General features: G+C 69.8%; 51 protein-coding genes and 1 riboswitch (1 of these 52 cut by a window edge). Of the genes, 22 read left to right on the forward strand and 29 right to left on the reverse strand.

The features are described from left to right. Positions 1 to 531, forward strand: partial view of a carboxypeptidase M32 gene (locus JL100_RS02075; protein ID WP_202684412.1) — the final stretch only. Its footprint begins 963 nt before the window's first position; 531 of the gene's 1,494 nt are visible here — the last part of the coding sequence; its start codon lies beyond the left edge, outside the window; its stop codon occupies positions 529 to 531. A gap of 517 nt (positions 532 to 1,048) precedes the next feature. Here JL100_RS02075 and JL100_RS02080 read toward each other — a convergent pair. Next, positions 1,049 to 1,528, reverse strand: a complete 480-nt coding sequence (locus tag JL100_RS02080; RefSeq protein WP_202684413.1) for a GNAT family N-acetyltransferase — start codon at positions 1,526 to 1,528, stop codon at positions 1,049 to 1,051. Next, on the reverse strand, positions 1,525 to 1,773 hold the full coding sequence (locus tag JL100_RS02085; RefSeq protein WP_202684414.1) for a DUF1127 domain-containing protein: 249 nt from the start codon (positions 1,771 to 1,773) through the stop codon (positions 1,525 to 1,527). The genes JL100_RS02080 and JL100_RS02085 overlap by 4 nt, the downstream gene beginning before the upstream one ends. Positions 1,774 to 1,881: 108 nt before the next feature. On the opposite strand from JL100_RS02085, the gene JL100_RS02090 reads away from it, so the two are divergent. Then, complete coding sequence (locus tag JL100_RS02090) at positions 1,882 to 2,772, forward strand: LysR family transcriptional regulator (RefSeq protein ID WP_202684415.1); 891 nt, start codon at positions 1,882 to 1,884, stop codon at positions 2,770 to 2,772. 24 nt (positions 2,773 to 2,796) lie between these two features. On the opposite strand, the gene JL100_RS02095 is transcribed toward JL100_RS02090, so the two are convergent. Further along, on the reverse strand, positions 2,797 to 3,732 hold the full coding sequence (locus tag JL100_RS02095; protein ID WP_202684416.1) for a flagellar motor protein MotB: 936 nt from the start codon (positions 3,730 to 3,732) through the stop codon (positions 2,797 to 2,799). 153 nt (positions 3,733 to 3,885) lie between these two features. Here JL100_RS02095 and motA point away from each other — a divergent pair, with 153 nt between their 5' ends. Then, entirely contained in the window at positions 3,886 to 4,752 is an 867-nt protein-coding gene (motA, locus tag JL100_RS02100) for a flagellar motor stator protein MotA (RefSeq protein WP_202684417.1), read from the forward strand. 43 nt (positions 4,753 to 4,795) lie between these two features. Here the strand turns inward: motA and JL100_RS02105 are convergent, their stop codons facing one another. Next, positions 4,796 to 6,187 carry a S41 family peptidase gene (locus JL100_RS02105; protein WP_202684418.1) on the reverse strand — a complete coding sequence of 464 codons (1,392 nt, stop codon included), beginning with the start codon at positions 6,185 to 6,187 and terminating at the stop codon, positions 4,796 to 4,798. Positions 6,188 to 6,493: 306 nt separating this feature from the next. Here JL100_RS02105 and JL100_RS02110 point away from each other — a divergent pair, with 306 nt between their 5' ends. The 4 genes from JL100_RS02110 to JL100_RS02125 all read left to right on the forward strand — a co-directional run bounded on the left by JL100_RS02110 (position 6,494) and on the right by JL100_RS02125 (position 10,581). Continuing rightward, positions 6,494 to 7,447 carry an ABC transporter substrate-binding protein gene (locus JL100_RS02110; protein WP_202684419.1) on the forward strand — a complete coding sequence of 318 codons (954 nt, stop codon included), beginning with the start codon at positions 6,494 to 6,496 and terminating at the stop codon, positions 7,445 to 7,447. Positions 7,448 to 7,463: 16 nt separating this feature from the next. Further along, positions 7,464 to 8,246: an ABC transporter permease gene (locus JL100_RS02115; RefSeq protein WP_202684420.1), complete on the forward strand. Its 783-nt coding sequence runs from the start codon at positions 7,464 to 7,466 to the stop codon at positions 8,244 to 8,246. 16 nt (positions 8,247 to 8,262) lie between these two features. Further along, complete coding sequence (locus tag JL100_RS02120) at positions 8,263 to 9,057, forward strand: ABC transporter ATP-binding protein (RefSeq protein ID WP_202684421.1); 795 nt, start codon at positions 8,263 to 8,265, stop codon at positions 9,055 to 9,057. Between the two features lie 201 nt (positions 9,058 to 9,258). Further along, positions 9,259 to 10,581, forward strand: a complete 1,323-nt coding sequence (locus tag JL100_RS02125; protein ID WP_228421031.1) for a c-type cytochrome — start codon at positions 9,259 to 9,261, stop codon at positions 10,579 to 10,581. 41 nt (positions 10,582 to 10,622) lie between these two features. Here JL100_RS02125 and typA read toward each other — a convergent pair whose 3' ends face one another. Then, complete coding sequence (gene typA / locus JL100_RS02130; RefSeq protein WP_202684423.1) at positions 10,623 to 12,455, reverse strand: translational GTPase TypA; 1,833 nt, start codon at positions 12,453 to 12,455, stop codon at positions 10,623 to 10,625. 451 nt (positions 12,456 to 12,906) lie between these two features. Here typA and JL100_RS02135 point away from each other — a divergent pair, with 451 nt between their 5' ends. From JL100_RS02135 to JL100_RS02145, 3 genes are read left to right on the forward strand one after another with little or no spacing between them, the layout of a single operon-like run. Further along, a complete protein-coding gene (locus tag JL100_RS02135) occupies positions 12,907 to 14,688 on the forward strand; it encodes an autotransporter assembly complex protein TamA (protein ID WP_228421032.1) in 1,782 nt (593 codons plus the stop codon). Between the two features lie 55 nt (positions 14,689 to 14,743). Then, entirely contained in the window at positions 14,744 to 16,063 is a 1,320-nt protein-coding gene (locus tag JL100_RS02140) for a DUF2157 domain-containing protein (protein WP_202684424.1), read from the forward strand. Next, on the forward strand, positions 16,060 to 16,650 hold the full coding sequence (locus tag JL100_RS02145; RefSeq protein ID WP_202684425.1) for a GDYXXLXY domain-containing protein: 591 nt from the start codon (positions 16,060 to 16,062) through the stop codon (positions 16,648 to 16,650). Before JL100_RS02140 ends, JL100_RS02145 begins: the two co-directional genes overlap by 4 nt. Before the next feature lie 91 nt (positions 16,651 to 16,741). Here the strand turns inward: JL100_RS02145 and arsH are convergent, their stop codons facing one another. From arsH to JL100_RS02180, 7 genes are read right to left on the reverse strand one after another with little or no spacing between them, the layout of a single operon-like run. Beyond that, positions 16,742 to 17,455 (reverse strand): arsenical resistance protein ArsH, encoded by a 714-nt coding sequence (arsH, locus tag JL100_RS02150; protein WP_202684426.1) that lies wholly within the window; start codon positions 17,453 to 17,455, stop codon positions 16,742 to 16,744. Beyond that, complete coding sequence (arsC, locus tag JL100_RS02155; RefSeq protein ID WP_202684427.1) at positions 17,448 to 17,882, reverse strand: arsenate reductase (glutaredoxin); 435 nt, start codon at positions 17,880 to 17,882, stop codon at positions 17,448 to 17,450. Before arsC ends, arsH begins: the two co-directional genes overlap by 8 nt. A 33-nt stretch (positions 17,883 to 17,915) precedes the next feature. Then, complete coding sequence (locus JL100_RS02160; protein WP_202684428.1) at positions 17,916 to 19,019, reverse strand: hypothetical protein; 1,104 nt, start codon at positions 19,017 to 19,019, stop codon at positions 17,916 to 17,918. 36 nt (positions 19,020 to 19,055) lie between these two features. Next, positions 19,056 to 19,796, reverse strand: a complete 741-nt coding sequence (locus JL100_RS02165) for an ABC transporter ATP-binding protein (RefSeq protein ID WP_202684429.1) — start codon at positions 19,794 to 19,796, stop codon at positions 19,056 to 19,058. Continuing rightward, positions 19,793 to 21,517 (reverse strand): branched-chain amino acid ABC transporter ATP-binding protein/permease, encoded by a 1,725-nt coding sequence (locus JL100_RS02170; RefSeq protein WP_202684430.1) that lies wholly within the window; start codon positions 21,515 to 21,517, stop codon positions 19,793 to 19,795. Before JL100_RS02170 ends, JL100_RS02165 begins: the two co-directional genes overlap by 4 nt. Positions 21,518 to 21,551: 34 nt before the next feature. Continuing rightward, the gene (locus tag JL100_RS02175) at positions 21,552 to 22,427 is read right to left on the reverse strand and encodes a branched-chain amino acid ABC transporter permease (RefSeq protein WP_202684431.1); all 876 of its coding nucleotides are present in this window, start codon (positions 22,425 to 22,427) and stop codon (positions 21,552 to 21,554) included. After that, complete coding sequence (locus tag JL100_RS02180; RefSeq protein ID WP_202684432.1) at positions 22,424 to 23,563, reverse strand: ABC transporter substrate-binding protein; 1,140 nt, start codon at positions 23,561 to 23,563, stop codon at positions 22,424 to 22,426. Before JL100_RS02180 ends, JL100_RS02175 begins: the two co-directional genes overlap by 4 nt. A 56-nt stretch (positions 23,564 to 23,619) precedes the next feature. Then, positions 23,620 to 23,720: riboswitch (TPP riboswitch) on the reverse strand. A gap of 155 nt (positions 23,721 to 23,875) precedes the next feature. Here JL100_RS02180 and JL100_RS02185 point away from each other — a divergent pair. After that, on the forward strand, positions 23,876 to 26,059 hold the full coding sequence (locus JL100_RS02185; protein WP_202684433.1) for a methyl-accepting chemotaxis protein: 2,184 nt from the start codon (positions 23,876 to 23,878) through the stop codon (positions 26,057 to 26,059). Here the strand turns inward: JL100_RS02185 and JL100_RS02190 are convergent. The 8 genes from JL100_RS02190 to JL100_RS02225 are packed head-to-tail and all read right to left on the reverse strand — an operon-like array spanning position 25,992 to position 33,455. Continuing rightward, complete coding sequence (locus tag JL100_RS02190) at positions 25,992 to 27,035, reverse strand: adenosine deaminase (protein WP_202684434.1); 1,044 nt, start codon at positions 27,033 to 27,035, stop codon at positions 25,992 to 25,994. The genes JL100_RS02185 and JL100_RS02190 overlap by 68 nt on opposite strands. Then, entirely contained in the window at positions 27,032 to 27,952 is a 921-nt protein-coding gene (locus JL100_RS02195) for a DMT family transporter (RefSeq protein ID WP_202684435.1), read from the reverse strand. Before JL100_RS02195 ends, JL100_RS02190 begins: the two co-directional genes overlap by 4 nt. Positions 27,953 to 27,955: 3 nt before the next feature. After that, complete coding sequence (gene deoA, locus JL100_RS02200) at positions 27,956 to 29,278, reverse strand: thymidine phosphorylase (RefSeq protein WP_202684436.1); 1,323 nt, start codon at positions 29,276 to 29,278, stop codon at positions 27,956 to 27,958. 16 nt (positions 29,279 to 29,294) lie between these two features. Then, on the reverse strand, positions 29,295 to 30,059 hold the full coding sequence (gene deoC / locus JL100_RS02205) for a deoxyribose-phosphate aldolase (protein WP_228421033.1): 765 nt from the start codon (positions 30,057 to 30,059) through the stop codon (positions 29,295 to 29,297). After that, positions 30,056 to 30,883 carry a purine-nucleoside phosphorylase gene (locus JL100_RS02210; protein ID WP_202684437.1) on the reverse strand — a complete coding sequence of 276 codons (828 nt, stop codon included), beginning with the start codon at positions 30,881 to 30,883 and terminating at the stop codon, positions 30,056 to 30,058. Before JL100_RS02210 ends, deoC begins: the two co-directional genes overlap by 4 nt. Positions 30,884 to 30,900: 17 nt before the next feature. Continuing rightward, entirely contained in the window at positions 30,901 to 31,311 is a 411-nt protein-coding gene (gene cdd / locus JL100_RS02215) for a cytidine deaminase (protein WP_202684438.1), read from the reverse strand. Further along, positions 31,308 to 32,279, reverse strand: a complete 972-nt coding sequence (locus JL100_RS02220; RefSeq protein WP_202684439.1) for an ABC transporter permease — start codon at positions 32,277 to 32,279, stop codon at positions 31,308 to 31,310. Before JL100_RS02220 ends, cdd begins: the two co-directional genes overlap by 4 nt. Positions 32,280 to 32,303: 24 nt before the next feature. Next, entirely contained in the window at positions 32,304 to 33,455 is a 1,152-nt protein-coding gene (locus JL100_RS02225; protein WP_202684440.1) for an ABC transporter permease, read from the reverse strand. A 171-nt stretch (positions 33,456 to 33,626) separates the two neighbouring features. On the opposite strand from JL100_RS02225, the gene JL100_RS02230 reads away from it, so the two are divergent. Beyond that, entirely contained in the window at positions 33,627 to 34,412 is a 786-nt protein-coding gene (locus tag JL100_RS02230; RefSeq protein WP_202684441.1) for a hypothetical protein, read from the forward strand. A 286-nt stretch (positions 34,413 to 34,698) separates the two neighbouring features. Here the strand turns inward: JL100_RS02230 and JL100_RS02235 are convergent, their stop codons facing one another. Continuing rightward, complete coding sequence (locus tag JL100_RS02235; RefSeq protein WP_202685820.1) at positions 34,699 to 34,980, reverse strand: hypothetical protein; 282 nt, start codon at positions 34,978 to 34,980, stop codon at positions 34,699 to 34,701. A gap of 58 nt (positions 34,981 to 35,038) precedes the next feature. Between JL100_RS02235 and JL100_RS02240 the strand changes: the two genes are divergently transcribed. Beyond that, the gene (locus JL100_RS02240; RefSeq protein WP_228420846.1) at positions 35,039 to 36,403 is read left to right on the forward strand and encodes an IS701 family transposase; all 1,365 of its coding nucleotides are present in this window, start codon (positions 35,039 to 35,041) and stop codon (positions 36,401 to 36,403) included. Positions 36,404 to 36,566: 163 nt separating this feature from the next. Here JL100_RS02240 and JL100_RS02245 read toward each other — a convergent pair whose 3' ends face one another. Continuing rightward, positions 36,567 to 37,769: an IS256 family transposase gene (locus JL100_RS02245; RefSeq protein WP_202685841.1), complete on the reverse strand. Its 1,203-nt coding sequence runs from the start codon at positions 37,767 to 37,769 to the stop codon at positions 36,567 to 36,569. Between the two features lie 573 nt (positions 37,770 to 38,342). Further along, entirely contained in the window at positions 38,343 to 40,907 is a 2,565-nt protein-coding gene (locus JL100_RS02250) for a tetratricopeptide repeat protein (RefSeq protein ID WP_202685773.1), read from the reverse strand. Positions 40,908 to 41,300: 393 nt separating this feature from the next. Between JL100_RS02250 and JL100_RS02255 the strand changes: the two genes are divergently transcribed. Then, positions 41,301 to 41,528: a hypothetical protein gene (locus JL100_RS02255; RefSeq protein ID WP_202685774.1), complete on the forward strand. Its 228-nt coding sequence runs from the start codon at positions 41,301 to 41,303 to the stop codon at positions 41,526 to 41,528. A gap of 193 nt (positions 41,529 to 41,721) precedes the next feature. On the opposite strand, the gene ltrA is transcribed toward JL100_RS02255, so the two are convergent. From ltrA to JL100_RS02275, 4 genes are all read right to left on the reverse strand, one after another. Next, the gene (ltrA, locus tag JL100_RS02260) at positions 41,722 to 43,101 is read right to left on the reverse strand and encodes a group II intron reverse transcriptase/maturase (protein WP_407696907.1); all 1,380 of its coding nucleotides are present in this window, start codon (positions 43,099 to 43,101) and stop codon (positions 41,722 to 41,724) included. A 551-nt stretch (positions 43,102 to 43,652) separates the two neighbouring features. Further along, positions 43,653 to 43,955, reverse strand: coding sequence for a HigA family addiction module antitoxin (locus JL100_RS02265; protein WP_202683779.1), 303 nt, complete (start codon positions 43,953 to 43,955; stop codon positions 43,653 to 43,655). A gap of 479 nt (positions 43,956 to 44,434) precedes the next feature. Further along, positions 44,435 to 44,614, reverse strand: a complete 180-nt coding sequence (locus JL100_RS02270; RefSeq protein ID WP_202683778.1) for a hypothetical protein — start codon at positions 44,612 to 44,614, stop codon at positions 44,435 to 44,437. Beyond that, the gene (locus JL100_RS02275) at positions 44,611 to 45,891 is read right to left on the reverse strand and encodes an adenylate/guanylate cyclase domain-containing protein (protein ID WP_202683777.1); all 1,281 of its coding nucleotides are present in this window, start codon (positions 45,889 to 45,891) and stop codon (positions 44,611 to 44,613) included. The genes JL100_RS02270 and JL100_RS02275 overlap by 4 nt, the downstream gene beginning before the upstream one ends. Positions 45,892 to 46,191: 300 nt before the next feature. On the opposite strand from JL100_RS02275, the gene JL100_RS02280 reads away from it, so the two are divergent. Genes JL100_RS02280 through JL100_RS36985 form a run of 7 tightly spaced genes read left to right on the forward strand, consistent with a single transcriptional unit; the run spans position 46,192 to position 52,673 of the window. Then, entirely contained in the window at positions 46,192 to 46,662 is a 471-nt protein-coding gene (locus JL100_RS02280; protein WP_202683776.1) for a YHS domain-containing (seleno)protein, read from the forward strand. A 13-nt stretch (positions 46,663 to 46,675) separates the two neighbouring features. Beyond that, positions 46,676 to 47,176, forward strand: coding sequence for a hypothetical protein (locus tag JL100_RS02285; protein WP_202683775.1), 501 nt, complete (start codon positions 46,676 to 46,678; stop codon positions 47,174 to 47,176). Between the two features lie 4 nt (positions 47,177 to 47,180). Next, positions 47,181 to 48,434: a tetratricopeptide repeat protein gene (locus tag JL100_RS02290; RefSeq protein WP_202683774.1), complete on the forward strand. Its 1,254-nt coding sequence runs from the start codon at positions 47,181 to 47,183 to the stop codon at positions 48,432 to 48,434. Beyond that, positions 48,431 to 49,276: an alpha/beta fold hydrolase gene (locus tag JL100_RS02295; protein WP_202683773.1), complete on the forward strand. Its 846-nt coding sequence runs from the start codon at positions 48,431 to 48,433 to the stop codon at positions 49,274 to 49,276. Before JL100_RS02290 ends, JL100_RS02295 begins: the two co-directional genes overlap by 4 nt. Then, positions 49,270 to 49,899, forward strand: coding sequence for a DedA family protein (locus tag JL100_RS02300; protein WP_202683772.1), 630 nt, complete (start codon positions 49,270 to 49,272; stop codon positions 49,897 to 49,899). The genes JL100_RS02295 and JL100_RS02300 overlap by 7 nt, the downstream gene beginning before the upstream one ends. Next, positions 49,896 to 51,065 (forward strand): D-alanine--D-alanine ligase, encoded by a 1,170-nt coding sequence (locus JL100_RS02305; protein WP_202683771.1) that lies wholly within the window; start codon positions 49,896 to 49,898, stop codon positions 51,063 to 51,065. The genes JL100_RS02300 and JL100_RS02305 overlap by 4 nt, the downstream gene beginning before the upstream one ends. A 39-nt stretch (positions 51,066 to 51,104) precedes the next feature. Beyond that, the gene (locus JL100_RS36985) at positions 51,105 to 52,673 is read left to right on the forward strand and encodes a methyl-accepting chemotaxis protein (protein ID WP_202683770.1); all 1,569 of its coding nucleotides are present in this window, start codon (positions 51,105 to 51,107) and stop codon (positions 52,671 to 52,673) included. A gap of 131 nt (positions 52,674 to 52,804) precedes the next feature. Here JL100_RS36985 and JL100_RS02315 read toward each other — a convergent pair whose 3' ends face one another. Together JL100_RS02315 and JL100_RS02320 are read right to left on the reverse strand one after the other, a co-directional pair. Next, the gene (locus JL100_RS02315; RefSeq protein ID WP_202683769.1) at positions 52,805 to 54,400 is read right to left on the reverse strand and encodes an ABC transporter ATP-binding protein; all 1,596 of its coding nucleotides are present in this window, start codon (positions 54,398 to 54,400) and stop codon (positions 52,805 to 52,807) included. A gap of 33 nt (positions 54,401 to 54,433) precedes the next feature. Then, entirely contained in the window at positions 54,434 to 55,435 is a 1,002-nt protein-coding gene (locus JL100_RS02320; RefSeq protein ID WP_407696942.1) for a BMP family lipoprotein, read from the reverse strand. A 246-nt stretch (positions 55,436 to 55,681) separates the two neighbouring features. On the opposite strand from JL100_RS02320, the gene trhA reads away from it, so the two are divergent. Continuing rightward, entirely contained in the window at positions 55,682 to 56,407 is a 726-nt protein-coding gene (trhA, locus tag JL100_RS02325) for a PAQR family membrane homeostasis protein TrhA (protein ID WP_202683768.1), read from the forward strand. Positions 56,408 to 56,495 lie beyond the last annotated feature (88 nt).

Here is a 56,495-nt window from a genome sequence, read left to right on the forward strand (position 1 = left end):
GGCGGCACCGGTCCGGCCTGGGACGCCGACAACCTGTACCGGCTCTATACCCGGGTCGAGCCCGGCTTCATCCGGGTCGATGCCGACGAGGTCACGTACCCCGCCCATATCCTGATCCGCTACGAACTGGAAAAGGCGCTGATCGCCGGCGACATGACGCTGAACGACCTGCCCGGCGCCTGGAACGACGGCATGCGCGACCTGCTGGGCCTCAAGGTCCCCAACGACCGCCTCGGCTGCCTTCAGGACATCCACTGGCCGGGCGGCGCCTGGGGCTATTTCCCCACATACACCCTGGGCGCCATGACCGCCGCCCAACTGTTCGACGCCGCCTGCCGCGCCGACGACGCCGTGCTTCCCGGCATCGCGAAGGGCGACTTCTCCCCGCTGCTGGGCTGGCTCCGCACCAACATCCATTCCAAGGGCAGCCTGCTCCCCGCCGACGAACTGCTCAAGCAGGCCACCGGCCGTCCCTTGGACGCCAGCGTTTACCAGCAGCACCTGCGCCGGCGGTACCTGGAGGAGGCGTGAGGGCGGGGGAGTTGTAGTTCCGACCAGGACCCTCGTCTCTCGTCGGTCGGACGCCGCTTCGCTGTACACGACCTGCATGGCCGCTGCTACGATCCGCGACGTTGCTTCGTCCAACCTCACGGAAAGACCCGATGACCCTATCCCGCGAGGATCTGGACGCCGGCCGGATCACTCGCCGCGTTGCGTTGGGCCACGGCCCAACCTACGGTTTGATGTAGGGCGGAGGTGATGCGGGTCGTCGATCGTAGGTCGGGCCGTGGCCCAACGCGTCGGCCCGGCTTTTCCAGGCGGGTCAAGCTGATCGGGTTTTGCTCTAGCCCGGCGATCAAGGAACACGGCGACAACCGCATTGTCGAGCCTGCCTCATGTGTCCCTCCGGCCTGTCGGAGTCGATCGCGAAAGCAGGAAAGCAAACTCCGCGCCGAGGTGCCGATATTCTTCAGTAACGGTGGATTGATCGCCGTCCGATGCGGAGTTGTAGAATCGCGTGACGGCCTCGGATGGGATGGGCCTGATTTCAGCCGAGCGACTTTTCCAGGCAGACATGGCCTTCGTGGCCGGCATAGCTGCCGTAATTGTCGCGCCGGCGATAGCCGTGGCGGGTGTAGAAAGCCAGGGCTTCGGCGTTGGTCGCCAGGGTCTCCAGCCAGATCGCGCGGTACCCGCGCAGCTTGGCTTCCTGTTCCAGCGCCAGCAGCACCGCCGAGCCGATGCCGCGGCGGCTTGGCTTCGCGTACATCCGCTTGATCTCCGCCACACCGGGCTCTTCCGGGATCGGCCGGATCGCGCCGCACCCGACCGCCTCGTCCCCATCCCGTGCCAGCAGGAAGACCGAACCCGGGTCATCCGGATCCCAGCCGGCGAAGGAACCGCGGCCGTCCTGTCCGAAGCGCCGCAGCAGTTCGGCCGAGAGCGCGTCGATCAGCGGGACCGCGGCGGGATCGTCCGGCGTGCCGCGGACGATCGTCAGCCCGTCCCGCTGAAGCGTTTCCGTCATCGCAGCCCCCGCCGACGCGCCGATGCCCGGGCGATGTCGGCGCGCGTGACGCCAATATCGCGCAGGAGCGAGTCGTCCGCATCCATCAGGCGGCGGTAGTCGCGCCGGATCCGGCGACTCTCGCGGAAAGCCGCCAGCAGGCCGGCGTCCAGCGCCAGCATCGCCCGCCCGATGCCCTCGATCGCGTCCGCCAGCGGCGGGTGGTCCGCCAAGGCGGGTCTTCGCAGGATTGCCGACGTCTTCATCCCAGCCTCCTCTCAGCCAGTCCCGTAAGGTTGCCGGTAGAGATTGCGACGAAATGTCTATTAGCGCAAATTGGATCCTTGGATGAAAACCATAAGGAAAACCTTGGGATGAGGAGCCTGAATCTCGACCAGCTCCGGACCCTGGTCGAAGTGGTGGAAGGCGGCAGCTTCTCCGCAGCGGCGCGCCGGCTCAACCTCAGCCAGCCGGCGGTCAGCCAACAGATCCGCGAGCTGGAAGGCCGCTTCGGCGTCCAGCTGGTCGAGCGGCTGGGCAAGCGGGCCTTCGCCACCCCTGCCGGCCGCGATCTGGTCGAGCATGCCCATCGCCTGGCGCACGAGGCCGATCTGGCGGCCGCCGCCATGAGGCGGCACCGGGAAGGCTGGCTGGGCCGGGTGAGGATCGGCACCGGCGCGACCTACCTGGCTTATTTCTTCACGCCGATCCTGCGGAAGCTTCGCGAGCAGCATCCGAACATCGAGCTGGTCATCACCGTGGGCACCACCCAGGGCATCGTCGACGGCATGCTGCGCAACGAGATCGACATCGGGGCCGTGACCCTGCCGGTGGACGAGCGCCTGTTCGAGGTGACCTATATCCGCAGCGATCCCATGCAGGCCGTCCTGCCGACCAGCTACCCGGACATCCCGGAGACGGTCACGCCCGACTACATGGCGCGCCAGCCGCTGATCCTGGAGTATGCCAAGGCGACCACCGGCATGATGGTCCGGCAATGGCTTGCCGCCTCGGGGACGCCGCCGCGTCCCGCCATGGAGCTGGACATGATCGAGGCGATCAAGACCACCGTGGCGGCCGGCCTGGGCGTATCGATCCTGCCGTTCGAGGCGGTCCTGCGCCGTCCCCTGCCGGAGGGAATGGCGGTCCGCCCGCTGTCGCCGCCGGTCCACCGCCGGCTGGGCCTGATCCGGCGCCGGGACAAGGAGGCCGACCCGGCGCTGCGCCAAGTCCGGGAAGCGCTGCTGGAACTGGCGAACACCTGATCCCGCGCCCCGGCCGCCTCCGCCTCACTGCGCCTGCTTGAACAGGATGATCGAAATCCTCCGGTTGCGCGGGTCGTTCGGATTCTCCGGGAACAGCGGGTCCACCTCCGCGCGGCCGCTGACGTCGGCGATGCGGCCGGGGTTCAGGCCCATGGCGGACAGCGCCCGCAGCGTGGCGCCGGCGCGCTGGCTGGACAGGTCCCAGTTGCCCTGGGGATTGTTGGCGAACGGGGTGGCGTCGGTGTGGCCGCGGATCGCGACTTTGTTGGGCAGCGGTCCGATCGCCTGGACGACACGGGCCAGCAGCTTGCGCATGTCTTCGTTCATCTGGGTGCTGCCGAGCGCGAACATGCTCTTGCCCTCGGCATCGACGATCTGCACCCGCATGCCTTCCGGCGTCTGGTCCACCAACAGGTTGTTCTTCAGGCCCTGGAGGTCGGGGGAGTTCTCGATCGCCTTCTTCAGCTCCTCCGCCGCGCGGTCGAACTGGCGCTTCTCGCGCTGTTCCGGCGTCAGGGACGGCGGGGCGCCGGGCTTGGGCGGGGCGCCGGCCGCCTGCTGGCCGGACCCGCTGTCCTCGCCCTCCGCCCCCTCGCCGGCGCCCTGGCTGTCGCCGTCGTTCTCGGTCGGGGCGACCAGCGTGCTCGGCGCGCTCTCCTGGGCGGTGAAGGCGGCGTTGGGCGAGGAGAGGCTGCCCGGCACGGATATGGTGACGCCGCCCAGCAGCCCGCCGGAGCCGCTGTTGGAACTGGAGACCGCCGGGCTCGGCGAGAAATAGTCGGCCAGGCTCTTGCGCTGGTCCTCGGTGGTCGAGCCGAGCAGCCACAGCAGCAGGAAGAACGCCATCATGGCGGTCACGAAGTCGGCATAGGCCACCTTCCAGGCGCCGCCGTGGTGGCCGCCACCGCTGATCTCGATCCTCTTGATGATGATGGGACGCTCGCCGCCGCCCTTGGCCATGACTCACCTGAATGACGAAATATTAAGACTTCCACGACACCATGCGCTGGTCTTGTGCTGGTTCTGCGGCAAAACCGCGCGCCGTCCTGCGTGACCTTGCAGAATACCTAGCCCGAGAATGTGAAGAATTCTTTATCGGCAAGTCGGACGATCATGCTCGCAATCGGTGGTCTCGTTTTTCTTTTCATTTGCGTGTTCGGCGTCTACGCGATGACGGGCGGCAACATGGCGATCGTCATGGGCGCCTTGCCGCACGAGATGGCGACCATCGGCGGGGCGGCGGTCGGCACCTTCCTGATCTCCAACAGCGGGCACGTGATCAAGCACTCGCTGAAGGACATGGCCAAGGTCATCAAGGGGGCCAAGTTCAAGAAGTCCGACTACATGGACATCCTGACCCTGATGTTCCAACTGCTGAAACTGGCCAAGAACAAGGGCACCGTCGCGATCGAGCCGCATATCGAGAAGCCGAGCGAGAGCCCGATCTTCCAGGCCTATCCCAAGATCACCCACGACCATTTCGCGCAGGACCTGATCTGCGACTATCTGCGCATGGTCTCCATGAGCCAGGACGACCCCCACCAGGTCGAGGACATCATGGACCGCGAGATCAAGGGCTTCCTGGCCGAGGGCGACCACGTGGCCCACGCGTTCCAGGGCATGGCCGACGCCCTGCCGGCGCTCGGCATCGTCGCGGCGGTGCTGGGCGTGGTGAAGACCATGGGCTCGCTGAACGAGCCGCCGCCCGTGCTCGGCAAGATGATCGGCGGCGCGCTGGTCGGCACCTTCCTGGGCGTGCTCCTGGCCTACGGCATCTTCGGCCCGATCGCCACGCGGCTGAAGGGCATCTACGAGGACGAAATCAAGTTCTACCACGTGATCCGGGTGATCATCACCGCGCACCTGCACGGGCAGGCGCCGCAGATCAGCGTGGAGACCGGCCGGAAGGCCATTTCCCACGAATACATGCCGAGCTTCGCCGAAGTCGAGGAGAAGCTGAACAGCCTGCCGCCGGTGTGATCCGCCGGCGGCAGGCGACTTTCCGGAACCCCGCCCGGCCCGCTCAGCCCGCGGTCTTGGTCACTTTCGGCTGGGCCGGCGGCTGCGCCGGAAGCTGGCGGAAAAGCGAGGTTCCGACCAGCAGGTCGACCGCGCGGCGGAGCTGGTAGTCCTCGGCGCTGCCGGGAACGGCGGGAGCGGCCGGGGCCGGCGCGGCACCGGGGGCGGGTGTGGCGGCCGGCGGCTGTCCGCGCGGCGCGTCCTTGGACAGCGTGTCGTTGGACAGGGCGCCGCGCAGGTCCGATTCCTTCCGGCCCGGCGTCTGGGCGACCTGCTCCAGCTTGGCCTGCTCCACCGTGATGTCGGGGGTGACGCCGAGCGCCTGGATCGACCGGCCCGACGGGGTGTAGTAGCGGGCGGTGGTGATCTTCATGGCCTTCTGGTCGGGCAGCGGCATGATCGTCTGGACCGATCCCTTGCCGAAGGTCTGGGTGCCCATCAGGACGGCCCGGTGCTGATCCTGGAGCGCGCCCGCCACGATCTCCGACGCGGAGGCCGAGCCGCCGTTGACCAGGACCACGATCGGCAGGCCCTTGGTCAGGTCGCCGGACGTGGCGTCGAACCGCTGGGTCTCCACCCCGTCGCGGCCCCGGGTCGAGACGATGTTGCCCTTGTCCAGGAAGCTGTCGGCGACCGAGACCGCCTGGTCCAGCAGGCCGCCGGGGTTGTTGCGCAGGTCGACCACATAGCCGATCAGCCGGTTGCCGAGCTGCTGCTGGAGCGACTGCACGGCCTTCTCCAGCCCCGGCTGGGTCTGGCGGCTGAAGCCGGTGATGCGGATATAGCCGACGTCGCCCTCCGCCCGCGACTTGACCGGCTGGCTCCTGATCACCTCGCGCGTCAGGTTCACTTCGAACGGCGCCGCCTCGGCCGCGCCGCGGCGGACCATGACCTTGATCGGCTGGCCGACCGGGCCGCGCATCCGCTCGACCGCCTGCTTGAGGGTCAGGCCCTGGACCGGCTCGCCGTCGATCTGGGTGATCAGGTCGCCGCTCTGGAACCCGGCGCGCGCCGCCGGAGTGTCGTCGATCGGCGAGATCACCTTGACGTAGCCGTTCTCCAGCGTGACCTCGATGCCCAGCCCGCCGAACTCGCCGCGGGTCTGCACCTGCATCTCGGCGAAGTCCTCGGTGTCGAGGAAGCTGGAATGGGGATCGAGCGAGGTCAGCATGCCCTCGATCGCGGCCTTGACGAGCTGCTCGTCGGTCATCTTCTCGACATACTGCCCCCGGACCCGTTCGAACACCTCGCTGAACAGGTTCAGCGCCCGCTCATCGACCGAAGTTTGGGCGGGCGCCGCCTTGGCCGGTGTCGCCGCCGGGGGCTGCGCCAGGACCGGCAGCGGCGCCATGAGCACCAGCGACATGAAGGCGGCGGAGACGAATTTCTGCGGCATGCGGGCGTGATCCTGTGACGGGCTTGCGGTGAGCCTGGGGGCTGGTTGATGAAACAGGGGTGCTGGCACGGGCTGCTCTATCGATACGATACACCAAACGGGCCGCGATAAAGAGAACAGGAATATGGTTAATGTAAGGTTATGAAAAATGCGGCCCGGCGGCCCGGCGGGGCTTTCATGCCCCTTCACAGCACGGTGATGCTGTGGAACACTCCGCAGGCCGCCGCATGCCGCACTGCATCATCCCGCAGGCATCATCCGGTACGGCCAAGAATCGAGCGGTGCTAGAGACAGGAAGGTTCTGCGATGATGAGACGATGCTTCGGCGTATTGTCGGCCCTGGCCATGGCGGTCGCCGCCTCCACCTCGGCGCTGGGAGCCGATTTGCCCAAGGTGACCCTGGCGATGAGCGGCTGGACCGGCTTCGCCCCGATCACCCTGGCGCAGAAGGCCGGCATCTTCGAGCGCAACGGCGTCCAGGTCGAGATCAAGAAGATGCCGACCTCCAACCGGCACCAGGCGATGGCGTCGGGCGACGTGCAGGCGATCACGACCACGGTCGATACCCACATCCTGTACGCGTCGAGCGGCGTCCCGGTCACGCAGGTGCTGGTGCTCGACACCTCCTCCGGCGGCGACGGCATCGCCGCGCGGGACGGCATCGGGTCGCTAAAGGACGCCAAGGGCAAGTCGGTGGCGGTGCAGTTCGGCGGCGTCCCGCAGTTCTGGCTGGCCTACCTTCTCAAGCAGCAGGGCATGAAGCTCGACGACCTCAAGCTGACCAACCTGGAGCCCAAGGACGCGGCCAGCGCCTTCGTCGCCGGCCAGTTCGACCTGGCCGTCACGTACGAGCCGTACCTGTCCACGGTGCGGGCCAACAATGCCGGCAAGATCATCGTCACCTCGGCCGAGACGCCCGGCGTGATCGTCGATACCCTGGCGTTCCAGCCGGACTACATCGCGTCGAACCCCAAGGTCGTCCAGGCCATGGTCAAGTCCTGGTTCGAGGCGCTCGACATGATCAAGGCGCAGCCGGAGGAGGCCTACCGCATCATGGGCGCCGACGTTAACCAGACGCCCGAGCAGTTCCAGGCCTCCGCCAAGTTCGTGCAATGGTACGACCGCGACATGAACCGGACCTACATGGCCGAGACCCTGCCGAAATTCCTGAAGGAGGCCAACGACGTCATGGTGGAGGCCAGGCTGGTGCGCCGGCCGGCCGACGTCTCGACCATGGTCGACGCATCCTTCGTGAAGTAGGCGCGCAGCCGTTTCGATGCCGGATCTTTTCAATCCCCTCAAGCCGGTGCCCCCCGGGCGCCGGATAGCGCTTGGCGTCCTGGGGTTCGTCACGGTGGTGGCCCTGTGGTGGGCCGTCACCGCCAGCGGCCTCGTCAAGCCTCTGTTCCTGGCCGGCCCCTGGGACACGCTGAAGGCTGGATACGCCCTGTTCTTCGAGTTCGGCTTCGCCGGCGACGTCGCCGTGACGGTCGGGCGGGTGTTCGGCGGCTTCCTGATCGCCACGGCGGTCGCGGTGCCGCTCGGCATCCTGATGGGCGCGTTCAAGCCGGTCGAAGCCTTCTTCGAGCCGCTGATCTCCTTCGCGCGCTACCTGCCGGCCTCTGCCTTCATCCCGCTGCTGATCCTGTGGGCGGGGGTGGGCGAGGCGCAGAAGCTGTCCGTGATCTTCATCGGCGCGGTCTTCCAGATCTGCCTGATGGTCGCGGTGATCGTCGGCGGCACCCGCGCCGAACTGGTCGAGGCGGCCTATACCCTGGGGGCGAAGAACCGCGGGGTCGTGCTCCGGGTCATGCTGCCGGCGGCGGCGCCCCAGATCTTCGAGACCCTGCGGCTGGTGCTGGGCTGGGCCTGGACCTACGTGATCGTCGCCGAGCTGATCGGGGCCAGCGCCGGCATCGGCTTCATGATCATCGACGCCCAGCGTTTCCTGGACACCGGGCAGATGATCTTCGGCATCTTCGTGATCGGGGTGATCGGGCTGGTTTCCGACTTCCTGTTCAAGCAGGTGAACCGGCACCTGTTCTCCTGGGCCAGCTGATGGCGGCGTAATCGTAATGAGCACCTTGGATATCGACGGCGTCGGGCGGGTCTTTCCCCCGGCACGGCGGGGCGGCGCGGCTACCGTGGCACTCCAGCCGACCGACCTGGCCGTGGCGGACAACGACTTCATCACGATCCTGGGACCGTCCGGCTGCGGCAAGTCCACCCTGCTGCGCATCGTCGCCGGCCTGGACCTGCCCAGCCAGGGCCGGGTGCTGATGGACGGCCGGCCGGTCGGCGGGCCTGGACCCGACCGCGGCATGGTCTTCCAGTCCTACAGCCTTTTCCCCTGGATGACGGTGCGCGACAATATCTGCTTCGGGCTGCGCGAGAAGGGCTTGCCGAAGGCCCGGCAGAAGGAGATCTCCGACTATTTCCTGGAGCGCGTCGGCCTGCGCCAGTTCGCCGACCATTTCCCCAAGACGCTGTCCGGCGGCATGAAGCAGCGCACGGCGCTGGCCCGGGCGCTCGCCAACGACCCCAAGGTGCTGCTGCTGGACGAGCCGTTCGGGGCCCTGGACCACCAGACCCGGGCGCTGATGCAGGAGCTTCTGCTGGGCATCTGGGAGGCCGACCAAAAGACCGTCCTGTTCGTCACCCACGACATCGACGAGGCGATCTTCCTGGCGAACCGCGTGGTCGTCATGACGGCGCGGCCCGGCCGGATCAAATGCGACATCCCGATCGACCTGCCGCACCCCCGCACCTACACGATCAAGACGACGCCGCGGTTCGCCGAGTACAAGGCCCGCCTTACCGAGGAAATCCGGGTGGAGACGATCCGGGCGGACGCCATGGTGGCGGGGTAGGATCGGTATTCATTGTTTGGCCACAGATGAACGGCGATGGAATCAGATCAGAGATGAACCATGCGTCATATCTGCTTTCATCGCCGTTCATCTGTGGCCCGAAACATATCGTCCGACGCATAAAGCGCTGGCGGGCTGGATTTGACCGTCGCCGGTCAACCATGCATGTTGACGGGATCTGGACAGAACGGAGCAACCGCAGTGCCCTTCGCACCGCCAACCATCGGCCGCTTCCTGATCGCGGCCGCAGCGCTGCTGGTCGCCGCGATGCCGGCGCGGGCGCAGCTTGTCGGCCATGGCGGCATGGTCAAGGGGGTGGCCGTCTCGGCCGACGGCAGCCGCGCCGCGAGCGCCGGGTTCGATTATTCGGTGATGCTGTGGGACCCCAAGGCGGCGGCGGCCGTGGCGCTGATGCACGGGCACGAGGCGGCGGTCAACGCGGTCGCCTTCACGCCCGACGGAAGCCGCGTCGTCAGCGGCGGGGACGACGGGAAGGTGATCCTCTGGCGGCTGGGGCAGGGCGCTCCGGAGCGGGTCATGGCCGGCCACAAGGGGCGGGTCGCCGCCGTCGCGGTGGCGCCGGACGGGCTGACGGCGGCTTCGGCGGCCTGGGACCGCACGGTCCGGCTGTGGGACCTGGAGAGCGGCGCCCAACTGGCCGAACTGACGGGACATGCCGGCAACGTCAACGCCGTGGCCTTCACGCCCGACGGTGCACGGCTGGTCAGCGCCGGGGAGGACGGCACGGTCCGCCTCTGGAACCGGTCAGACGGAACGGAGATCAAGGCGCTGGGTAGTGGCCTGCCTGTCAACGCCCTGGCGCTGACTCCCGACGGCGCGCGTGCCGTGGCGGGCGGGATCGACGGTACCGTCCGGATCTGGAACCTGGAAACCGGGACCGAGGAGGCCGGTCCCGTGGTCGGCGATCCGGCCCCGGTGCTCGCGGTGGCGGTCTCGCCCGACGGCTCCCTCGGTGCGGTTTCCGGAGTGACCGGCGGCATCACCGTGTGGGCGCCGGCGGACGGGCGCGTGCTCCATGCCCTGGCGGGGCATCGCGGCCCGGTCTGGGCGCTGGCCTTCGAACCGGACGGGAAGCGGCTGCTGACTGCGGGGGGAGACGGGGCGATCCGCCTCTGGGATGCCGCGACCGGGCAGGAAATCCGCACCGGCGCCTCCCGGCTGGCGGCCTCCGACGTGCCGCGGGACGCGCAGGGGGAACGCGGGGCGGAGCTGTTCCGCCGGTGCAGCGCCTGCCACACGGTCACTCCCGACGGCGGCAATCGGGCGGGGCCGACGCTCTACGGCGTGTTCGGCCGCCGGGTCGGCACCGTTCCGGGCTATCCCTACTCGCCGGCGCTCCGGGACGGGACCATCGTGTGGACCGCCGAGACTGTCGGCGACCTGTTCAAGCGCGGGCCTGACGTTGTGACGCCGGGCACCAAGATGCCGGTCCAGACCATCGGCAACGACGCGGAGCGGGAAGAGCTGATCCGCTGGCTGGAAAAAGTAACGGCGCCCCGCTGAACGGGGCGCCGCATACCAGTTGCCTCAGGAAAACCGGGCGATCAGCTCGCCTCGGCCTGCTTCTGGGCGCGCTTGCGCTCGTTGGGGTCGAGGTGGCGCTTGCGCAGCCGGATCGACTTCGGCGTCACTTCCAGCAGCTCGTCGTCGGCGATGTAGGACATCGCCTTCTCCAGCGTCATCACGATCGGGTTGGTCAGGCGGACCGCCTCGTCCTTGCCGGCGGCGCGGATGTTGGTCAGCTGCTTGCCCTTGAGGACGTTGACTTCCAGGTCGTTGCCGCGGGTGTGCTCGCCGATGATCATGCCCTGGTAGACCGGGACGCCCGGCTCGATCATCATCGGGCCGCGGTCTTCCAGGTTCCACAGGGCATAGGCCACCGCGGTGCCGTCGCCGTTGGAGATCAGCACGCCGGTGTGGCGCGACGCGATCGGACCCTTGTACGGGGCGTAGCCGTGGAACAGCCGGTTCATCAGGCCGGTGCCGCGGGTGTCCGTCAGGAACTCGCTCTGATAGCCGATCAGGCCGCGCGACGGCACGTGGAACACCAGGCGCGACTTGCCGGCGCCCGAAGGCTTCATCTCGATCAGGTCGCCCTTGCGCTCGGAGACCTTCTGGACGACGGTTCCGGAGAACTCCTCGTCCACGTCGATCACCACTTCCTCGATCGGCTCCTGGCGCTGGCCGGTGATCGGGTCGCTCTGGAACAGCACGCGCGGGCGGGAGATCGACAGCTCGAACCCTTCGCGGCGCATGGTCTCGATCAGGATGCCGAGCTGAAGCTCGCCGCGGCCGGCGACCTCGTAGGCGTCGGTGCCGTCGGTCTCGCTGACCTTCAGCGCCACGTTGCCCTCGACCTCGCGGAACAGCCGGTCGCGGATCATGCGGCTGGTCACCTTGTCGCCCTCGCGTCCGGCCAGCGGGCTGTCGTTGACCGAGAAGGTCATCGCCAGCGTCGGCGGGTCGATCGGCTGGGCCGGCAGGGCGGTCTCGACGCCGGGATCGCAGATGGTGTCGGCGACGGTTGCCTTGGTCAGGCCGGCGATGGCGACGATGTCGCCCGCCTGGGCCTCGTCGACGCCGACCCGCTCCAGGCCGCGGAAGGCCAGCAGCTTGGAGATGCGACCGGTCTCGATCACCTTGCCGTCGCGGGACAGCGCCTTGATCTGCATGTTGGCGCGGGCGGTGCCGGTCTCGATGCGGCCGGTCAGGATGCGGCCCAGATAGGGGTTCGCCTCCAGCGTCGTCACCAGCATGGTGAAGTTGGCGTCGTCCTTGTTGGCGGCGACCTTGGGAGCGGGAACGTGCCGGCGGACCAACTCGAACAGCGGCTTCATGTCGACCCGCTCGGCTTCCAGGCTCTCCGCCGCCCAGCCGTTGCGGCCCGAGGCGAACAGCGTCGGGAAATCGAGCTGCTCGTCGCTGGCTTCCAGCGCCGCGAACAGATCGAACACCTCGTCATGGACCTCGTGCGGACGGGCGTCCGGGCGGTCCACCTTGTTGATCACGACGATCGGGCGCAGGCCCAGCTTCAGCGCCTTGCCGACCACGAACTTGGTCTGGGGCAGCGGGCCCTCGGCCGCGTCCACCAGCACCACGACGCCGTCGACCATGCTCAGGATGCGCTCGACCTCGCCGCCGAAGTCGGCGTGGCCGGGGGTGTCGACGATGTTGATCCGGGTGCCGTCCCACAGGACGGACGTGCACTTGGCAAGGATGGTGATGCCGCGCTCACGTTCCAGGTCGTTGCTGTCCATCGCCCGTTCGGCGACCTGCTGGTTCTCGCGAAACGAACCGGACTGGCGAAGCAACACGTCGACAAGGGTGGTCTTGCCATGGTCGACGTGCGCGATGATGGCGATATTCCGCAGATCCATACCGAACTTCTCTGATGTCCCGGGTTGAGCCGCGGCGTACCGCGGGCAAACAAAAATGCCCGGATAAACACCTGGAGAATGGATCGCAGCCCTTCTCAGTGCCCGGGTCATGTTGCGGCGCAGTATACAGTTTGCGCCATGAACTACAAGCGGAACCGCCTGCGGCCATCTGTTCACAGAATGGCAGGCCGTCCCGCCTGGAAGCTTAGAATGGGGAGGGAACCCAACGGTTTCAAGGGCAAGTCCCGAAAACCCGCCCGTATGGGGGGTTGCCTTAAGGAACATCGTCCGGCACCACTGTGTTTGCCAACCACCGTTCGAACGGAGAGACCCCCTGAAGTCCGGCCTGCCCCCTTTCCGCAGTTCCAAGCGCCTTGCCAGACCTCCCGGTGGACTGCCCGGTGGGCTGCGGCCCCGCTCCCGGGCGGCCATCACGCGCGGCGTCATCGGCTTGGCCCTGATCCTCGCGGTGGGCGGCATCGTCGCGGCGCCGGTCGTGGCGCAGCAGACTCCCTACGAGGTCAGCCTGACCGGGGTGGAGGACGGATCGCTCCGGGAACTGCTGGAGGGCACGGCGACCCTGTTCCGCCTGGCCGAGCAGCCGCCGCCGAGCCCGATCGGCCTGCGCCGCCGGGCCGACGCCGATCGGGAACGGCTCCAGACGGCCCTGCGCTCGGTGGGATACTACGATGCCCGGGTCGAGATCGCGGTCGATACCTCGGTGGAACCCGCCAAGGTGGCGGTGACCGTGACGCCGGGGCCGGTCTACCGGTTCGACCGCATCGCCGTGGCCGGAGCCGGCGGCACGCCGCTCGAAGGAGCCCCGATCACCGCCGAGGACATCGGCATCCAGGTCGGCGACCCCGCCCTGTCGGCGACCGTCGTCGATGCCGAGACCCGGCTGACCGGCCAGCTGGCAGCGCGCGGCTTCGCCTTCGCCAAGATCGCCGAGCGCCGCGCCGTGGTCGACCACGAGGCCCGGACCATGGACGTGACCTATACGGTCGATCCGGGACCGTTGACCCGCTTCGGGGAGGTCAGCGTCGAGGGGTTGGACCAGGTCTATGAACAGCTCGTGCGCAACCGGATCCCCTGGGACCAGGGCGAGGAGTACCGGCCGGACGCGATCGAGGACGCCCGGCAGTCGATCTCCGACCTCAACGTGTTCTCGTCGGTCCGGGTCGGGCTGGCGCGCGAACCCGGGCCGGACGGGGTGACTCCGGTGACCGTCACCGTCGAGGAGCGGCCGCGCCGGGTGATCGGTGCCGGCTTCAGCTATTCGACCGAGGACGGCTTCGCGACCAACGTCTATTGGGGCCACCGCAACCTGTTCGGCGGCGCCGAACAGTTCCGACTGTCCGCCACCGTTTCGCGGATCGGCGAGAACGACCTGACCGATACCGAGGCCCGGCTGAACGCGAACTTCCGCAAGCCGGATTTCCTGACCTTGAACCAGGCGCTGATCCTGGACGCGAGCCTGATCCGCGAGCGGCCCGATGCCTATGATCGCGACGCCATCGTGCTGTCGGCCCTGCTGGAGCGCGAGCTGAGCGACCGGTTGACGGTATCCGGCGGCGTCACGCTCGAACAGTCGCGGGTCGTCGATCCGCCGGACACGACCACCGAGAGCACCCTGGTGGGCGTCCCGCTGACGCTCCGGTACGATACCACCAACGATCTGCTCAACCCGACCAGCGGGTTCCGCACCGATCTGCTCCTGACGCCCTATCAGCAGATCGGCGGCGCCGACGCGGCCTTCACCATCGCCCGCCTCACCAACAGCGCCTATTACGATTTCCGCGGGGACGGATGGTACGTCGCGGCGGGGCGGCTGTCGGTCGGCAGCATCTTCGGTTCCAGCACCACGGACATTCCGGCGGACAAGCGTTTCTATGCCGGCGGCGGCGGCTCGATTCGCGGTTACGGCTTCCAGGATGTCGGACCGCGCGACGCGTCCGGCGATCCTGCGGGCGGGCGCAGCCTGATCGAGGTCGGCGCGGAGATGCGGGTCAAGGTGACCGATACCATCGGCATCGTTCCCTTCATCGACGGTGGCAACGTTTACGAGAACTCGACGCCGGACTTCTCCGAAGAGCTGCGCTGGGGCGCCGGCATCGGCGCCCGCTACTATACCGGATTCGGCCCCCTGCGGCTGGACGTGGCCGTGCCCCTGAACAAGCGGCCCGGCGATTCCAGCTGGCAGCTCTATATCAGCATCGGACAGGCCTTTTAGGGCCGCGGCTCTGCTATGATCCGGATGCGGGGAGGCAGTTCGGGTCACGCCAGTGTTGCGACACCATCTTGCTGAATTTTACTATATCGAACGGCTGCGGGAAGACCTGCCGCGCTGGGTAGAGCGGGGCTGGATCCGCCCGGAGGACGCGGAAGCGGCCCTGGCCGACGCGAAGGCGGCGCGGCTTCGGCGGATCGCGCTGCCCAACCTGCTGGCGCTGTTCGGTACCATCCTCGTCGCGGTGGGCGCGTTCCTGTTCATCGCGGCCAATTGGCAGGGCATGGGGCGCCTGGCCAAGCTTGCCGTGCTGTTCGGATCGCTCTGGGGGACGCACGCCGCCGCCTGGGCCGCGCTGCGGGCCGGCATGGGCCGCTTCGCCGAGGCGCTGCTGCTGTTCGGCGTGCTTCTGTTCGGCGTGGGCATCATGCTGGTCGGGCAGATCTATCACCTGCCCGCGGATCCGCCCGCCGGCGTCCTGATGTGGGCGCTGGGCGCGATCCTGGCGGCGTGGGCCTGGCCCAGCGAGTGGGCGGCGTGCGCCGCGCTGGCCCTGGTGACGGTCTGGTTCAGCCTGGCCGCCCCCGATTCTCCCCTGCCGGTCTTTCTTCCGTTCATCCCGGTCTGGGCAGCACTGCTGCCGCCGATCCTGCGCATGCGCTGGATCATCGGTTATCATGCCGCCCTGGCGTCGCTGGCCTGGTTCATCCTGGTGACCCTGGCATCGCTGTTCTCCACCGCCGACGCGGCGGAGGGGGATGTGTTGCGGCTGGGCAGTGCCATCTCGGCGGCGCTGCTGGCCGTCGGCGGCGTCCTGTCGGGCCGGCCCCTGACGGCGGAGTTCGGGACGCCCCTGGAACGGCTCGCGCTGATGGGCCTCGTCGTGGGCGCGTCGCTGCTGGCGCTGCCGGCGCTTCAGACCGACCTGTCCGCCATCGGCGAGCCGGCCTGGGCCGGACTGGCTTTGCCGCCCCTGCTGGTCGCGGCGGCGGGGGCCGCGGTGGTCTGGCGCCGGGACGGCGGACTGCTGGCCGGTGGCGCCGCGGCGCTGGCCGCCATCCTGCTCGCCGACGCGCTGGTTCCGCCGGAGAGCCACGGGATCTCGCTGATCCTGCTGAACCTGGTCCTGGTCGGGGCGCTGATCGGCATGATCGCCGAGGGATATCGCCGCGAGGACCGCTTCACAGTCAACCTGGGCTTCCTGGCCTTCGCGCTGACCCTGCTGCGGCTCTATTTCGACACCTTCTGGCTGCTGCTGGACCGGGCGCTGTTCTTCATCTTCGGCGGACTGCTTGTCATGGCGCTGGGATGGCTGTTCGAGCGCAAGCGCCGGCTGCTGGTCGGCGGCGGGGGCAGCAAACGGAGTGCCGCGGCATGACCCGCGGCGGACGCCTGCTGACCCTGGCGCTGGCGCAGACCGCCGTGCTGGCCGGCCTGATCGGCTTCCGGCAATGGACGCTGGAGACCGGGACCCCGGTCGTGCTGTCGATCCGCCCGGTCGATCCGCGCTCGCTGTTCCAGGGCGACTATGTCGAGTTCAGCTACGACATCGGGAACCTCCGCCTGGACCGGCTGGTCGGCGACGACGACCTGGAGAGGGGCGAGACGGTCTACGTGGACATCCAGCCGGGCCGCCCCGCCTGGCAGGCCACCGGCGTCTGGCGCCGGCGCCCGGCCGCGACGCCGACCGGCGTCGTCCTTCGCGGACAGGTCAGATGGGTGGCCGAGCAGCAGTGCGAGGAGTCCGGCTCCGGGGAATCCGCCGCGATCGTCCCCTGCCGCATCGCCGGCATCCGCTACGGCATCGAGGACTACTTCGTCCCGGAAGGGACGGGAGCCGCCCTGGAGCGCCCGGAGGAGGGCGAGCGGATCGACATCCGCGTCGCGGTCAACCGGGCCGGCACGCCGGCGATTTCGGCCATCCTGGTCAACGGCGAGGTCCGCCACCAGGAGGGGTTGTTCTGAGGGTTCCGCTGCCGGCCTGCGGCCCCGGTGCGGAGGGGCGGCGTCCCGCCGCCCAAGGTGCGCGGGACGCGCACCCTCCCACGAGGCGCCATCACATCTTCTCCGGCAGCTTGAACGCCTCCTTGCGCTCGCTGTAGCGGTCGACCAGATAATCGGCCCGGTCGCGCAGCAGCCAGGTGAAGCGCACAAGCTCCTCCATCACGTCCACCACCCGGTCGTAGAGCGGCCCTGGAAGCATCCGGCCGGCCTCGTCGAACTGCTCGTAGGCCTTCGGCACGCTCGACTGGTTGGGGATGGTGACCATGCGCATCCAGCGGCCCAGGATGCGCAGCGTGTTCACCGCGTTGAAGCTCTGCGAACCGCCGGAGACCTGCATCACCGCCAGGGTGCGGCCCTGGGTCGGCCGGACCGAGCCCTCCGACAGGGGGAGCCAGTCGATCTGGTTCTTGAACACGCCGGTCACGGTCCCGTGCATCTCGGGGCTGCACCAGACCTGGCCTTCCGACCAGATCGACAGGTCCCGCAATTCCCGCACCTTGGGATGGTCGGGGCCGACGCTGTTGGCCATCGGCAGCTCGCGCGGGTCGAAGATGCGCGTCTCGGCCCCCATCGCCCGCAGCAGCCGATCCGCCTCCTCGACCAGCAGCCGGCTGTAGGAGCGCTCCCGCAGCGATCCGTAGAGCAGCAGGATGCGCGGCGGATGGGTCATCCGCGCGGCCGGTTCCAGCCGCGCGGGGTCGGGCTGCCTCAGCAGTTCCGGCTTGAGGGCGGGCAGCGTGTCGGGGGGAGGGGCGAGGTCATCCATGGCCCGGTCCGATCCGGCGGCCCTGCTCGTCCACGACAGGCTCGCCGTCCTCCTTGGCGAAGGCGCCCCGCTGCGGCGAGGGCAGGATGTCCAGCACGGTTTCCGACGGGCGGCACAGCTTCACGCCCAGGGGAGTGACGACGATCGGGCGATTGATCAGGATCGGGTGCGCCATCATGGCGTCGAGCAGCCGGTCGTCGTCCAGGTCCGGATCGTCCAGGCCCAGCTCGTCGTAGGGCGTGCCTTTCCGGCGCAGCACGTCGCGCACGGCCACGCCCATCCGGCGGATCAGGTCCTTCAGCTCGTCGCGGCTTGGCGGCGACTTCAGGTACTCGATCACCACCGGCTCCTCCCCGCTGTTGCGGATCAAGGCCAGGGTGTTGCGCGAGGTGCCGCACTTGGGGTTGTGGTAGATCGTGACGGTCACGAGTCCTGCTCCCGTAGCCAAGTCCGCGGGCGGTCAGTTCTGCGCCGGCGGCGATGCCGGCGGCGCCGGCTGGCCGGCCTGGGGCGGCTGTTCCGAACCGAGCTTGCGGACGACCTGGGTCAGCCCGTCGCGCGCCTTCCTGGCCAGCTCCACGTCGGCGTCGGACGCCTCGTGGAAGAAGACGTTGAAGACGTTGTCCTGGCTCTTGAAGAACAGGATCGCGACGTTGATCTTGCCCTCGGGCGGGGTGCAGGTGACCATGGCGGTCCGCAGGGTCACGCGCGGCAGGGTCTCGACCGCGGCGGGATCGGCGTTGAACTCACCGCCGCAACGCTGCTTCAGGGCGTCCAGGTAGTTGGTCGTGAGCGTCGCGAAATCCGCGTCCGGCGGGGCCCGGTGACCGCGCACGCCGCCGAATACCGGTCCCAGCCGCCACGCGAAATCGGCCGGGCGGCGGTCCTCCGGGACGTTCGCCAGCGACAGCGGCACCGCCTGGCGCAGGCCGGCGGCGTCGAGCAGCGCCCGTAGCCCTTCCGGCAGGATGACCGCGACCGGCTTGGCGCCGCCCTGGGCGCCCGGCTTCGGCCCGCCCCCCGAGACCCCCTGCTGGACGCAGCTGCGCAGGTCGCCCAGCGCCTTGGCCGTACCGCGGAGCTGGAAGATCGCCGTGTCGGTCGGCCCCTGCATGATCAGGCGGCTACCCTTGCGCATGCCCTCGTACAGCTCGTCGTCCTTGCCGGTGGGGACCACCAGCAGGTCCGGCTCCATCGCGACGGCGGTGAAGTTCCGCCTGAGCGTCTCGTCGACCCGGACGCTCATGGGGAACTTGGTCCCCTGGGTCATGCCGGCGCCGGGGATGCCGATCAGGATGTTGGTCTCCCCGTTGGGATTGCGGGCGAACACCAGGGCCAGCTTGTTGTCGAAGCGGTTCTCCGCGACGCAATAGACGAACTTGCCGTTGGGGTCGGCCACGGGGCCGCCGCGCCAGTCGCCGATCGGCGCTCCGGTCAGCTGGGCGCCGCCCGGTGCCTGAACCACTTGGGCGCCTCCCGGCGCCTGGGCCAGTGCTGCGGAGGGTAGGCCGCTCGACAGGCCGATGGCGGCGCCGAGCGCTAGAGCGAGAAGATGAGACTGCACGTTCAATATCCGGCTGCGCTGGGAGTTGGCGGCAGGCTATAGGGCCGGCCGGCCCGTCGCAAGGGGATTGCCCATAAAGTCCGGATCGGCCTCCAGCCGCCGCCGCAGGTCCGCGGCGCTCCCGGTTTCCGCCAGCCTGCCCAGCCGGAGCCATGCGCCGAGGTCGGCCGCCTCCAGCGCGCGGGCCGCCGCCTGCTCCGCCAGCAGGACCGCCGTGCCTCCTGCGGCGATCTCGCGCACCGTCGCCATGACCTGCGCCGTCAGCAGGGGCGACAGCCCGAGGGACGGCTCGTCCAGCAGGAGCAGGCGGGGCTCCCCCATCAGCGCGCGGCCGATCGCCAGCATCTGCTGCTGCCCGCCGGACAGCCGCCAGGCCCGCTCGCCCGACTTGGCCCGGAGCTGGGGGAACAGGGCGAAGACGCGGTCCAGCAGCGCCATGCGGGCCGCGGCCGGCGCGAAGCTCGCCACCTCCAGGTTGTCGCGCACGCTCATGCCGGGAAAGACCCTGCGGCCCTCCGGCACGTAGCCGATGCCCAGGCGCGCCCGCCGCTCGGGCGCCAGGCGGGTGATGTCGGACCCGTCCAGCAGGACCCGTCCCGCCGCCGCCGGCAGCAGGCCGATCACCGCCTTCAGCAGGCTGGACTTGCCGGCGCCGTTGGCCCCCAGAAGGGCCAGCACCTCGCCCGGCCTGACGTCGAGCGAGACGCCGTCGACAACAGGGGCGCCGCCGTAGGATACGGACAGGCCGGAAAGCGCGAGCAGCGGCAGGGGGCTCATGGCGCCTCCGGCCCGGGCGACCCCAGGTAGGCAGCGCGCACGCGGGGGTCGCGCCGGATCGCGTCGGGCGTCCCCTCGGCGATGACGCCGCCCTCGTCCAGGCAGGTAATCCGGTCTGCCAGCGGCAGCAGGAAGGGCATATTGTGCTCCACGATCAGCACGGCGGCGCCGTCGTCGGCCGCCGCCCGGAGCAACCGGGCAAGCCCGGCCTGCTCGGCCTCGGTCAGGCCGGCGGCCGGCTCGTCCAGCAGCAGGACGGCTGGTTGCCGGGCCAGGGCGCGGGCCAGTTCCACCCGCCGCCGCAGCCCCGGCGGCAAGGTCGCGCAAGGCTCGCGGGCGAGGTCGGCGGCGCCGGCCCGTTCCAGGACCCGTTCCAGGAAATGCATCGCGTGGGCTTCCGCCGTCCGGACATCGCCGTCGAGGGTGATCCGCGCCGCCGCCACCGCTCCCAGCGCGTCCACCCCGGGCGGCAGGCTGGCGGTCTGGAAGGTCCGGGCGACCCCGGCCCCCGCGATCCCGTGCGGCGCCCGTCCGGTCAGTTCCACGCCCCGCACGTACAGCCTGCCGCCGTCCGGCTTCTCCAGGCCGGTCACCAGGTTGATCAGCGTCGTCTTGCCCGAGCCGTTGGGGCCGATCACTCCCAGGATCTCGCCGGGATCGATCGCCAGCGAGACGCCGTGGACCGCCCGGACGCCGCCGAAGGACTTGGAGAAACCCTCGACATACAGCACCGGTCCGCGGAACGGGGCCGCCGGCCGGGGCTCTGGCGCCAGCGGGGCCGGCGGCGGGCGGGGCGGCTCCGGCAGCCAGCGCGCGCGCAGCCGCTCCGCCAGGCCGACCAGTCCCCACGGCGCCGCCACCACCGTCGCCAGCAAGGCTACGCCGTACAGCAGCAGGTAGCCGCCCTCCATCCAGCGGAACCATTCCGGCAGCTGGGTCAGCAGGACGGCACCGGCCAGTGCGCCCGCGACCCGGCCCAGCCCGCCGATCACCGCCATGGTCAGGATCGTGACCATGACCGGGAACTCCAGCACCTCGGGCGACACCACCCGCTGGATATGGGCGGCGAGCGCTCCCGCGGCGCCGGCATAGGCGGCGCCGAGGACGAAGCATTCCAGGCGCAGCCGGTCGATGTCGATGCCCAGCGTGCGGGCCGCCGCCGGCGTGTCGCGCATCAGGGGGAAGGCAAGGCCGCGCAGGCCCCGCCCGATCCGCCACGCCGCCAGCGCGCCCAGCGCCACCAGGGTCCAGACGAACAGCGCCAGGGGCAGGCCGCGCCCGGGGCGCCAGCCGAACAGCTCGACGCCCGGCACGCCGGCTATCCCGTTGGAGCCGCCGGTCAGACCCTGCCACTCCACCGCGGCGAGCAGCACCACCTGCCCGATGCCGAGCGTCGCCAGGGCGAAGTAATGGCTTTCCAGCCGCAGCACCGGCGCCGCGACCGCCAGGGCCAGCAAGGCCGGCGCCAGGATCGAGAGCGGGAAGGTCGCCTCGAAGCCGAGGCCGTACCGGCTGCCCAGGATGCCGGTGGCATAGGCCCCGATTCCATAGAAGGTGCCCTGCGCCAGCGACAGGGCGCCGGCATTGCCGAAGATCATCTGGTAGCCGATCACGGCCAGCGCATAGACCCCGGCCACGGTCAGCACCCGCAAGCCATAGGGATCGGCGACCAGCAGCGCGTAGGCCGCGAGCGCCGCGCCGGCCGCCGCGAGCAGCGGCATGGCGCCTCTTCCGGGAATCATCGTGAACCGGTTCTCAGGCACGGCTGCGGGCCGCCTCGCCGAACAGGCCCTGGGGACGCACCGCCAGGATCGCCAGCAGCGCCAGGTACAGCGCCGCCGTCGCCGCCGAGTAGGACAGGGTGGCGGACACCAGCACCTCGAACGCGGCGATCAGCAGCGCGCCGGCGACGGCGCCCGGGACCGATCCCCAGCCGCCGATGGTCACGGCGATGTAGGCCTTCAGGATCAGCCCGCTGCCCGAGGTCGGCGTCACGAAGAACTGGTTGGACAGCAGCAGCCCGGCGGCGCCCGCCAGGGCGGCGCCCAGCGCGAACGTCGCGGCGACCATGACCGTCACGGGGATGCCGCAGGCCCGCGCCATCTCCGGGTCCTGGGCGGTCGCCCGCAGGCGCCGGCCCAGCTGGGTGCGGGCGAACAGCCAGTGCTGGCCCAGGATCAGCAGGCCGGCCACCGCCACGACCGCGAGCGACTGCTTAGGCACGAGCAGGCCGGCGATCTCCAGCGTTCCGCCCCCGAACAGCGGCGGCGCCGCCTTCGGCTCCGGCCCGAACAGCAGGGTGGCGCCGTTCTGCAGGATGATACCGACCGCGATGGTGCTGATGAAGACGCTGACCGGCGGGCGGTGCCGAAGCGGCAGGTAGGCCAGCAGCGACACCAGCAGCCCCAGCGCCGCCATCAGCGCCGCCACCAGCGGCAGCAGCAGGATGCCGGGAAGGGGGATAAGGCCCGCCAGGGCCACCGCCAGGAATCCGCCGGCCATCACCAGGTCGCCCTGGGCGAAGTTGACGGCCGAGGTCGCGTTCAGCACCAGCACGAAGCCCAGGGCGACCAGCGCATAGGCGGCGCCCAGCGCCACCCCGTTGACCAGAAGCTGAGCGACACCCGTCACGGCGCCACGTCGTAGCGCTTGACCACCGCCGGAACGCGCGACGTCCCGTCGTAGCAGACGATGACGGCGGAATGGGCCATGTTGCCCCGGCCGTCGGAGCGGTAGGTCATGGCGAGCCCGCCGTAGGTCCCCTTGGCCAGCGCGTCGCGCACGGCCTCCGGCGTGTCCGCCCCCTTGGCCGCCGCGTCCAGCACCATGCGGATGCCGTCGTACTGGCCGAGCGCGAAGGCGTCCGGCTCGGTGCCGAAGGCCGCGCGGTACTCGGCGGTGAAGCGTTCCATCTCCGGCGAACCGCCCGACACCGGAGAGGCCGAGGTCTCGGCGCAGACGCCCTTCAGCTCCGTCGGCTCCAGCAGCGCCGCGGTGGAGGGCTGGTGCATCGCCGAGCCGGCGACGATCGGTACGCCGGGGTTCATGGCCGCCGCCTGCCGCACGAACAGCGCCGTCGGGCCGGAATGCAGGTGCAGGACCAGCACGTCGGGGTCGGCCGCCATGGCCTTGGTCAGCACCGGCAGCATGTCGCGGATGCCGGGATCGACGCCTTCCTCGAACACCGGCTCGACGCCCAGCTTGGCGAAGGCGTCGCGCAGGTGCGCCTGGCCGCTCTGGCCATAGGCGGTGGTCTGATAGATCACCGCCGGCCGGCGCTTGCCCAGCTCCTCCGCCACGTAGCGGGCATGGGCGGTCTTGGTGACCCCGTCGCCGGGGAAGAAGCGGAAGACCCAAGGGTTGCCGCGCTCCGTGATCGACGCCGTGCCGGACACCGTGACCAGGGGAATGCCGTACTCGTCGGCGAGCGGCAGCATGGCGAGCATCTGGGTGCCCAGCATGCTGGCGGCGACCGCGGTCGGCGCGCCGCGCCCGGCCGCCCGGACCAGCGCGGTCACCGCGCCTTCGGGGGAGGTGCCGGTATCGATCACCTCCGACCGCACCGAGAGTCCTTCGGGGGCGTGGCGGATCGCCAGGACGGCGCCGTTGCGCTGGCTGGTGCCCTCCAGCGCCAGGAAGCCGGTGACCGGCACCAGCACCGGAATATCCAGGTCTGCCGCGGCGGCGGGCCCAGTGGCGGGACCGGCGGCGGACGACAGGGCGGCGGCGAACGCGGCGGCGAACAGTGTGGACTTCCGGGCGGGCATCGTCGGTTCCCTTCCTCCTTGCGAAGCGGAAACCTGTGAGTGCCGCGATTTGCTCTTGGTCGGTCCCACGGGCTCCCTTCGCTGGCATGATCCAGATCAGGTTCTATGGGTATGATCTCAGCACGGGCGGATCGGCCCGGCACCCCAGCCTTCGTGACGCGACAGTGACAGTCCGGCTTGGCCCCGTCAAGGCTCGGCCAGCCCTATCCGAAGGAGATCGCTCGGCCGTTTGATCTAATACTTTTGACGTAGATCATTGCCGCTGCAACCCTGGCGCCCGATTGTCCGCGATTGCAACTGGGGGGATGACCAATGAACACTCGCGAGCTGTCCGACGCGCGGGCTCAGCCCGACGCGGCCCCGTCCCATGGCACGTCGGTCGAGCTGGCGCTCTGGCGGATCGACGGTGCCACGCAGCGCTCGCTCCGGCAGCTCGGCCCCCATGTCAACGCCGACCTGGACGGCATCCTCACCGATTTCTACGGCTTCCTGAAGCGCTTTCCCGAGACGGCGGAGCTGATCGCGGCGGAGGGCATGGTCACCCGCCTGATCTGCGCCCAGCAGGACCATTGGCACAAGCTGTTCGTCGAGGGCATCGACGCCGGGTACGTGGAGCGGGTTCAGCGGATCGGGTCGGCCCACCACCGGGTCGGGCTGAAGCCGCGGTTCTACCTCTCGGCCTATTCCTTCATCCTGGAGCGGCTGGTCCGCTCGGTGATCGAGCGCAACCGCTGGAGCCGGCACGCCGCGGCCGACCAGGCGGCGACGCTGATCCGCACCCTCCTGATGGAGGCGGAGCTGGCGCTCTCCGTCTATACCCACACGACGACCGAGCAGCACGTGACCGACGAGCTGCTCGACCTCGCCGACACCTTCGAGCAGGAGCTGGACGACGCGGTCCAGCTGGTCCGCCGCAAGGCGGAGGCGATGGAGAGGGCCTCGACCGAGGTGCTGGGCGCCGCCCGCATGGTCAGCGAGGACGGCGGCCACGTCGCCGAGGCGTCCCACGAGGCCGACGTCAATGCCCAGACCATCGCCGCCGCCACCCAGGAGCTTTCCGCTTCCATCGCCGAGATCTCGCGTCAGGTGGACCGCTCGACCGGGGCCGCCCAAGACGCCACTATCCGGTCCCAGGCCGCCCGCGACATCGCCAACAACCTGACCGACGTGTCCGACAGGATCGGCTCGATCGCCTCGCTGATCGAGAAGATCGCCAAGGAAACCCGCCTGCTCGCGCTCAACGCCAGCATCGAGGCGGCGCGCGCCGGCGAGGCAGGGCGCGGCTTCTCCGTCGTCGCGAACGAGGTCAAGCTGCTGGCCGACCAGACGAACCATGCCACGTGCAATATCCGGTCCGAGATCCAGTCCATGCAGAAGGCCATCGGCGACACGGTCAGCGCGATCGCCGACGTGGCCGGCCGGGTCGAGCTGGTCAACGACACCATCACCGCCATCGCCTCCGCCGTGGTCGAGCAGGACGCTGTCACCCAGGACATCGCCCAGACCGTGACCCAGACGGCCGACAGCGTGCGCCGGGTGCACGAGCGGATCGGCAGCGTCGCCACCCAGGCGGGACTGACCACAACGGTATCGACCCAGCTGCGCAACAACACGACCGAACTGGTCGAGCAGGTCGTCAACATCGAGAAGCGGGTGATCTCCAGCCTGCGCAACTCCCGCTTCGCCGAGCGCCGGCGCGCGATGCGCGTCACCGTGGACATAAAGACCGAATGCCGGATCGACGGGCGGACGGTGCCGGCCTGCGTCGAGAACATCTCCAGCGGCGGCGCCCAGGTCCGCCTGGCCGCCGGGACCGCCGCGCAGGGGAGCCTCGTCTCCTTCGACCTGCCGGGCATCGGCGAGGTCGCGGCCAAGGCGACGACCATCGAGGGGGAAGTGCTCCATGTCCATTTCGAGGACCTCGACCCTGCCGTCCAGGCCGCGCTGGCCGAGGCGCTGGACCGCTGGCACCGGGGCGACGAGGCGCTGATCCAGACCGTGCAGGCGGCGGCGCGCCAGATCTCCGGCCTGTTCGACGACACCATCGACGAGGGTGGCATCAGCGCCGCGGCGATGTTCTCCACCGCCTACCAGCCGATCCCCGGGACCGATCCCCAGCAGTACCTGACCGCCTACACCGACCTGTGCGACCGCCTGCTGCCGCCGATCCAGGAAGCTGTGCTCCAGAAGGAGACGCGGATCGATTTCTGCGTCGCGGTGGACCGCAACGGCTATCTGCCGACCCACAACCTCAAATATTCGCAGCCCCAGCGGCCGGGCGAGCCGGCCTGGAACACCGCCAACTGCCGCAACCGCCGCCTGTTCGACGATTTCACCGGCATCGCCGCCGCCCGCAGCCGAGCGCCGGCCCTGGTCCAGACCTATCGCCGCGACATGGGCGGCGGCAGGTTCCTGCTGCTGAAGGACGTCAGCGCCCCGATCCTGGTCCATGGCCGCCATTGGGGCGCCCTGCGGCTGGGCTGCCGGCCGACTTGATCGGCCCGAGCAGCCGGCCGCGCGTTTCGGCGTCCAGGAAGGCCGCTTCCAGCGCCGTCACCGTCGCATTGCGCAGGTACTCCTCACCCCAGCCGAACGCCTCCGCCGCGACCTCGTATTCGCCGCCCAGGGTGGTCGCGAAATAGGGCGGGTCGTCGCTGTTCAGCGTGACGGCGCAGCCGGCCGCGCGCAGGCGGTCCAGCGGGTGGTCGGCGTAGGAGCCGTACACCGCGGTGCGGATGTTGCTGGTCGGGCAGACCTCCAGCACGATGCCCTCGCCGGCGATCCGGCGGATCAGGTCGGCGTCCTCGATCGAGCGGACGCCGTGGCCGATCCGGCTGACCGGCAGGTGGTCCAGGGCGTCGCGCACGCTCTCCGGCCCGGCGGACTCGCCGGCATGGACGGTGCAGCCCAGGCCGGCGTCGTTCCGGGCGATGGTGAAGACCGGGGCGAAATCGGCGGCGGACAGGTGGTTCTCGTCGCCGCCCATGCCGAAGCCGGTCAGCAGCGGGTGCCGGTGCCGGGCGCAGGCTCTGGCGACCTCCAGCCCGCGCTCGACGCCGAAATGGCGCACGCAGGTGACGATCAGCCGGGCCTCGATGCCGAAATCGGCGCGGGCGTCCTCGAACCCCTGGACGATGCCGTCCAGGTGGTCCTGGAACGACAGGCCGGCCATCCTCGCGTGGTCGGGCGACGACATCACCTCCACATAGACGGCGCCCTCGGCGGCGCAGCGGCGCAGGTAATCGTATGTGACGTCGCGATAGTCCCGCGCGGTGCGGATCGCGGACGCGGCGTCGTCGTAGACCTTCAGGAAATGCAGGAAGTCGGTCCAGGCGAAGTGGCCCGCCTCCGTGAAGAGCCCAGGCGGCAGGGCCATGCCGTTGCGCTCCGCCAGCGCCCGGACCAGCTCCGGCGTGGCGGTCCCTTCCAGATGGACGTGAAGCTCGGCCTTGGGAATACCCGGCATGGTCATGGCACCACGGCTTTCTCTGTGGCTTCGATGACCGGCCGGGGCTGCCGGCGGGTCTCCCGGTGAAGGATATAGAGGCCGCTGGCCGAGACGATCAGGGCGCCGGTGATCACCGCCGAGGTCGGCACGTCGGCGAACACCAGGTAACCGAACAGGACTGCCCAGATCATCGCCGTGTACTCGAACGGCGCCAGCACGGCGGCGGGGGCCGAGCGGAAGGCCTGGGTCATCATGATCTGCGCGACGCCGCCCAGGATGCCGACGGCCGCCAGCAGGCCGAACCCGGGCAGGTCGGGCGTCCGCCAGTCCGCGGCCATGCCGATCGCCCCGACCGCGACGCCGGTCAGCGTGAAGTAGCAGACGATCGCCGCATTGGTCTCGGTCCGGCTCAGCTTCCGCACGAAGATCATGGCGAAGGCGTAGAACACGGCCCCCAGCAGCGGCACCAGCGCCACCGGGGTGAACATGCCGCTGCCGGGCTGGAGCATCACGACGACACCGAGGAAGCCGACCCCGACGGCGCTCCAGCGGCGCCAGCCGACATGTTCGCCCAGCATCGGGCCGGACAGCGCCGTCAGGAACAGCGGCCCCGCGAAATGGATCGCGTAGACGTCGGCCAGCGGCATGTGCTTGAAGGCATAGAAGAAGCAGACCAGCGCGCTGGCGCCGACCAGCGACCGCAGCACGTGCCCGCCCGGACGGGACGTCCGCAGCAGGCGGATGCCGCCCGAGGTCGCCACCAGCACGCAGAGCGGCAGCAGGCCGAACACCGAGCGGAAGAACACGATCTGGAACGTGCCGTAGCTGGCCGACAGCCACTTGATCAGCACGTCCATCACGGCGAAGGCCACCAGCGCCAGGGTCAGCAGGCAGATCCCGCGCAGGATCTCCCCCTGGGCGCTTCCTGTTTCCCGGGCCACCGTCTAGCGCGCCAGCCGACGGGCGATCGGCGGCACCGGCGCCGGGGCGGAGTGTCCCACGGCGAAGGCGGCGCGGACCGCGCCGGCCGCGGCCTCGGCGGCTTCCTCGGTCCTGGCATGCACGATGGCCAGCGGCGCGGCGTGCGGGCCGGTCGGCGTGCCCAGGCCCGCGACGTCGGACAGTCCGACCGCCGGGTCGATCGGGTCCTGGACGCGGGTCCGGCCGCCGCCCAGCGCCACCACCGCGACGCCCAGCGCGCGCGTGTCAACGGCGGTGACGAAACCCTCGTCGCGGATGCGGACCTCCCGCAGGAACGGCGCTTCCGCAAGGTGGATGTCGGGGTTCTCCAGCAGGTCTGCCGGACCGCCCAGCGCCGCGACCATGGCGGCGAACCGCTCCGCCGCCCTGCCGGTGGAGATCGCCTCGTCCACCATCACGCGGGCGGCGTCCGTGTCGCGCGCCAGGCCGCCCAGCACCAGCAGCTCGGCGGAGAGGCCGGCGGTCACCTCGTACAGGCGCCCGTCATGGCCCGCTCCCGTCAGCAGGTCGATCGACTCCCGCACTTCCAAGGCGTTGCCGGCGGTGCGGCCCAGCACCTGGTTCATGTCGGTCAGCAGCGCCACCGTCGGCATGCCGGCGCCGGTGGCGACCGTGGCGATGCTGTCGGCTAGCGCCAGCGCGTCGTCGAACTCCCTCATGAAGGCGCCGGAGCCGAACTTCACGTCCATGACCAAAGCGTCCAGTCCCGCCGCCAGCTTCTTCGACAGGATCGAGGCGGTGATCAGGTCCAGCGACTCGACCGTCGCGGTGATGTCGCGGACGGCATAGACGCGCTTGTCCGCCGGCGCGAAGGCGTCGGTCGCCCCGATGATGGCGCAGCCCACGTCGCGGACCACCCGCTCCAGCGTCGGCCGGTCGGGCAGGGAGACGTATCCGGGGATGCTGTCCAGCTTGTCCAGGGTGCCCCCGGTATGGCCGAGGCCGCGGCCCGAGATCATCGGCACGAACCCGCCGCAGGCGGCGACCACGGGGGCCAGGATCAGGCTGACCTTGTCGCCGACCCCGCCGGTCGAGTGCTTGTCCAGGACCGGGCCGGGCAGGCCGAGCGGCTTCCAATCCAGTACGGTGCCGGAACGGGTCATGGCGCGGGTCAGGGCGACCCGCTCCTCCAGGCCCATCTTGCGGAAGAACACGGCCATGCAGAAGGCGGCGATCTGCCCCTCGGTCACCGACCCGGCGGTGACGCCCTCGATGAAGCCCGTGATCTCGGCGTCGGAAAGGGTGCCGCCGTCCCGCTTCTTGCGGATGATTTCCTGAGGAAGCATGGATCGTTCCGTATCCCTAATAACCGCTGGAAGGCTTCTGCCCGGTCGCGCCGTGGCCCAGGTCGGCCAGCAGCGCGTCCAGCAGCCCGCTGGCGCCGAAGCGGAAAGTGGCCGGCGTGGCCCAGCCCGGCCCCATGACGGTATCCGCCAGATGCAGGTAGGAGGTGGCCCCGGCGGTGTCGCGGATGCCGCCCGCCGCCTTGAAACCTACCGGCCGCCCGCAGTCGCGGATGACAGCCAGCAGGATCGCCGCCGCTTCCAAGGTCGCCGCCGGCTGGAGCTTGCCGGTGGAGGTCTTCAGGAAGTCGGCCCCGGCTGCCACCGCGTCGCGGCCGGCCTGCTCGATCAGGCCGGCGTCGGCCAAGCCGCCGGTCTCCAGGATCACCTTCATGAGGATCCCGTCGCCGCAGGCTTCCCGGCAGGCGCGCAGCAGGTCGTGGGGAACCGTCCGCTCCCCCGCCATGAAGGCGCGCCAGGGCAGCACCACGTCGATCTCGTCCGCCCCGGCGGCGATCGCGGCGCGGGTATCCGCGGCGACCTCGGCGGCGGGGGCGTCGCCACCCGGGAAATTGACCACGGTGGCGATGGCGACGCCCTTGTTTTCCAGAAGCCGTTTCGCGACCGGAATGAACCGCGGATAGATGCAGACGGCGGCGACGCTGCCGGCTGGAGTCACCGCCCGCGCGCACAGCGCCGCGATCCGCTCATCGGTGTCGTCGTCGTTCAGGCTGGTCAGGTCCAGCAGGGGCAGTGCCCGTGCCGCCGCATCCACTGTCGTCACCGGTCCAATCCTTCCAGGAATCCAACCACCAGCCGCTCCAGGTCCGCCGCCGCCGAGGCGGCCGAGCGCAGGGTCTGGTCGTGGCTGACCTCGCCGTCTCCCAGGCCAACGCCCAGGTTGGTGATGACCGCGCAGCCCACGACCGTCAACCCGCAGTGGCGGGCGACGATGCAGTCCGGCACGGTGGACATGCCGACCGCGTCGGCGCCCAGGGCCTTCAGCATCCGGACCTCCGCCGGGGTCTCGAAGCAGGGGCCGAGCCAGGCCGCGTAGATCCCCTGGGCGAGGTCGATCCCCAGCCCCGCCGCCGTCGCGGCCAGATGCCCGGTCAGGGCGGGGTCCCAGGCGTCCTTCAGCCCGGGGAACCGGGGGCCGAATTCGTCGTCGTTGGGGCCGACCAGCGGGTTGGTGCCCTGCATGTTGATGTGGTCGGTGATCGCCATCAGCCGGCCAGGGCCGACCTCGGTCCGGAGCGACCCGGCGGCGCAGGTCAGGAACAGCGTCTCGCAGCCGGCCAGCTTCAGCGCCCGGATCGGCAGCCGGATCGCCGCAGGCCCCGCGCCCTCGTACAGGTGGACGCGCCCCTGCATGCAGGCGACATTCTGCCCGCCCAGGGTGCCCAGCACCAGCCGCCCGGCATGGCCGTGGACGCCGGGACGCGGGAAGCCGGGCAGGTCGGCGTAGGAGATCGCGACCGCATCCGCGATCCGGTCCGCCAGCCCGCCCAGGCCGGAGCCGAGCACGATGCCGACCCGGGGCGTGAACCCCGGCGCCCGTCCCGCGATGACGGCAGCGGCATCGTGGGGAGTGGCCGCCCCTTCCATGTCTCTCTCCCTATCCATCAGAAGCTCAGGTTCTCGGGGCCGAAGGACAGCGGCAGCAGTTCCTCCAGCGTCACCGTCCGGCGCAGCCCTTCCGGCCCGCAGACATGGATCTGGACGTCCGGCGCGCAGAATTCCCGCAGGCGCTGGCGGCAGCCGCCGCACGGGGTGCAGAGCATGCCGTCGCCGGGCGTGCCGCCCATCACCACCACCTCGACGATCCGCCGGTCGCCGCCCGCGACCATCATGCCGATGGCGCTGGCCTCGGCGCACTGGCCCTGCGGATAGGCCGCGTTCTCCACGTTGGCGGCGGCGTAGAGCCGGCCGCCGTCGGTGCGCAGGCAGGCGCCGACCGGGAAGTTGGAATAGGGCGCATAGGCCCGCCGCATCGCCTCGCGCGCCAGCGGGATCATGGTGTCGAGACTGCTCATCGTTCCTTCACGTAAGCTATGCCGCTGGCCTTCGGCGCCACCGCCTTGCCGACGAATCCCGCCAGCAGCAGCACGGTCAGCACATAGGGCAGCATCTGGATGAACTGCACCGGGATGATCCCGATCCCGGGGATGGCGACGCCCTGGAGCCGGATCTGGACCGCGTCGGCCAGCGCGAACAGCAGGCAGGCGAACAGCGTCGGGGCCGGCCGCCATTTGCCGAAGATCAGCGCCGCCAGCGCCAGATAACCCATCCCCGCGGTCATGTCGCGCACGAACCCCGCCCCCTGCGCGGTCGAGAGATAGGCGCCCGCCGCCCCGGTCAGCGCGCCGCAGATCACCAGCGCCTGGTAGCGCAGCCCAGCCACCGAGATCCCGGCGGTGTCCACCGCGCTGGGATTCTCGCCGACCGCCCTCAGCCGCAGCCCGAAGCGGGAGCGGTAGACCACCCAGGCCGCGGCCGGCACCGCCAGCGCCGCCGCATACACCAATATGTTATGCCCGCTGATCACCTCCCGGTAGAGGGGACCCAGCACCGGGACGGCACCGCCCAGCGTGTCGGCCAGGGGCAGGGCGATGGATTCGAACCGTTCCCCCGACTGGAGGATCGGCGTCTGGCCGCCCTGCTGGAACCAGGCGAAGGCGAGGGTGGGGGTCAGCCCGGCGACCAGGATATTGATCGCCATGCCGCTGACCACCTGGTTGCCATGGTGGGTGACCGTGGCATAGGCGTGGACCATGGACAGCAGGATGCCGGCGCCGATCGCAGCAAACAGCCCCAGCCACGGGCTCCCGGTGACGGAGGCCGCGGCGGCGGCCGCGAAGGCCCCGGCCAGCATCTTGCCTTCCAGCCCGATATCGACCACGCCGGAGCGTTCGGCGAACAGCCCGGCCAGGGCGGCCAGCACCAGCGGCGCCGCGGTCCGCACCGTGCCGTCCAGGACCGAGAGGAGGGTGAGGTAATCCATGGCTTGGCCTTGCCTCCCTCCGCCTCAGCCCGCCGCCGCCGGCCGGCGCGCGGTGCGCCGGAACAGCGCCTCGATCCGGGCCTTGAACAGGTTCTCCAGCGCGCCGGCGAACAGGATCACCAGCCCCTGGATCACCACCACCATCTCCCGGTTGATGGTGGGGAACTCGAACGCCAGCTCCGACCCGCCCTGGTACAGCGCGCCGAACAGCAGCGCCGCCAGCACGATCCCGACGGGGTGGTTGCGCCCCATCAGGGCCACCGCGATGCCGACGAACCCGACCCCGCCGGTGAAGCCCAGGATCAGCCGGTGATGCACGCCCAGCACCTCGTTCAGCCCGACGAAACCGGCCAGCGCGCCGGAGATCGCCATGGCCAGGATGATGTTGCGCGACGGCGAGATGCCGGCATAGACCGCCGCCCGCTCGTTCTGGCCGACGGTGCGGATCTCGTAGCCCCAGCGGGTGTGCCAGACGAACACCCAGACCAGCGCGCAGCAGGCCAGCGCCCAGACGAAGGACAGGTTCAGCGGCGAGTTGGGGATGTCGATGCCGACCCGGCCCAGCGCCTCGTGCAGGAAGGGCAGCCAGGTGGACTGGTCGAACTGCCGGCTTTCCGGCGATTGCTGGCCGGGGGCGATCAGCACGTCCACCAGCAGGTAGGTCATGACCGAGGCGGCGATGAAGTTGAACATGATCGTCGTGATGACGATGTGGCTGCCGCGCTTCGCCTGGAGATAGGCCGGTATGTAGGCCCAGGCGGCACCGCCCAAGGCACCCGCCACGATCGCCACGGCCGCTACCACCGGCCACGGCATCCCGCCGAACGCCAGCCCGACCAACCCGATCGCGAGCCCGCCGATATAGGCCTGCCCCTCGCCGCCGATGTTGAACAGCCCGCAATGGAATGCCACCGACACCGCCAGCCCGGTGAAGATGAAGTTGGTGGCGTAGTACAGCGTGAAGCCGATCGCCTCCGGATAGCCGAACGAGCCGTAGAGCAGCACTTCCATCGCGGACAGCGGGTTCTCGCCGATCGCCAGGATCACGAGGCTGGAGACCACCAGCGCCGCCGCGAGGTTGAGCACCGGCAGCAGGGCGTTGTTGACCCAGCCCGGCACCTCCCCCGGCTGCCCGAATCCCTTGCCGATGCCCGTCGCCGTCGTTCCGGATGCCATGCCGAGCGCCTGCCCCGATCGTTCCCGTTGCCCCCGAACTTGCCCGGTTAGACCGGGCGAGGCAAGCGGGTTGGGGCGGCGGAAAGGAGACGGTCTTGAAACGGTCATATCCTTGATGGGTAGTCCCTATGTATAGTTGAACCCTGCGGCCATCGTGGGAAAGGGAAAGGCATGCCAGCCGACACGCAGGGAATTCCGGAAGGGTTGATCCGCCCGGGCGGCGCGCCGCTCTATGCCCCGGACCTGTTCCGCCCGGCCTACCGCCCCGCCCGGGGCGAACGCTGGCGCCTCGACGTGGCGCCGCTCAGCCTGTGCCCCGGCTATTGGAGCGGCGTCCAGGTCGTGACCGACATGGCGGTGCTGACCCGCACCGAGGGCACCGGCGAGACCGCGGGCCTGCGCACCTGGATGTCGATGACCCCCATGGAGATCGAGAGCCAGGAGCTGGGCTGCCGCGCCGCCTTCGGCCACACGGTGGTGATGGGCCTGGGCATGGGCTGGGCCGCCGCCAACGCGGCGCTTCGCCCGGAGGTCGCGGCGGTGACCGTGGTCGAGTTCGACCCGGAGGTCATCGCCATGATCGAGGCGGTCGGCGTCTTCGCCCAGCTCCCGCCCGACGCCGCCGCCAAGGTCGCCGTCGTCAACGCCGACGCCCTGTCCTGGACGCCCGAAGCGCCGGCCGACACCCTGCTGGCCGACATCTGGTTGCCGCTCAACGGCGACGACCGGGTGGAGCAGGTCCGCCGCATGCGGGCCAACACCGGCGCCGCGAAGGTCTATTTCTGGGGCCAGGAAATGGTCATCGCCCGCCGCGCCCGCACCGCCGGCCTGCCCCTCGACACCGCCACGGTCGCCCGCATCGTCGCCGACCTGGACCTCCCCCTGATCGGCCCCGACCTCCCCGACTACCCCGACCGCATCGCCCGCGCGGCGGAGCGGTGGCTGAGCGAGGGGTAGGGGGCGCGGCCTACCCCCGGGGGGATGTACGCGAATGTCATCAAATGAGGCTACGGGGCGCGTGTCTCCGGTTTGGAGTGAACTCACTGCCTCGGTCGTGTAGGTGCTGGTCGCCAAACTGGCGCGGCGGGGGCTGGCGGACCGGATCTGGCGGGGGCTGATGTCAGCATTCGTCAGCATCCATGGGGGCGGAGCGCGGAAGAAACGCGACGGCGGCTCGCCCCCTCCCCCCGGGGAATGTACGCTAATGTCATCTCGACTTTGGCCATCCTAAATGGGACTTTGATCAGGCCCTGATCCAGAAGAAGGGTTCCTCGGCGATGAAGTCGAGGGCGTCATCAAGGGGCATGATGGCGCCGAAGGGACCGGCGGGTCCCCAGGCGTCGCGTCGCCACCAGAGGACCTCGACCTCGTCGTCCTCGCCGGTCGGGCACAGGCGGGCGACCGGCGCGCCGGTGCGGGTGCTGACCAGCGAGTAGCCGTGACCGGCGCGCCGGGCGCGGACGCCACCTTGCGGCCAGGGGTGGGCGTGGATGCGCTGGAGCACGGGGTCGGTCTTGGCGGCCATGGCGATCTCCGCGGGGCGGGACTGTTGGGTCCAACACTCCAACCGCCCGGAGGGGACCATGGACCGCCCTGACCCGCCGCTGCCCGAGGCGTTCTGCCGCTGGCTCGCCCCGGCGCTCGCTGTGTTCTCGCCGACCTGCCGGCCCCAGGCCGCCGCGCTGGCGGTCGGCGCCCTGCTGGCGCTTGGCCCGCGCACCGTGGCCGGCGCGCTACGCGCGCTCGGCCTGGCCGGACGGGCCGATTTCGCCACCTTCCACCGGGTGCTCAGCCGCGACGTGTGGTCCGGGCTGGCGCTGGCCCGGCGGCTCACCCGGGCGCTGGTGCGCGTGTTCGCCCCGCTCGGCCCGGTGGTGGTCGGGCTCGACCACACCCTGGAGCGCCGGCGCGGTCCCCGGGTCCGGCCGGCGGCACACTACTACGACCCGGTGCGCTCCTCGCGCGGGCGCAAGGTCACCAGCCGCGGCCTGCGCTGGGTCTCGGCCATGCTGCTGGCCGAGGTGCCGTTCGCCCGCAAGGTCTGGGCGCTGCCGATGCTCAGCGCGCTGGCGCCGAGCCAAGCCTTCTGCCAGGCCGAGGGCCGGCGATACCGGCCGGTCACGGCGTGGGCGCTCAGCCTGCTGCGCCTGGTGCGGCGCTGGCTGCCGGGGCGCGCCATGGTCGCGGTGATGGACGGCGAGTTCGCCTCGGTCGGCCTGCTGCGCGAGTTGGGCCGCGCAATGACCGTGGTGACCCGGCTCCGCCTGGACGCCCGGCTGTTCGACTTCCCGGCCCCGCGCCCGCCCGGCCGGGGCGGTCGGCCCGCCACCAAGGGCAAGGCCCAAACCAAGCTGGCCAAGCGGCGGCACGACGCGGGCGAGCCCTGGCAGCGCTTCGCCCTGCTGGTCCGCACCGGGCGTCGCCACGCGCGGGAGGCGGAGTTCATCTCCGGCACCGCGCTGTGGCACCACCCGGGGGAGCCGCCGGTCGCGGTCCGCTGGATCCTGGTGCGCTATCCCGGGTCCAAGCGCGACCCCGACGCGTTGGCGTGCACCGACTTGACGGCCGACCCGCTGGTCATCCTCGGCTGGTTCTCCAGGCGCTGGCTGATGGAACTCACCTATGAAGAGGCGCGCGCCCACCTCGGCGTCGAGACCCAGCGCCAGCACGCCGACAAGGCGGTGTTCCGCACCACCCCGGTGCTGTTCGGCCTGTACTCGCTGGTCGCGCTCCATGTCCAGGCCTTCGCCGGCCAACTCGACCTGACCCCGCGCCGGGCGGCCTGGTACCCCAAGACCGCCCCGACCTTCGCCGACGCCCTGGCTGCCGTACGCATCGCCCTGTGGACCGACCTGAATTTCGTCACAGCCCTGGATCCCGGCGAAACCGTCCAAATTCCTCGCACCGTCTACGTCAGGCTCGTCCAGGCCGCCGCTTATGCCCCCTGACCTATCAAAACCAATCCGAAGCCGCTCGTAGTCCCATTTAGGATGGCCAAAGTCGAGGTCATCAAGTGACATGGTGGGGCACGTGCTTCCGCTTCGCCGGACCAGCCTTGGATTGCGTCCGTCAAGCTGGTGTAAATTGGGAGGAGGCCATCAGCACCGTAGGTCAGGTCTTGGTCAGCGCGGCGAGGGCTGCTTCATCACTGGCGACCATGCCGGTCATGGTCTCAAGCGTCAGGTAACGATGTTGTAGTTGCCACTCGTCGTTTTGCTCGAGAAGTACAGCACCAACAAGCCTGCGAACACTGGCCTCGTTCGGGAAGATCCCGACGACATTGGTCCGGCGCTTTACTTCCTTGTTCAGGCGTTCGATCGGATTGGTCGAGTGCAATTTGCTACGATGGGGTTCAGGATAGTCCATGTAGGCGAGCACGTCGTGTTCGGCATCGTCAAGCAGGGCGGCGACCTTGGGAAAGCGTGGGCGGAGCTGATCGGCGACGTGGCGCCAGGCTTGTCCGGCAGTCTCGCGATCGGGCTGGACGAAGACCTGCCGGACAGCGGCCGAGACGACCGACTGCTGGCTTTTCGGCACATGGGCCAAGAGCGATCTCATGAAATGAACCCGGCACCTCTGCCAAGTGGCGCTCAGGACCTGGGTGATAGCCGCCTTGAGACCTTCGTGGGCGTCGGAGATCACCAGCTTCACGCCCTTCAGACCGCGACGGACCAGCCCCCGCAGAAACTCGATCCAGAAGGTGGCGGCTTCCGACTGGCCCAGGCCGAGCCCGAGGATCTCGCGGCGGCCGTCCTGGTTGACACCGGTGGCGATTATCGCCGCGATCGACACGATGCGGCCATTCTGGCGGACCTTGATGTAGGTCGCATCGAGCCAGAGGTAGGGCCACTCGCCGTCCAGCGGCCGCTCGAGGAAGGACAGCACGCGGGTGTCGATGTCCTGGCACAGGGCCGAGACCTGCGACTTGGAGATGCCGGTCATGCCCAGCGCCTGGACCAGGTCATCGACCTTGCGGGTGGACACGCCCTGGATCCACGCTTCCTGGATCACGGCCGTCAGCGCCTTCTCGGCGGTCTTGCGGGGCTCCAGGAAGGCCGGAAAGTAGGTGCCCTGGCGCAGCTTCGGGATCTTCAGGTCGAGCGTGCCGAGCCGGGTTTCCAGCTGACGATCCCGATGTCCGTTGCGGTATGTGGTGCGCTCGTCGGACCGCTCATGGCGCCCGGCGCCGATCAGGCCGTCGACCTCGAACTCCATCAGTCGCTGGAGCGTGTGAGCGGCGATGGCGCGCAGGAAGTCGCCATCGGTACTGGCCTGGATCTGGTCGAGCAGAAGTGTCATCGTATCCTTGGTCATCATGCCTCTCTCGGGGTCTGGTCTCGTGTCGCAACTCGACCTTACCTGAAGAGCGTGATGACCACCTCCACGTCGTTGCGGCCCCAGCGGCGGAGGGTTGAGGCGGCCCGGGCTCCGCTCTGCGAGCTCCACCCGGGCCGCCTCAACCCTTCAAGGGCCAATTTCCACCACTCCGTTGGACGTTACCCAGCCTTGGGCGCCTCCGGCGCGGTCCCGCCCGCGTTGGGGTTCATATTCACGATGCAAAGATCCGGCGCGAGGCGCCCCCAAATCATAGCGGGAACTGGTGAAGGAATGCTTTCCTGGGGCGAGCTCCGGCAGAAAGGTGCGAGCCGGGCCGTCGGGCGATTGGCGCTCAGCTGGTACGGACTGGCCGAGTAGCGGCATGGCATCTCGTAGGTCGGCTAAAGCGAAGCGGCAGCCGACAGCGACGCTCCGGCTTTGTCGGGTGCCGCTTCGCTTTACCCGACCTACGGTTGAAAAATCGGTAGCCGACCCCAGTATATCGGCTGGGGCGATCCTGCGGAACGCGAGTTCGGCGGCTCCCGTCGAAGATCCGCGCAGGGCGGCAGACTACGGCTTGGGCACGCCGAGATACTCAGCCCAGGCGATCAAGGCTTGCGAAAACTCCGGCGCGCGCCCGTATCTCCGCAGCGCGACCGGCAACGCCTCGGCCACCAGCGCCCGCGCTCTCTGGGCATCACCGAGATGCAGGAGCGTTGCGGCCAGATTGTTCATGCTGGTCAGGGTTTTGGGATGCTCGGCGCCCAGCACCCGGCGGAGCGCCAGCACCTGCTCGTGGAGCGCCCGGGCGCGGTCGTGGTCGCCCTGTACCCGGAGCGTTTCGGCCAGATTGTTCATACTGTCCAGGGTGTCGGGATGCTCGTAGCCTAGCACCCGGCGGCGAAGCGTCAGCACCTGCTCTTCGAGCGCCCGGGCGCCGCCGTAGTCGCCCTGTTCCCCAAGCGTTGCGGCGAGATTGTTCATGCTCATCAGGGTGTCGGGATGCTCGTCGCCCAGCACTCGGCGGCTGAGCGTCAGCACCTGCTCCTGGAGCGCCCGGGCGCCGCCGTGGTCGCCCTGTGCCCGGAGCGTTTCGGTTAGATTGCTCATGCTGGTCAGGGTTTCGGGATGCTCGGCACCCTGCACCCGTCGGCGGAGCGCCAGCACCTGCTCTTCGAGCGCTTGGGCGCCGCCGTGGTCGCCCTGTGCCCGGAGCGTTACTGCCAGATTGTTCATGTTGTTCAGGGTGTCGGAATGCTCGGTGCCCAGCAGACGTTTCATGGCATCGGAGGTTCGGCGGTAGTCCGCCTCCGCGTCGGCGTAAGCTCTCCGCTCATGATTGAACCGTCCAAGCCACGCCAGGAGCGTGGCTGTCGGGGCGTCCGGCAGGTCGGCGATCAGGGCGCGGGCGTGAGGGACCAGGGGCAGCAGGGCGGCATGGTTGCGGATGTCGTCGGCCTCCTCCATCGCCTCGGTCAGCGCCGCCACGGCGGCGTCGCGGAGTGCGGGCGGCGGCTCGCCCTTGTGGAAGCGCAGGGTGCGGCTGACCAGTACGTGGACCGACACGGCGTCGCCGATATCCTCCCCGTCGCCCGGGATGTGTTCGGCCAGGGCTTCCCGAGTGGCCGCCTTGACGGCGCGGGCGGCCTCGACCGAGCCGTCACCGCCGCTGGGTATCCCAGCAAAGGTATTATCTACTAGAGACATGCGGATCCGTGCACGAACCAGCAGGGCAGCGAGATGTAGCAAGCGAAAACCGGCCCTGACCCAGCCTTTACCACCGCCGGACAGCCGGGCGAAGACGCCTGCGATCAGGGACAGGGGGATCGGCGCTGGGCCCATCAGGGTAGCGAGGTGCAGCAGTCGCAGGCCGGCAGCGTCAAGCCGGTCGATGCTGGCCAGCAGGGTGGCAGCGATCTGCCGGACGTGGCCGGTTGGCAGGCTGTCGGCCATTTCCGCCGCCAACTCCGTTGCGTCTTCGGTGGGGTCGCGCAGCAGGTCGCGGAAGTCCGCGTAGCCCAGCATCTCGACGGCGGCGCCCGCCACATCGACCGCCAGGGCGTGGTTGCCGAGGAGCGCCAGGATTTCCCTTGCCGCTGCCTTTTCCGCGTCGGTGACCGGAAGCCTTCGCTTGGTCAGAAGCTCATGGGCTTCGGTGTCCGACAGCAGCCCCAGCCGGTGGACGAAGCCGGCCCCGCCCGCCCCGGTGCCGCGGGTGGTGACCAGGGTGGCGCCGTTGGCGGTCGGCGCGCTCCAGGCGTTCAGGTCGGCCGTGCCGGCGTCCGGCGGCAGGTCGTCCACGATCCACAGGTAGCTGTCCAGTTCAGCAAGCTTGACCTTCAGCGCGCCCTCGACCTCGTGCGGCCCCCGGCCGGCGACCGCGATGCCGAGGTTTCCGGCGAAGCCCTGCCGCTGCGTGCCCAGGTCCTGCCCCCGGGCGGCGTTGAGCCAGAAGATGCCGCCGGGATAGGCCGCGCCGAAGCGCCGGGCGTATTCCTCCGCCAGCAGGGTCTTGCCGATGCCGCCCATGCCCTGCACCTGGACCAGCCCGACGCTTTCACCGGCGATCAGCGCGATCCGGTTCTTCGACAGGCGCTCGTCGATCCGCCACATGTCGGGAAAGCGGCCGACGAACCGGCTGGACCCGGCGCGCGGGTTGCCGCCGTACCAGCGCGGGCCGCCGAGCGTCCGGATCTCGCCGAAGCTGCCGGTCAGCCCGTCCAGCAGGGCGGCGGCCCGGGCGGCCAGTTCCTCCGCCGGGATGCCGCGCGCATCGACGTATTTCTTCGCCAAGATGTCGGCCGGATGGAGGTGCCCGATGCCCGCCTCCGGGTTCAGCGCCAGGATGCGGCGCTCGACCGTCCGGTCGTCGGGGAACTCGTGCCGGGCGGCGATCAGGGCGGAGGTCAGCTCCCACTGGCAGGCGCGGCGCGTCGGGTATGTGGCCGAGTACCAAGCCACCAGCATCCGCGCGCGGCCGAGCCCCTCGACGATCCGCCGCACGATGGAGTCGCCGTCCGTGATCTCCGTCTCGTCATGGAAGACGCGGAGGTTCCGGGCCTTCAGCGCCGTGATGACCGGCAGCGCCGCGTCGCGGTCGGCGTGGGCGTAGCTGAAGAAGATATCGTATTCCATCGCCCGCCCCGCCGGGAACCGCCCGGCCGCGACGGCGCCCAAGCCTTGAAATCAACCGATGCGAGCATGATAGCAGCGATGGAGGCCGAACGAGAGCATTATTGCGCCAAACCGTTCCGAAACCTGCGTATGGTTTAACATCCGCACGAGTTCGGATCAGAATTCGCGCGCCACACCATCCGGACGTGGCGGCCGAGCCGAACAGCGGGAACTCCTAGGTCCGGCCTGACCATGAATGCCAGTTGTTGAAGGTATCACATCTATGGCTGCCCAGTTGATTAGCAAAAACGGAGTGCTCGCGCCCCGGTCATTGTTACCCCCGCCGCGGCGACCTCGTTCGTCGCGGCGGGGGGCTCCCTCAGTCGTCAGGCCGGTGGCGCGGGGGTAAGCATCATGTCACAATCAAGAAGGTACGAAGCCCGGTTCGACGCCGGGCCGGGGGATATGCGCGTGTTCGACGCCGACGGCGCGCCGCTGACCGACGACGATGCGGTCTACCTCGTCAACATGCTGGGCGAAGCGGTGGACGAGATGGACCGCCGAGGCTTCGACCCCAACACCGCCCGTTTCACCATCGACCGCCGGGCGCCGGCCGGGATAGCGGGAGGGGCGCAGGTGTAATCCAGGTTATTGCCACAGATAACGGCGATGGACAAAGATACGGCCTGGATCATCTGAGTATATCACCGTAATCTGTGGCTAAATTTCTTCCTCCCGGTCGAGCGTCGTCCAGGGCAGGGATCATTACTTAGCCACAGATGCACGCAGATGGACACAGATACTTATGAATGATCAATCGCGGTAGGGACGCCCGTTACCGGGCGCCCCCCGCACAGAACCGGACGTGCCCGATTAAGGCATCCGGCTCCCACCTTGGGTGTTTGACGCGGAAGCGGTTTCCGGGCCAGGGATGGATGATGCGCGGCCGTGGTAGCCAGCAGTCGGCAAGGCGCGTGAGTTTATCCCACGGTGTCTTGTCCTTCTGGCTGCGCCGACGCAGCGCCCTCATCCACAGGACGCCGACATGGTAGCGCAGGTTGGCAAGGGCCCGGTAGTTGGTCGGGACGGCGAAGTAGGCGTAGAAGCCGCGCATCACCTGTCCCAACCACCGGCCTTGCTCCGGGATGCCCTGGTGCCAGCGCCGCCGGAGTTCCTCCTTGATTTCCTTGAGCTTGGCCTGCTTGCGCTGGCGCCGGGTCTGGCGTCGCAGCAGGAAGCCGCCACGCCGGGACCGCCCACAGATGTGGGTGAAGCCCAGGAAGTCGAAGGTCTCCGGTTTGCCCGCGCCGCGCTTGGCCCGGTCGGCAGTTGCCTGCCGGCCGAACTCGATCAGGCGGGTCTTGTCGGCGTTCAGTTCCAGGGCGAACCGCGCCAGGCGCTCCCGCAGGTCCGCGAGGAACCGCTCGGCGTCCGACCGGTGCTCGAACCCGACGACGGTGTCGTCGGCGTAGCGCACCATGACCATGGTCCCGGTCGCGTGGCGATGGCGCCACTGCCGGGTCCACAGGTCGTAGACATAGTGGAGATAGACGTTGGCCAGCAGTGGCGATGCCACCGCCCCTTGCGGGCTGCCGGCCGTCGCCGGCTGCCGTTTCCCCGTCTCGTCCACCACGCCTACCGTCAGCCACTTGCGGATCAGCCGCAGGACGCGGGCATCGCCGATCCGGTGTTCCAGGAACCGCATGATCCACATGTGGTCGATGCTGTCGAAGAACGCCCGGATGTCCGCATCCAGGATCCAGTTCACCCGGCACTCGCCGATCGCCACCGCCAACGCGTCGAGCGCGTCGTGCTGCCCCCGTCCCGGCCGGAAGCCGTAGGAGAAGCCGAGGAAGTCTTCCTCGTAGATGGCGTTCAGCACCTCCACCAGCGCCCGCTGGACGATCTTGTCCTCCAGTGCCGCGATCCCGAGCGGCCGCATCCGGCCGTCCGGCTTGGGAATGAAATGCCGGCGTGACGGGTGCGCCCGGTAGCGGCCGGAATGCACGCGGTCCTTCAGGTCCGCCAGCCGTTCCTCCAGCCCCTCCGCGTACTCCCGCCACGTCATTCCGTCCACACCCGGAGCCGCGTCCCGCTTCAATGCCCGATAGGCAAAGCGCAGCAGGTCGGTATCCACGTGCGTCAGAAGGGTGGTGAACCGCTCCTCCTTTCGCTCCCGTGCCGCTTGACGTATGCGCTCCAGCCCCGAGAGCACGGGTGCCCGGTCCTGAGCCCGGCCCGTGTGCGGCGGAGACGCATTCCCCTCGGCCCCACCCCTTCCCTCCACCGGCTCCGCGTCCGCGTTCGCCGACTTCACAGGTACTATGGATGGGTCTGACCTCTTCGGCGCGTGCGTCACCGGCTACGGCTCCTCGCCTTCCCGGTGCGGACCAGACGGCCATCGGCCTCTGGTCACGCCGAAGATCTCCCGGTTCCCGCGCAAGGAGCGTCCGCACATGCCAGGGTCTCTGACCACGCCGGACCGCCGGGGTGCTCGCATGACGCACCCCGCCGTATCGCCTTCCAGGCACAGAACCCTGTCGGCATCCGGGATCGAGATTCTTACGCGGCTCAATGGCTGGCCTATGCGCTCCCCTGTCAACGCTTCGCCGACAGCCTCACGACCGCCGCCGCATGACTCGGGGCCGGTGTGGGGCGCTACTCCTTCACCGTACAGGACTTTCACCCGCTACTCCTTGCCGGTCTCCCGGCGCTCTCTGCGTGCATCTGTGGCCGATCTTTTTATCCTCGAAGCCTCTGCCGACGCTATGGCGCGCTGCGGGATTCTCCGATGTCCTTCCGGGAGGCGCTGAACTCCCGTTCCGCCTCCCTGGTATCGACGGCATTCTGCAGGTTGAGCCAAAGGTTCGGCGTGGTGTCGAGGCGGTGAGCCAATCTCACGGCTATGTTCGGAGTGACTCGCCGATGACCGTTGATGATTTCGCTCAAGTGCTTGCGGGAGACTTCCAGGTCTCTGGACAGTCCGGAGATCGTATAGCCGCGTTCATCCAGGAACAGGTCCTTGAGGATCGTCCCCGGTGAGGATGGCCGGCGCTGGCGTTTGATCATGACGGAGTCATGCTCCTTATCGGGTCAGGCTTCCGCCGGGTGCCGGCCGGGATAGCGGGAGGGGCGCAAACATAATCCAGGTTCTTGCCACAGATTACGGCGATGGACAAAGATATGAACCGGATCATCTGTCGGCTGTCCGGCACGGTGATTGCTGGGTGCTCACAGGGCTGAACGATAGGCAGAATCTCCCCCTTTTCGTCATACCCGGACTTGATCCGGGTATCTCCCCGCACGGCGGCGCTGATGGAGTCTGCAAGCGATGACCGGGTCAAGCCCGGTCATGACGATAAAAGGAAGAATGCTCTACCAGGAAAGCACCCTATGTTTGAGCGAGCAATCACCGTGCCGGACAGCCGTGGATCATCTGAGTGTATCGCCGTTATCTGTGGCCAATTTTCCTTGTTTCACTCCAACGCCGTCCAAGGCAGGCCCGAAGCGGCACCAGACGCATCGGCGCGGTTTGAACGGCGGGCCACTCAATATTTCGTAGCGCCAAGAACGGCTTGGAACACCTCCTCGCGGCGCTTCATTTCCTCTTCCGTCTCGCCGTCCACCGGAACGGCCACCGACTTGCGGATGTCGGCAGGCGCCACGACCTCAAGGGTTCCGCCGACCCGACACTCCGGCCCCTGGCCGCGCGAACACGTCCCCATCATCCCTCCGCACTCCCGACCAGCCGCCATACCGGCACCGCGCCGATGCCCTTCAGCTCCGCCGTGCCCAGCGGCTCCACCCGGAAGCGGTCGCCCAGCGCGTCGCGCGTGCTGGACGAGACGGCGATGGTGCCGGGGGAGGCCCGCGATTCCAGGCGGCTCGCCAGGTTGACCGTGTCGCCCCAGACGTCGTAGGCGAACTTGTGCGTGCCGATCACGCCGGCGACCACGGGGCCGGTGTTCAGGCCGACGCGCAGCCCCAGGCCGGGATGGTCGCGCAGGGTCTCCGCCATCGCCTCCATCATGCCCAGCGCCACCCGGGCCGCGGCGCCGGCATGGTCGGGCAGGCCGGCGGGGGCGCCGGCCACCGCCATGTAGCCATCACCGATCGTCTTCAGCTTCTCCACCCCGTGGGCCGCGCACAGCGCGTCGAAGCGGGAGAACAGGCCGCCCAGCACCTCCACCACCTCGGCTGCGTTGCGGTCGGACGCGAAGGCGGTGAATCCCGCGATGTCGGCGAACAGCACCGTCACGGCCTCCAGCCGGTCGGCGATCGGCCGCTCCCCGGCCTTCAGGCGGTCGGCGACGCTGGCCGGCAGCACGTTCAGCAGCAGCGCGTCGGACCGGGCCGCCTCGCGCGCCGCAGCACCCCGGGCGATCTCCGCCGACCAGTAGAGATAGACCACCAGCACGCCGACGCAGGCGGCCACGATCACCACGCCGGTCCGGACCTCCGCCAGGTTGGCGGCGGTGGCCGGGGCATAGGGCGGATGGCCCTGGTGGATCCAGACCTGCATGAAGACGATGACGCCGACGCACAGCGCGCAGGCGGCGGCCAGCGCCAGGCGCTCCGTGCGGGCGAACAGCAGCGCCGGGCCGGCGAACAGGCACATCGCGGCGAGCACGTCGATTCCCGTCCCCGGCCCCAGCATCACGGTCATGACCCCGACGACGCCGCAGCCGTAAAGCACCATCCCCATCCGCCCGGCCAGCATCCATCCCGCCCGCACGCACAGCAGCGAGCCGACGGCGAGCGCCAGCAGGGCGCCGGTGATCCAGGCGGCCAGCCGGTTGAAGGCGGCATATTCTTCGCCCGGCCACGGGAACGCGATGCTCTCCACCGCCATGAAGGCCGCCAGCACCGTGATGAGCCAGGCGAAGATGGTCGCGTTCCGCAGGGGACCGGGCGGCGCGGCCAGCCAGCGGCGCCGGGCCGGGGCCATGCCGGTCGCCAGGGGACCCGGGCCGGCCGGGATGTCCGGAGTCTGATGCGCGGTCACGAACGGATCACTCCCCGTCGGTTGATCGGAGTCGCGCGCCATCGGCGACATTCCCACCGATCATACAGCTTTCCGCCAGGCGGGCCAGGGCCGGCGGAGAGGACCGACTGGTTTGTTTCATTTCAAACAAACCAAGGGTTCCCGCCTTTTCCGGCCGGCGGTAATAGAATAATCACGATGTTGTGAACAACATCACGCCTTTGGTGAGCGGATGTGAATTATAAAGGACGCCGAATCAGAACATTGTGGTGTGGATACGGACGCGGTCCGGAAGTCCCCACCACTTGGCAGGGTTTCACGATGTCTCGAAGCGCAGTACGCCCGCTGATCGTCGCTTTGGCCGCCCTGGCGGCGGTCGGCTCGTTCTCACCGCCCGCCCTGGCGAAGGAGCCGGCGATCTATACAGGGTTCTTCAGCAGCGTCGCGGTCGGCGGTTACGACCCCGTGGCCTATTTCACCCAGGGGAAGCCGGTCGAGGGCAGCAAGGAATTCTCGACCCGCTGGATGGACGCGGAATGGCGCTTCGCCAGCGCCGCCAATCGCGACCTCTTCATCGCCTCGCCCGAGAAATACGCGCCGCAGTACGGCGGGTACTGCGCCTGGGCGATCGCCCAGAACAAGACCGCGTCGGGCGATCCGAAGCTGTGGAAGGTGGTCGACGGCAAGCTGTACCTGAACTACGACCAGGACGTCCAGGAGCGGTGGGAGAAGGACATCCCGGGCTTCATCGCCAGCGCCGACCGCAACTGGCCCGCGGTCCTGGGCAAGTGAGGGGAGACCGTCGATGACCGATCGCAGACGCCGGTTCCTCGTCGGAGCCCTGTCCCTCTACATCGCCTTCGTCTTCGTGCAGTCGCTGTTCTTCAAGTTCACCGACAGTCCCGAGACGCAGCATATCTTCGGCACGCTGGACGCCTGGGCCGCCGGGTTCGGCTTCGCCGGGCTGTTCGCCCCGACCGGCCCGTTCAGCCAGTACGTGGTCGGCTCGGCCGAGCTGGTCGCCTCGGCGCTCCTGATCGCCGGGCTGGTCACCGGCCGGGTGCTGCTCCAGGGGGCGGGAGCCCTGCTGGCCCTCGGCGTCATCAGCGGCGCCATCTTCTTCCACCTGTTCACGCCCCTGGGCGTCCAGGTGGTGAACACCGACGGCAGCCTGGACGGCGGCGAGCTGTTCGCCCTGGCCTGCGGCGTCTGGATCGCGTCCGCCGCCATCCTGGCGCTGCGCCGCGCCGACTTGGCAGCGCTCCTGCCGTTCGGGCGGTCCGGCGCCCGCCTGGGAAGGAGCTGACGGAATGCCGATCCGGCGCGACCGCCACGGGCTGGCCGTGACGACGGAGTTTCCCGCCACGGTCGAGGCGATCGACCGCTTCACCGGGGAAGTCCTGAGCCACGGCCGCGACGCCGGCCTGCTGCTGGCCGCCGCCGAGGCCGATCCCGGCTGCGCCCTGCTCCAGGCCTATGCCGGGGCGCTGTACCTGTTCCTCCAGACCTCGGAGGGCACGGCCAAGGCGGCGCCGTTCCTGGCGCGCGCCCGCGCCCTGGTTCGCGGCGCGTCCGAGCGGGAGCGGCTGATGGTGGCGGCCCTCGACGCCTGGGGCTCGGGCGCCGCCGACCGGGCGCTCCACCTGCACCGGCGGATCGCCCTGGACTGGCCGCACGACCTGCTGAACCTGAAGCTGGCCCAGATCCACCAGCTCAACCGGGGCGACCGGGCGGGGATGCGGGAACTGGCGGAGGCCGCCCTGCCGCATGTCTGGCGGATCAGCTACGCCTGGGGTCTGCTGGCCTTCGCGATGGAGCAGGCCGGGGCGCTCGACGCCGCCGAGGACGCGGGCCGCCGCGCGGTCGCGATGAACCCGGACGATCCCTGGGCTCAGCACGCCGTGGCCCACGTGCTGGAGGCGCGCGGCGATCCCAGCGCGGGGCTGGCGTTCCTGGAGCCGCTGTCGGCCACCTGGGAGCGCTGCTCCAGCTTCATGTATACCCACAACTGGTGGCACACCGCCCTGTTCCGCCTGGACATGGACGAGGGGGCGGCGGCGCTGGCCCTGTTCGACGGCCGGGTATGGGGCGTGCGCAAGACCTATGTCCAGGACCAGGTCAACGCCGTGTCCCTGCTGTCGCGCCTGGAGCTGCGCGGCATCGACGTGGGCGGCCGGTGGTCCGACGTGGCGGACCATGTCCGCCCGCGGGTCGGCGACCGGCAGAACGGTTTCCTGGACCTGCATTACCTCTATGCCCTGGCTCGGGCGGGCGAGGGGGAGGCGGTCGCTTGCCTGCTGGCGGGGATTGAGGCGTTCGCCCGGTCCGGGCCGGCACCCTGCCGCCCGGTCTGGGGGGAAGTGGCGCTGCCCGCCGCCCGCGCCCTGGAGGCCCACGCCGGCGGACGGTTCGCCGAAGCCGCCGCGACCCTGGGGCCGCTGCTGCCGAGGCTTCACCTGCTGGGCGGCAGCACCGCGCAGCAGACCTGGTTCACCCGCCTGCATCAGGATGCCCGGATGCGCGCCGCCGGCGACAAGCTGGCCCGGACGGGCGCCTGCGCATGAGATGCAGGTCGCTGTTCCGCGCCGCCGGCCTGATCGCCGTCGCCTTCGGCCTGGCCGGGTGCGGCGTTCCCGGGCCGGCGACGCCGGCGACGGCCATGGAACCCCTGCGCCGCAGCCTGTCCCTCGACGGTCTTGCGGAGGGCGGGCCGCCGGTGACGGTCAGCTATCTGACGGCGGGCGACCCCTCGGGGGCCCGGCTGATCCTGGTCCACGGCACGCCGGGCGCCGCTGACGGCTGGGCCGATTTCCTGGCCGATCCGCCGCCGGGGGTCGAGGTGGTGGCGCTGGACCGGCCGGGCTTCGGGGACAGCGGTCCGGAAGGCGCCGTCACCGGCCTGGACGAGCAGGCCGACGCCGTCGCGGCGCTGCTGCCGGACGACGGCAGGCCGGCGATCCTGCTCGGCCACTCCCTGGGCGGGCCGATCGTGGCCCTGGCCGCGGCGCGCCATCCGGAGCGGGTGCGGGCCTTGATCCTGCTGGCCGCCTCCCTCGATCCCGCCCTGGAGCGGATCCATCCCATGCAGCATGTGGGCGCCTGGGCGCCCGTGCGGGCCGTCCTGCCGCGCCCGATCCGCAACGCCAACGCCGAGCTGTTCGCCCTGAAGCCGGAGCTGGAGGCGCTGCGCCCCGAATTGGCCCTGGTCCGCTGCCCGGTGCTGATCGTCCACGGCACCGACGACGATCTGGTGCCCTTCTCCAACGTCGCCTATGCCGAGACGCACCTGACCGGCGCCTGCCGGGTCGAGACCGTGGTCCTGGACGGCGCCGACCATTTCCTGCCGTGGAACGCCGCACCGACCGTTCGGGCGGCGATCGCCCGGGCGGAGGGCATGGAATGCTGACGAGCCTGGAGACCACCCTCGGGGCGCTGATCGCCGCGTCGGCCGATCCCTGGGTCATCCTGCCGGCGCTGGTCCTGATCACCTTCCTGCTGGAGGACGTGGCGATCGCGGCCGGCGTGGCCCTGGCGCTCGACGGCACCATCGGCTGGCCCGCCGCCTTCCTGGCGGTGGCCGGCGGCATCGCGCTCGGCGACCTGGGCCTGTACGGCACGGGTCGGCTGGCGCTGCGGGTGCCGGCGCTGCGCCGGCGGCTGGAGGATGACCGGGTCGATCGGGCGCGCGCCGCGCTCGACGGGCGGCTGGGCGTCGCCGTCGTGGTCGCCCGCGTGGTGCCGGGCCTGCGGCTCGCGACATACACCGCCGCCGGGCTGCTCGGTGTCTCCTTTCCCCGGTTCGCCGCCCTGGTCGTCGCGGCGGTCGCGGTCTGGACCGCGGGGCTGTTCTGGCTGGCGACCGCGCTGGGACAGGCGCTGGGCGAGCTGCTGGAACGCACCTTCGGCATCGGACCCACGGCCGCCGTCGTCCTGGCGCTTGTGCCCCTCGTCCTCCTCGCCCTGCTGCTGCCGCGCCTGCTGCGCGGACCGTCCGCGGCCAAACCCGTCGAACCCGGGGTGTCCCCATGACCATGCTCGCCGAACCGCCGTCCGCCCTTCCCGTGCCGGCTCCCGAACCGAGCGATCGGACCTGGCCGGTGCCGCATGCCGGGATGCCGCCCCTGGACACCGACGGGGACCCGCTGAGCGCCTTCGAGTTCTGGTCGATGCGCCGATTCTACTGGCCGATCGCGCTTTATGCCCTGTGGCTGATGGTGCGCTATCGGGGCGTCACGCTGCCGACCGCGGCGAACCCGTCCTTCCCCGGCGGCGGCCTGGTCGGCGAGTCGAAGTCGGCCATCCTGGACCTCGCCTGCGCGGCGGCGCCCGACCATGTCGCCCCCTTCGTCGCGGTCGACCGGCCAAGTCATCCCGACGATGTGATCGGCGAGGCGCTGGCGGCGGAGGCGGCCATGACCGCGGCGGGGCTTCGCTTCCCCGTGGTCGCCAAGCCGGACCTGGGGTGCCGGGGCGCGGGGGTTCGGCTGGTCCGCGATCCCGGGGAGCTGGCGGCCTACCTGGAGGGGTTCCCGGCCGGGGCGCGGCTGGTCCTCCAGCGCCACGTGGCGTACGAGGCGGAGGCCGGCGTCTTCTATGTCCGCGAACCGGGGGGAGAGGGCGGCCGGATCGTGTCGCTGACGCTGAAATACTTCCCCTATGTCCACGGCGACGGACGCTCGACCCTGCGGGAGCTGATCCTGGCCGACCCGCGGGCCGGGCGGGTGCCGCACCTCTACCTGCCGCGCCACGCCGCCCGGCTGGACTGGATGCCCCAGGCGGGGGAGCCGGTCCGGCTCGCCTTCGCCGGAAGCCACAGCCGGGGCAGCATCTTCCGCGACGGGACGCATCTGGTCACCCCGGCCATGACCGAACGGTTCGACGCCATCGCCCGCGCCATCCCGGAATTCTGGTTCGGCCGGTTCGACGTGCGGTTCGCGGATATCGCGCGGCTCCAGGCCGGCGAGGATTTCACCATCCTGGAGGTCAACGGCGCCGGGGCGGAGATGACCCATGTCTGGGACCGCTCCAAGACGCTTCGGCAGGCGCGGCGCGACCTGATGGAGCAGTACCGCCTGCTGTTCGCCATCGGCAGGGCGAACCGGGACCGCGGGCACCGGGGCCAGAGCCTCGGCGAGTTCTGGCGGGCCTGGCGGCGCGAGAAGGCGCTGACGCCGCACTATCCGCCGACCCTGTGATTCCTTGATTTCCACACCGCCCGATCGGAGCCGCCGCGCATGAGTTTCGCCGCCATCTTCTCAAGCCCGCTGGCCCGCAAGGTGGCCGCCGGGGTCCTGGCCGCCCTGGTGGCGGTGCAGCTCCTGCTGCTGCTGGTCTTCTATTTCGGCCAGCGCTCGGTGTTCCTCGGCACCATCGCGGAGGAGGGGACCGGCTTCGTCCGGGCGGTGGAGCGGCTGCTGCCCGACGCGGCGGACGCGGCCGCGGCCAAGGCATCGGCGGAACGGGTGATCCGCAATACCCGGGTGACCGGGCTGATCCTGGTGCGGCCGGACGGGACCGAGCTCGCGCGGGCCGGCGAGACCCCGGCGCTGTCCTACGGCACGGCCGCGCGGGACCTGCTGAACGCGGAGGAGACCCGGTACGACATCGTGCTCACTCCCGCCGACCTGGGCGGGAGGCTGGGCGCCGTCGCCCGGCTGACCACCGACGGCGGCGACGCCTTCGTCCAGGGCAACGTGCTGCGCCGGTTCCTGTCCGACATGGGCGTCGCCCTGGTCGGCGCGCTGGCCACCCTGGTGGTGCTGTCGAGCCTGGTGCTGGCCCCGCTGTCGCGCATCCGGCGGGCGCTCCAGGCCGGGACCGACGACCTGCCGGCCGAGCGGCGCGACGATATCGGCGACGTCGCCCGCGCGCTGGCGGCGTCGCGCGCCCAGGCCGACGAGGTCGAGCGGCTGCGCGCCGAGCGGCAGCGGGCCGAACACGACGCCGAGCAGGACCGGCGCGCCCGGCTGGGCCGCCTCGCCGACGAGGTGGAGGGCGGCGTCCGCGAGGTGCTGGCCCGGCTGGAAGCGGATTCCGCCCGGCTTGCCGAGGTGTCCGGCGTGATGGTCGGCGCCTCGCGGGAGACCGGCGAGCGCGCCGGCGCCGTCCGCACCGCGTCGGAGGACGCCGCCGCCAATGTCGAGACCGTCGCCGCCGCAGCGGAGGAGCTGACCGTCGCGATCCACGAGATCGCCCGGCAGGTGGTGACCAGCTCTGAGATCGCCAAGCACGCCAACGCGGAGGCGAAGCGGACGGACGAAACGGTGCGCGGCCTGCAGGAGGCGGCCTCGCGGATCGGCGAGGTGGTCCGGCTGATCCAGGAGATCGCCGAGCAGACCAACCTGCTGGCGCTCAACGCCACCATCGAGGCGGCCCGGGCGGGGGAGGCCGGCAAGGGCTTCGCGGTGGTCGCCGGCGAGGTCAAGAACCTGGCCGGCCAGACCGCCCGCGCCACCGAGGACATCGCCGCCCAGGTCGCCGGCATCCGCGCCGCCAGCGAGGCGGCGGCCGGCGCTATCGGCGGGATAGCCCTGACGGTGACCCGGATCGACCAGATCTCCGCCGGCATCGCCGCCTCGGTCGAGGAGCAGGGCGCCGCCACCGCCGAGATCGCCCGCAACGTCGCCCAGGCCGCCTCGTCCACCCGCGGCGTCACTGGTGACGCCCTCGGCATGGCCGAGGCCGCCGGCGAGACCAGCCGCGCCGCCGGCGACGTGCGGGTGGTCGGCGAGCGGCTGGCGGGCGGCACGTCCGAGCTGCGGGCGGCGGTGTCGCGGCTGGTCCGGCAGATCCGGGAGGGGTGATTCAGGCTTTTTGCCACAGATTACGGCGATGGACTAAGATGCGGACCGGGTCATCTGAGGATATCGCCGTCATCCGTGGCCGATTTCATTGATTCCATTCCGGCTTCGAACAAGGCAGGTCGGGCAACGCTCTACTCCGCCGCCGCCTCGGTGATCCCGGCCATCATCAGGCCCAGCCGGCGCTCGGTCGCCTGGCCGGCGGGGATCTCGCCGACCAGGTGGCCGTCGAACATCACCAGGATGCGGTCGCTCAGCGCCAGGATCTCGTCCAGCTCGACCGAGACCAGAAGGATCGCCTTGCCGGCGTCGCGCAGCTCGACCAGCCGCCGGTGGATGAACTCGATCGCGCCGATATCGACGCCGCGGGTCGGCTGGCCGACCAGGAGAACGTCGGGGTTCCGCTCGATCTCGCGGGCCAGCACGATCTTCTGCTGGTTGCCGCCGGAGAAGTTGGCCGCGCGCAGGTGCGGCAGGGGCGGGCGCACGTCGTAGCTCTTCATCCCGGCTTGGCACCGGCTCAGCATGGCGCCCCGGTCCATCAGGACGCGGCCGTTGTATCGGGGGTCGTCATGGTAGCCCAGCACCGCGCATTCCGCGGCCGAGAACGACGTCACCAGCCCGACCTTCTGGCGGTCCTCCGGCACGTGGGCGACGCCGGCGCGGCGCAGGCCGCGGGCGTTGAACATCGCCTTGTCGCTGATCTTCTCGCCGTGCAGCCGGATCGACCCCTCGGATATGGGGTGGATGCCGGCCAGCGCTTCCAGCAGCTCCGACTGGCCGTTGCCCGAGACGCCGGCGATGCCGACGATCTCGCCGGCGCGGACCGACAGGCTGACGCCCTTGACCCGGGCGACGCCGCCGCGGTCCACCACCGTCAGGCCGCGCACATCGAGCACGACCGGGCCGGGCTCCGCCAGCTTCTTGTCGACCCGGAGGAGCACCTTGCGGCCGACCATCAGCTCGGCCAGCTGGTCGCGGCTTGTCTCCGCCGTGCTGACGTTGGCGACCACCTCGCCCCGGCGCATCACGGTGACCGCGTCGGTCAGGTCCATGATCTCGCGCAGCTTGTGGGTGATGATGATGATCGTCTTGCCCTGGTCGCGCAGCGCGCGGAGGATGCGGAACAGATGGTCCGCCTCCTGCGGGGTCAGCACGCCGGTCGGCTCGTCCAGGATCAGCAGGTCGGCGCCGCGGTACAGCGCCTTCAGGATCTCCACCCGCTGCTGGAGCCCGACGGGAAGGTCGCCGACCACGGCGTCCACGTCCACCTCCAGCGCGTATTCCCGCTCCAGCCGCTCAAGCTCCTCGCGGGCGCGGGCCAGGCCGGGAGCCAGGGTGGCCCCGCCCTCGGCGCCGAGCAGCACGTTCTCCACCACGGTGAAGGTGTCGACCAGCATGAAGTGCTGGTGGACCATGCCGATGCCGGCCGCGATGGCGTCCTTCGGGGTGCGGATGTCGGCCGGCTGGCCGTTGACCAGCACGGTGCCGCCGTCGGCGCGCAGGTAACCGTAGACGATGCTCATGATCGTCGATTTGCCGGCGCCGTTTTCCCCGATCACGCCGTGGATGCTGCCCCGGCGGACGGTCAGGGAGACGTTCCGGTTGGCGTGGTTGGCGCCGAACCACTTGTCGATGCCGACCAGTTCCAGGGCCGGCGGCCCATGATCGGAGGGCGGGCCGCCGAACCCGCCACGCACGATGGTGTCCCCGGCCCGGTTTCCGGTCATGCCGCTCGCCCCCGTCCTGATGCCCGCTGGTCTTTACTGCTTGTACGGCTGGACCTGAAGCTCGCCGGCGATGATCCGGGCCTTGGCGGCCTCGACCTTCTGCTTCATATCGTCAGTGACGAGGCTCCGGTTGTGCTCGTCCAGGGCATAGCCGACGCCGTCCTCCTTCAGGCCCAGGACACGCGAGCCCGCGGTCCAGGTGCCGTCCTTGGCCGACTTCATGCAGTCATGGACGGCCACGTCCACCCGCTTGATCATCGAGGTCAGGACGGAACCGGGATGCAGGTGGTTCTGGTTGCTGTCCACGCCGATCGACAGCTTCTTGTTGTCGGAGACCGCCTGGAGTACGCCCAGCCCGGTCCCGCCGGCGGCGGCGTAGATCACGTCGGCGCCGCGGTCCATCTGGCTCCTGGCCAGTTCGCCGCCGCGGGTCGGGTCGCGCCACGCGGCCGGCGTGGTGCCGGTCATGTTCTGGAAGACCTCCGCCTGCGGGGCGGCGTGCTTGACGCCCTGCTGGTAGCCGGTCGCGAAGTTGCGGATCAGCGGGATGTCCATGCCGCCGACGAACCCGACCTTGCCGGTCTTGGACGCCATCGCCGCCATCATGCCGACCAGGAAGGAGCCTTCATGCTCCTTGAAGGTGATGGACTGGACGTTGGGCGCCTCGACCACGCTGTCGATGATGCAGAACTTGGTGTCGGGAAATTCCTGCGCGACCTTGCCCATGGCGCTGGCCTGGGCGAACCCGACGCCGACCACCACGTCGGCGCCGCGCCGGGCCATGTTGCGGAGCGCCTGCTCGCGCTGGGCTTCCTGCGTCACCTCGAACTCGCGGTACTCGATGCCGCTTTCCTTCTTGAAGCGCTCGGCCCCGACATAGGCCGCCTCGTTGAAGGACTTGTCGAACTTGCCGCCCATGTCGAAGACGATGGCGGGCTGGAAATCCTGGGCATGCGCCGATCCCGGCGCCATGCCGCCCGCGAGGGCCGTTACGGCGCAGGCCGTGATGGACAAGGCGGCAAAAAGTCTCTTCATCGTTTCCCATCCGCTCCCTGGATCTGTCGGCCCCGGACTTTACGGGTTGTTCCAAACATAGCGCCCGGTTCGCTTTGATTACAGGGGGATAATGACGGAACGGAAGCCGGCGCGCCGGACGGGATCGCTTTGACCCGAACCCTTATCCGATCCTTCATTCGACCGTCACAACCCCGCGCTAGACTTGTTATTCTATCCGTCGTGTTCGTGTTCCACCCGGAATCACCACCGAGGAGCCGCCATTCCATGCCAGCGCACCCCGCCGATCCCATGGCCGCCGACCCGCTCGCCCCCGACCCGCTCGCCGCCGATCCCCTCGCCGCCGACAACGAATATACCCTGCTGGAGGAGATCGCGAACGCGGTGACCCACGGCATCGGGGCGGTGCTCGCCGTGGCGGCGCTGGTGGCCCTGGTGGCGCTCGCCGTCATGGACGACGATGTCCGGGTGCTGGTCAGCCTGACCATCTACGGCTCCACCCTGGTGCTGCTGTACCTGGCTTCCACCCTGTACCACGCGGTCCGGCATGCGCGGGCCAAGCTGGTGTTCAAGACCTGCGACCACGCCGCCATCTTCCTGCTGATCGCCGGCACCTACACGCCCTACTGCCTGCTCGTGATGGACGGCGCCTGGGGATGGACCCTGTTCGCGGTGATGTGGAGCATCGCCGCCTTCGGCGTCGTGTTCAAGATCCTCCACGTCAACCGCTATGCCCGGCTGTCGCTGATGCTGTACCTGGGCATGGGCTGGCTGGGGGTGTTCGCCATCGGCCCGATCATCTCCAACATGGCGACCGAGGGAGTGCTCCTGCTGGCGCTCGGCGGGCTGGCCTATACCGGCGGGGTCGCCTTCTTCCTGTGGGAAAGCATGCCGTTCAACCACGCGGTCTGGCACCTGTTCGTGCTGGCCGGCAGCACCTGCCATTTCCTGTCGATCTATTACTACGTGGCGCAAGGGACAGTCTCCGCCTGACAAGCCTGCCGGACGGGCAAGGGAACAGGCCGGTCGGACCCGGGTTGTACCTCCCGCAAGCAGGAGAGGGCATGGCCAGGAAGAAGAC

Origin of the sequence: Skermanella mucosa, assembly GCF_016765655.2 — a bacterium.
Taxonomy (GTDB): domain Bacteria; phylum Pseudomonadota; class Alphaproteobacteria; order Azospirillales; family Azospirillaceae; genus Skermanella; species Skermanella mucosa.

Coding starts and splice junctions, on each gene's coding strand:
- JL100_RS02080 (WP_202684413.1), bottom strand. CDS start 1,528: ATGACGGAAACGCTTCAGCGGGACGGGCTGACGATCGTCCGCGGCACG.
- JL100_RS02085 (WP_202684414.1), bottom strand. CDS start 1,773: ATGAAGACGTCGGCAATCCTGCGAAGACCCGCCTTGGCGGACCACCCG.
- JL100_RS02090 (WP_202684415.1), top strand. CDS start 1,882: ATGAGGAGCCTGAATCTCGACCAGCTCCGGACCCTGGTCGAAGTGGTG.
- JL100_RS02095 (WP_202684416.1), bottom strand. CDS start 3,732: ATGGCCAAGGGCGGCGGCGAGCGTCCCATCATCATCAAGAGGATCGAG.
- motA (WP_202684417.1), top strand. CDS start 3,886: ATGCTCGCAATCGGTGGTCTCGTTTTTCTTTTCATTTGCGTGTTCGGC.
- JL100_RS02105 (WP_202684418.1), bottom strand. CDS start 6,187: ATGCCGCAGAAATTCGTCTCCGCCGCCTTCATGTCGCTGGTGCTCATG.
- JL100_RS02110 (WP_202684419.1), top strand. CDS start 6,494: ATGATGAGACGATGCTTCGGCGTATTGTCGGCCCTGGCCATGGCGGTC.
- JL100_RS02115 (WP_202684420.1), top strand. CDS start 7,464: ATGCCGGATCTTTTCAATCCCCTCAAGCCGGTGCCCCCCGGGCGCCGG.
- JL100_RS02120 (WP_202684421.1), top strand. CDS start 8,263: ATGAGCACCTTGGATATCGACGGCGTCGGGCGGGTCTTTCCCCCGGCA.
- typA (WP_202684423.1), bottom strand. CDS start 12,455: ATGGATCTGCGGAATATCGCCATCATCGCGCACGTCGACCATGGCAAG.
- JL100_RS02145 (WP_202684425.1), top strand. CDS start 16,060: ATGACCCGCGGCGGACGCCTGCTGACCCTGGCGCTGGCGCAGACCGCC.
- arsH (WP_202684426.1), bottom strand. CDS start 17,455: ATGGATGACCTCGCCCCTCCCCCCGACACGCTGCCCGCCCTCAAGCCG.
- JL100_RS02165 (WP_202684429.1), bottom strand. CDS start 19,796: ATGAGCCCCCTGCCGCTGCTCGCGCTTTCCGGCCTGTCCGTATCCTAC.
- JL100_RS02170 (WP_202684430.1), bottom strand. CDS start 21,517: ATGCCGCTGCTCGCGGCGGCCGGCGCGGCGCTCGCGGCCTACGCGCTG.
- JL100_RS02180 (WP_202684432.1), bottom strand. CDS start 23,563: ATGCCCGCCCGGAAGTCCACACTGTTCGCCGCCGCGTTCGCCGCCGCC.
- JL100_RS02185 (WP_202684433.1), top strand. CDS start 23,876: ATGAACACTCGCGAGCTGTCCGACGCGCGGGCTCAGCCCGACGCGGCC.
- JL100_RS02190 (WP_202684434.1), bottom strand. CDS start 27,035: ATGACCATGCCGGGTATTCCCAAGGCCGAGCTTCACGTCCATCTGGAA.
- deoA (WP_202684436.1), bottom strand. CDS start 29,278: ATGCTTCCTCAGGAAATCATCCGCAAGAAGCGGGACGGCGGCACCCTT.
- JL100_RS02210 (WP_202684437.1), bottom strand. CDS start 30,883: ATGGAAGGGGCGGCCACTCCCCACGATGCCGCTGCCGTCATCGCGGGA.
- cdd (WP_202684438.1), bottom strand. CDS start 31,311: ATGAGCAGTCTCGACACCATGATCCCGCTGGCGCGCGAGGCGATGCGG.
- JL100_RS02220 (WP_202684439.1), bottom strand. CDS start 32,279: ATGGATTACCTCACCCTCCTCTCGGTCCTGGACGGCACGGTGCGGACC.
- JL100_RS02225 (WP_202684440.1), bottom strand. CDS start 33,455: ATGGCATCCGGAACGACGGCGACGGGCATCGGCAAGGGATTCGGGCAG.
- JL100_RS02230 (WP_202684441.1), top strand. CDS start 33,627: ATGCCAGCCGACACGCAGGGAATTCCGGAAGGGTTGATCCGCCCGGGC.
- JL100_RS02235 (WP_202685820.1), bottom strand. CDS start 34,980: ATGGCCGCCAAGACCGACCCCGTGCTCCAGCGCATCCACGCCCACCCC.
- JL100_RS02240 (WP_228420846.1), top strand. CDS start 35,039: ATGGACCGCCCTGACCCGCCGCTGCCCGAGGCGTTCTGCCGCTGGCTC.
- JL100_RS02245 (WP_202685841.1), bottom strand. CDS start 37,769: ATGACCAAGGATACGATGACACTTCTGCTCGACCAGATCCAGGCCAGT.
- JL100_RS02250 (WP_202685773.1), bottom strand. CDS start 40,907: ATGGAATACGATATCTTCTTCAGCTACGCCCACGCCGACCGCGACGCG.
- JL100_RS02255 (WP_202685774.1), top strand. CDS start 41,301: ATGTCACAATCAAGAAGGTACGAAGCCCGGTTCGACGCCGGGCCGGGG.
- JL100_RS02265 (WP_202683779.1), bottom strand. CDS start 43,955: ATGATCAAACGCCAGCGCCGGCCATCCTCACCGGGGACGATCCTCAAG.
- JL100_RS02270 (WP_202683778.1), bottom strand. CDS start 44,614: ATGATGGGGACGTGTTCGCGCGGCCAGGGGCCGGAGTGTCGGGTCGGC.
- JL100_RS02280 (WP_202683776.1), top strand. CDS start 46,192: ATGTCTCGAAGCGCAGTACGCCCGCTGATCGTCGCTTTGGCCGCCCTG.
- JL100_RS02285 (WP_202683775.1), top strand. CDS start 46,676: ATGACCGATCGCAGACGCCGGTTCCTCGTCGGAGCCCTGTCCCTCTAC.
- JL100_RS02290 (WP_202683774.1), top strand. CDS start 47,181: ATGCCGATCCGGCGCGACCGCCACGGGCTGGCCGTGACGACGGAGTTT.
- JL100_RS02295 (WP_202683773.1), top strand. CDS start 48,431: ATGAGATGCAGGTCGCTGTTCCGCGCCGCCGGCCTGATCGCCGTCGCC.
- JL100_RS02300 (WP_202683772.1), top strand. CDS start 49,270: ATGCTGACGAGCCTGGAGACCACCCTCGGGGCGCTGATCGCCGCGTCG.
- JL100_RS02305 (WP_202683771.1), top strand. CDS start 49,896: ATGACCATGCTCGCCGAACCGCCGTCCGCCCTTCCCGTGCCGGCTCCC.
- JL100_RS36985 (WP_202683770.1), top strand. CDS start 51,105: ATGAGTTTCGCCGCCATCTTCTCAAGCCCGCTGGCCCGCAAGGTGGCC.
- JL100_RS02315 (WP_202683769.1), bottom strand. CDS start 54,400: ATGACCGGAAACCGGGCCGGGGACACCATCGTGCGTGGCGGGTTCGGC.
- JL100_RS02320 (WP_407696942.1), bottom strand. CDS start 55,435: ATGAAGAGACTTTTTGCCGCCTTGTCCATCACGGCCTGCGCCGTAACG.
- trhA (WP_202683768.1), top strand. CDS start 55,682: ATGCCAGCGCACCCCGCCGATCCCATGGCCGCCGACCCGCTCGCCCCC.